Here is a 52,907-nt window from a genome sequence, read left to right as displayed (position 1 = left end):
TCGGGGTCGACGTTGTACGGCACGTCCTGCAATACCGTGCCGTCCTTGTCCAGCAGTACCGCGCCGGGGAGCCCACCGCCGCCTCCGGCCGGTACTGCGGCGCCCGTGATCCGGCCAGTGTCGGGGCCAGCGCCGGGACCAGCCCCGAGGCCGGCGCCGGGGTCGTCGATCACGGCCACGACGTTTCCTTCATCGGCAGCACCATGACCTCGGGGATCACGGTCTCTTCGGGCTGCGTCAGCACGAAGCGCACCGCGCGGGCGACATTGGCCGGGTCCTGCAGGGTGGACTGGTCGATGTCGGCGAAGCGGTCGAGCAGGAAGGGGGTGCGCATGCCGCCGGCGACGATGGCCGACACCTTGATGCCGTGCGGCCGCAGTTCCGCGTGCAGCGCGTGCGAGAAGCCCAGCAGCCCCCATTTGGTGGCGTGGTAGGCCGAGGCGTTGGGCCAGGCCCGTTTGGATGCCGTGGACGCGATATTGACGATATGGCCGCCGCCCTGCGCCTTCAGCATCGGCACCACGGCGTGCGACATCAGATAGGGACCGTACAGGTTGACCATCAGCACGCGGTGCCAGCGTTCGGTCTCGACCTCGTCGACCGGCAGCGTGATGTCGATCGCGGCGTTATTGACGATGCCATCGAGGCGGCCGCTGCGCTCGCGCACCTGCTCGAAGGCCGAGCGGACGGCGGACGGCTCGGCCACGTCGAAGGACAGCGAATAGGCCCGCTCGCCGCTGGCGTCGAGCTTCTCGGCACAGTTGCGGGCCAGGGTTTCGTCGACGTCGGCAACGACCAGGCTGGCGCCTGCGGCCGACAGGTTCTGGCAGATCGCGGCGCCCAGCCCGCGCCCTCCTCCGGTCACGAGAAAGGTCTTGCCTTGCAGGCTGGCGTCTGGCGCATCGGTCATTTCGGCTCCTGAAGTTGGCTTGGAAGGCGTGACCGGATGCGGCGCTGGCGCAAGGGGATGCGGCGCGAAGCGCGGCGCGAGGTGCAGCGCCGGCGGGCGGACGGAAAAGGGAATGCACGGCATCGCTCCCCATTTCCGGCTACCCGCCGCCCCGTGCGACGGCGGCGAATCCGGTTCTCTGTGGGGATGCCTTCAGCGAATTGCATGCCAGACGCGTGATGGCGCAGTGGCTTGCCGTTTCAGGGGTAACGGTTCCCCCATGTCCGGAGTTACATGCGGGGCGTTGGCGTTTATGCCTTGGCTGGTAAAAGTTGCATGGGCGGTGCTGCCCTCTCCCCAACCCTCTCCCGCAAGCGGGAGAGGGAGCGACCTGTTCGCCAGCGCGCTCGCCGTCGCGTCATTCGCTCGCTGCACGAACTCTCCGCGTCGCGACCTACCCTTGCTCCCGCCGCCGCTGCTGCGCGACCGCCCGCAGCAGCGCCGCCACGCTCAGCGCGAAGGCTTCGTCATACCAGGGGTTCGCCCCGCTGACCGCCACCACGATGCCGTCGAGCACCACCGCGCCGCCGAGCATCGATTCCTCCGCGCGCAGCAGATGCGGGGCGCGCGCCTGGACCTGGTCGGTCGCCATGCCGGTGCGCCAGGCCACCTTGGCCTTCTCGCGCGCATACCAGGCGTAATCGGCGTCCCACCGCTCGCGCCCCGGCGTCGAGTATTCGTACAGGATTGCCTGCTCGAACGGGCAATCGGCCGGACCCTTGCCCGGGTCCATCACCACCAGATGCAGGAAGCCGCCTTCGCCCACCTCGCGGTCCCGCACCGCGGCTTCGAACATCGGTCTCGCCAGCGCGACGGCGCGCTCGGCGCTGGCCGCATCGGCGAACCGGCTGCCCGGCGCCCTGCCCGGCGAGGCAGTGGCGCCGGGCACGTCAGTGGAAGACCGGGACGGTGTGGAACTGGGCAGATCGGGTCTGTCGTGAGGCTGCATGGTTTCTCCTCGATCGTGTAGTGGGTTGGGTTGTGAAACGGAATCGATGGACCCGCAACGGCGACCCCGGGCCCGAGGCCCGAGGCCCGAGGCCTGAGGCCGGAGGGCTGCGACCGGGGGCCGCGGTCCGGTACCGGGAACCGGAGACCGGCAGCGCCCTGGCGCTAGCTTCGCGGCCCCGGCACCGTGGTGTCGACATCACGATGGCGCACCAGCGAATGGATCGCCACCACCAGCTCGCCGATCTGCACCGGCTTGGACAGGTGCACCTGGAAGCCGGCCATCATCGCGCGCATGCGGTCCTGCGCCTCGGCATGGCCGGACAGCGCGATCGCGCTGAGGCGGCAGGCCAGCGGCACGTTGCGCTCGGTCTCGAGCCGGCGCACGCGGCGCAGCACGGTGTAGCCGTCCTCCTCGTCCAGCGCGATATCGCACAGCAGGACCTGCGGCCAGTGCTGCGGATCGGCCTTGCCCAGCAGCTCCAGCAGGTCGTCGCCGCGGCCGAAGGCCTGGGCGTCGGCGCCGTAGTCCTCCAGCGTGCTGGTCAGTACCTCGCGCGTGGGCTCGTCGTCGTCGAGCACCAGGATGCGCAGGCCCTTCAGCGCGTCCGGCGCCGGCAGGGTCGCCGCGATGTCTGGCGGCGCGACCGGCGGCGGCGCCGGGGTTTCGCGGATCGGCCGCAAAGGCATCGCGATGCGATAGCCATGTCCGTGCGGATCGACCGTCAGCCGCACCGCGTGGTCCTCCAGCAGGTTCTCCAGCTCGCGCATATCGGGCAGCGGCGCCTGCCGGTCCGGCGCGGCCACATAGAGCGAGGCCTCGCCGCCCTGCCGTTCGAGCCGCAGCTCGATGCGCCCGCCCGGCTCCATGTCGGCGATCAGCGCGTGGCACAGCTCCCACACGGCCTTCTGCACCACGCCCGGATCGCCGGTGACGCGCAGTTCCGCCTCGCCGAGCACGGTGAACAGATTGACCTGCCGCTCGGCAATCAGCTCGCGCAAGCCGTCGACCACCGCGGCGACGATGGCCTCGAGCCGGATCGGCTGCAGTGCCAGCTTCTGCTCGGTCCGTTCCAGTTCGCGCTGCTGCTGTTGCAGCCGCCACATTTGCGCATAGACGCCGCGCCTTGCCAGCAGCGCATCGTGGGTGCCCTCCTCCACCACGCGGCCATGCTCCATCACCAGGATATGGTCGGCATCGGCGATCGTGGACAGCCGGTGCGCGATGATCAGCGCGGTGCGGCCCTTCGCCACTTCGGCCAGCTCGCGCTGGATCGCGCGCTCCGAGCGCGTGTCGAGCGCCGAGGTGGCCTCGTCGAAGACCACGATCGGCGGCTTCTTCAGCAGCGCGCGGGCAATCGCCACGCGCTGGCGCTCGCCGCCCGACAGGCGCACGCCGCGCTCGCCGACGCGGGTCTCGTAGGTGTCAGGCAGCCGGTCGATGAAGGTATCGAGCTGCGCGGCGCGCGCGGCCTCGACGATATCGGCGCGGGTCGCGCCCTCGCGGCCGTAGCCGATGTTGTAGGCAATAGTGTCGTTGAACAGGATGGTGTCCTGCGGCACGATGCCGATCACCTCGCGCAGGCTCTGCTGCGTGACCAGCCGCAGGTCCTGACCGTCGATGCTGATCTTGCCGCTGTCCGGCAGATACAGCCGGAACAGCAGCCGCGCCAGCGTCGATTTGCCCGAGCCGCTGCCGCCGACCACCGCCACGGTCTGGCCGGCGCCGATGCGGATGCTGACGTCCCACAGCGTCTGCCGGCTCGGGTCATAGCTGAAGTTGACGTGCTCGAACACGATCTCGCCGCGCGTTACGTGCAGCGGTCGCGCGCCCGGCGCATCGTGGTCCTCGCCCGGCGGACCTTGCGCGTCGAGCAGCGCGAACAGCCGCTCGACCTGCGTCATGGCGTCGTTGGACTCGCGGAAGATGAAGCCCAGCGTATTGAGCGGCAACACGACCTGGATGATGTACGCGTTGATCAGCACCAGGTCGCCGACCGTCAGCGCGCCGGTGACGACCCGCTCGGTCGCCAGCAGCATCACCGCCGCCACACCAAGCGCAATACAGCAGCTCTGGCCAACGTGCAGCGCGGACAGCGCGTACTGGTTCTCGACGCTGGCGTCGACCCAGCCTTCGAGCAGGCCGGACAGGCGGCGCGTCTCGAAGCGCTCGCGCGCGAAGAACTTGACGGTGTCGTAGTTCAGCAGGCTGTCGACCACCTTGCTGTTGGTCTGCGCCTCCACCGCGTTGACCTTGCGCTGCACCCGCGTCCGGCGCCGCGTCATCACATAGGTGTAGCCCGCATACAGGGCGAAGGTCACCACGATGATCGCGGCAAAGGCACCGCCATAGGCCGCGATCATGATCACCAGCACCGAGCCGATCTCCATCAGCGTCGGCACGATCGTAAACACCGCGACGCCGAGCAGGAAGCCGATCGCCGCGGTGCCCTTCTCCAGGTCGCGGATCACGCCGCCGGTTTCACGGCGGGCATGGAAGCGGGCCCCCAACGCATGCAGATGGGAGAAGGTGCGCTCCATGAAGGTCGCCACGGTGCGCTGGGTCACCGGCGCGAACACCACGTCGCGCAACTCGTTGAAGGCGTTGCCGAGCAGGCGCAGCGCCGCGTAGGCGAGCACCAGGAACACCGGCATTGTGATCGCCGCGCCCGCCATCGCGGCGGCGCCGGTGGCCACCGGCGCCACGTCGTCGACCACGAGCTTCAGCACCAGCGGCACCGCTACGGCGGCGGCCTTGGCCAGGATCAGCAGCACCACGGCTACGCCGACGCGGCCGCGGAAACGCCAGATCGTGGCCCAGAGTTCGGCCGCGATCCGGCGTTTGGAAGCAGGGGCGGGATGTCCGTTGGTCGTCGGCATCGTCTCGCTGGTGGGGGGCGGCGCTTAGGGGAGTACCGGTTCGGTCATCGCGGCCGTCATCGCGGCGGTCATCGTGGTGGTCATCGGGTCCGTCATCGGATTCCTCACGACCGGTTGTCGACCTTCGGCGCGTCCGGCGTGGTGCTGCCCGGGTCGCGCAGGTCGCCCTCGCCGACTCCCGGCGGGAACTGTCCGCGGCGGATCTGGCGGAAGGTGTCGTTGGGCCCGCTGGGCTCCGGTGTGGTGGTGGCCCCGCGCACCAGTTCGGGCTCGTCGGTCTTCTCGCCCGGTTGGCGATGCGACTGCGCCGATTCCCAGGCTTCGCGCGGTTGCTGTTCGGCGGGGTGCTGGCCCTGCCCTTCGCGTTGCGCTGGGCTCTGGCCTTGAGTCGCGCCATGGCCCGCACCTTGGCTCGTTCCTTGGCTCTTTCCTTGGGCCACGTCTTGAGTCGCTCCTTCACTCGCGCCTGGGCTCGATCCCTCGGCGGCCGACGCGGTCTGGCTGCCAGCGTCCTGCTGCCGCGGTCCGCCCGCCCGCTGGCCCTGCATGCGGGCCTCGTCGCCCTTGCTGACGCCCTCATGCGTGGTGGTGTGCTGGCCCGGGGTCAGCAGCACGCCGAGATCGCGCTCGCCGTTTCCAGCCTCATGCCCGCCCGGCTGCCCGCCTGTCTGTCCGCCGGCATGCCCGCCCGCCTGCCCGCTCACTTGTCCGGAATGGCGGTCTTCGTCCTGCCGGACCGACTGGTCGATCTCGCTACCCGGGTCCTCGTTGCCGGTCGCGCTCAGCGCGCCCTCGCCGAGCTGGCCCGCGCGCTCGTGCGGTGCGGTCTCCTGCAACGGCTTCGGTGTGCCAAGCGGATCGAAGTCCGACCAGCGGCCGTTCTCCCATTGGCCCTCGGCCTGCTCGAGCTCGCGCCCGCCTTCCAGGCGGATCAGTTCGGCCGCCGTCTGCAGCCGTTCGGGCTCGACCCGCGCCGCCAGCAGCACGCCGGGCGGGCGCGCCAGTTCCTGCGTGGCCTGCGGCGTGCCGACCGTGAAGATCGACACGTCCCATACCGAGAATCCGTGTCCATAAAGCCCTCGCGCCGCGCGCTCGGCGTCGGCGAAGGAATCGAAACGCCCTGCCACGATGGTCGACATGATTGGCTCCTGGGTTCGGCAACGACATTCTTCGCGTCGTGCAAGGAATGCGCCCGCGCGTGCCGGCACGCAGCAGCGCGCGTCATCGCTGGATGGCTGTTCGTCGCGCATGTCGAACTTGCAACACCCACACCGATCTACACGGACCGACTCGATCGACACGGGCCTGCACCGGCCCATCGCGATCCGGCCTGCGCGCGAGGCAGGCTCGGCCGCTTCAGACCGCGTCGTCCGGCCGGCGGTCCTTGCGCGCCTTCGAGTCGAGCTCCGCAGCGATCTCCTCCTCCAGATCGTGCCGCGCCTCCTGCTTGGCGACGTGCGTCTGCAGCGCATCGTCAAGCCCGTGGGTTTCCTCGATATCGCTTTCGCGCTCGGCCAGCTCGGACAGCTGCCGGTAGAAGGCCGCCAACTTCTTGAGGTCCTCTTCGTCCAGGTCCTCGATTGCCACCAGCCGGCTGCTGGCGTGGCGATGCGAGGCCAGCAGCTCGTTCAGCTTCAGGTGCACCGCCAGCGAGTCCTTGTTCTGCGTCTGCTGAATCAGGAACACCATGACGAACGTGATGATGGTCGTGGCGGTATTGATGACAAGCTGCCAGGTCTCGGAATAATCGAACATCGGCCCCGTCACCGCCCACAGCAGCACCACGCCCACGGCGGAGGCGAACGCGATCGGCGAGCCGGCGCCCCGCGTGGCATGGCCGGCGAACCATTCGAAGGCGTGCATCACACGTCGTCGCCAGCCCTGCCGGTCCTCTTCCGACGCGCCATTGCCGGCGCCATTGCCGGCGCCTCTGGCATTGCCGTTGGCTGCCTTGCCGTTGGCGGACTTTCCGTTGATGACTTCGCGGGCGGCGCTGGCGAGGCGTTCGCGGTCGGTACTGGCTACGTCGGACATGGCTGTTCTCTGGGCGCCTTCCGGCATGGCGGGCCGCGGCAAGCAAGGCACGCCCGCGCCGGTGATGGGCAATACCGCTATACGGCAAGTTCCATACCTGCGACGTCGATCCGTCAGGCGCGACGCACGCAAATGACGAAAGAGACTCCGCTTCGGTGACGGCCCCGCCATGCGCCGTACTTTTTACAAGTGACGGCGGCAAACTTTGCATGTGGATTGCTGGCGCCGCGGCGATCGCGGGCGATGCGCGCGCCCCGCTTTCGCATGCCGCCTCTCGCGCACAGCGGTACGGTTCTTGCGGTTCTTCACCCGGCCGGGCAGCAGCAGAGCAGGAGCAACATCCGCCCGGCGCAGTGCGCGGCGCGTGCCGCCACTTGGTACGCAAGGAGGGACAAATGAGCAACGGTAGCAATCAGCGCTACCCCGGCGGCTACGGTGGCTATGGCAGCGGTCCGGGGCGGGATCAGGGGAGCGGCAGCGAATGGTGGCGTGACAAGGACGGTGACGACATGGGCGAAGAAATGCGGTTTGGCGAATACGGCGACGAGGGCGAGTCACGCGAGCAATACGGCCGCGGACAATCCGGCCGCGGGCAGTCCGGCGGATACGGCGGCCAGCGCTCGGGCCAGCAGCGGTACGGACAAGGACAGGGGCAGTGGCAAGGCCAGGGCCAGCAACGCCATGAGAACGAACGCGAACGCTGGCGCGATGAATGGGGCGCTGGACGCGGCGGTGGTGGCGGCGGTGGTGGTGGCGGCGGTGGCGATCGCTCGCGCAGCGGCGGCGGCGGCTCCTCGTTCGAGCAGCAATCCTCGCCGCGCTATCGCGGCAGCGGCCAGGGCCGCTATGACCCGACCGACATGGGCGGCGCGCGCAATCCCTACAGCAGCGGCTATGCCGGCTACGACCCCAGCGGCGGCGGCGTGGAGCGCTACGGCATGTACGGCGTGCGCGATACCGGCCGCGAGGACGATTGGGAATCGCGCCAGGGCTACGGCAGCCAACAGTACGGCGGCCAACAGTACGGCGGCCAGCAATCCGGCGGCTACGGGCGCGAGCAAGGCCGCCGCGGCGGCGGCTCGGAAACCTGGCGCGAACTCGAGGCGCGCGACCGTTCGCGCCGCGGCGGCAACGAGCCCGGCTATGGCGGCGGCTACTACGGCAGCAGCTCGAGCGGCGGCCAGTCGTACAGCGGCGGACAGCGAACCTATCCGGGCGATCCGGGCTATCGCCAAAGCGGTACCTCCGGCTATGGCGGCAGCTCCGGCCAGGGCGGCCGCGGCTACGGGCTGGAGAGCTACGAATCCGGCGGACGCGGCGGCTCGCAGTACCAGTCGGGCTACGGGTCGCAGTATGGCCAAGGGTCGCAATATGGCCAGGGACAGCAATACGGCCAGGGCCGGCAATATGGCCAGCAAGCGTCCCAGTACGGCCAGCAAGGCCAGCAATACGGACAACAGCAACGCCGCCGGCGCGTGGGCCCGAAGGGCTATCAGCGTTCGGACGAGCGCATTCGCGAGGATCTGTGCGAGCGGCTGTCCGATGTGCCGATGGTCGATGTCAGCCAGGTCTCGGTCGAGGTCAGCGGCGGCACGGTGACGCTGACCGGCTCGGTGCGCGAGCGCCATGAGAAGTTCGTGATCGAGGATATTGCCGACGAAGTGTTCGGCGTCAACGAGGTCCACAACCAGATCCGCGTCACGCGCGACATGGGCAGCGCGGGTGCCGGTTCGGAAGCGGGTGGCGACTATCGCAGCAGCAGCAGCAGCAGCGGCGGGATGTCGGGAACGTCGGGCTCCTCCGGTTCGTCCGGCTCCACCTCGGCCACGTCGACCGGCTCGCCGCTGTCGTCCGGCACGATGGGAACGTCCGGCACCACCGGCAGCACCGGCTCGATGGGAACGTCGGGCACGTCCGGGACATCGGGAACGACCGGGACATCCGGCTCGTCGGTCTCCTCCGCTTCGGGCAGCACGCCCGATATCGGCGACGGGCTCGGCTCGACCGGCAAGGGAACCAACCGCTGAGCCCGACCGGACCGGCGCACGTGGGCACCACGACCCTCGCCAAAGGCAGCAAGCTCCGCGCGCCGATCGCGGAGCTGCGGCCGACCCAGATCACGGTCGGCATGCTGCACGTCAAGCGCAAGATGCAGACGACGCGCCGGCAGCCGGAGGACCGGCTCGAGGCCTTCTTCGACAAGCATCGCATCCACGTGGTGGTGGGACCGCAGCATGTGCTGTGGGTCGTGGACCATCACCACTGGGTGCGCGCCTGGCACGAGCTCGGCTTCGAGATCATCCCGGTGTTCGTGCGCAAGGACCTGAGCGACCGCTCCGAGGACGAGTTCTGGGAGTACATGCTGCGCCGGCATCAGGTCCACCCCTACGACGAGCACGGGCAGCGCCAGCCGCTGTCGGCGCTGCCGCGCTCTGTCGCGGGCATGCGCGACGATCCATATCGCAGTCTGGAGGCCTTTGCCCGCATCGCGGGCGGCTACCGCCGGGTCAAGCAGGCCTATCCCGACTTCAAGTGGGCGGATTTCTTCCGGCGCGAGATTCGCGGGCCGATGGGGAATCCGGAATGCTTCGCCTATGCGCTCGCGTTGGCGGTCAAGGCGGCCAGGAGTCCGAAGGCGCGGGGACTGCCTGGGTATATCGGTAAATGAGCGGCAGCCAGGCAGCAACCGGGCAGCAATCCAAGCAGGAAACAAGCGGCAACCAAGCGAGAAAGGCAGCAAGACGCCGCGTCCCCGCACGCAGGGACGGCAGAGCGCCTTGTTATCTCGTCGCGGGCGCGCCCGCGCCGCCAATCACCGCGGCGACGTTCAGCGCCTGCTGCTCGCTGGCCATCGGCACGAACAACAGGCCATTGGTCCGGCCGCGCGATCCGCGGCGTCGCCACCAGATTGCCGTTGATCGTCAGCACCAGCACCTAGCCGGGGAAGCGCTGCGTCACGGCCCTAAAGGTTCCACCCGCCCGGTCGTTAATGACCCGTACCGCGAGCGGTCGGGCCCTCTTCGTAGCCGTGCCCTCGTGTGTCATCGACAACACACTGCGCCACCGGTCACGCGGGCGTCGCGAGGAATATGGGGAAGTCATGAGCGGCTTGATGAAGGAAATCGACGAGCGGACCAACCTGACCAACAATAATCAGTTCGAATTATTGCTGTTCCGGCTCGGGAATGCCGAGCGTTCCGGCCAGAACGAGATATTCGGCATCAATGTATTCAAGGTCCGTGAAATTCTGGTGATGCCGAAAATCACGACCGTGGTCGGCGGCGCGCCGGCGATGCTGGGCATGGCGGATATTCGCGGGCAGGTGATTCCGGTCATCGACCTGGCCAAGATCGTGGGTTGCACGCCACAGGGGGGCAGCTGCGGCATCCTGCTGGTCACGGAGTACGCCCGCTCGACGCAGGGCTTCGCCGTCGAGGGCGTCGAGGAAATCGTGCGCCTGGAGTGGAACGAGGTGGTGTCGGCCGAAGCCAGCACCAAGGGCGGGCTGGTGACCAGCATCGCCAAGCTGAATGCGGACACCCCCGACGCTCGCCTGGTACAGGTGCTCGACGTCGAACAGATCCTGCGCGACGTGTTGCCGACCAGTCAGCCCGATGTCGATCCGTCCACCGTCGGACCGAAGCTGGCGCTGCGCCCGGGCACGAAAATCCTCGCGGCCGACGATTCCGCCCTCGCCCGCAGCCTGATCGAGCAAGGTCTCGATGCGATGGGCGTATCCGTGGTGATGACCAAGACCGGCCAGGAAGCGTGGGACGAACTGAACGACATCGCCGCCACCGCCGCGAAGGCCGGGCGCAATGTGCGCGACGAGATCGCCTGCGTGCTGACCGATCTCGAGATGCCGGAGATGGATGGCTTCACGCTGACCCGCAAGATCAAGGCGGACAAGCGCTTCCAGGGCATCCCGGTGGTGATCCACTCGTCGCTGTCGGGCAATGCCAGCGAGGACCATGTGCGCAAGGTCGGCGCGGACGCCTACGTGTCGAAGTTCCTCGCCAAGGATCTGGCGGAGACGATTCGCGGCGTGCTGCATATGTGAGGCGCTTCGCTGCGCGCTGCGGGGGAAACGAAGGCTGGTTGCGACGGCGATGCCGTGGCGACCGCCGTTTTTCCCTCTCCCCTATCCTCTCCCGCGCGTGGGAGAGGAGCCTACCCGCGCAGCCGGTGCTGACAGGCCAACCGTGCTATAGTGTGTGCCTTCGCCCCAAGAGGCGAAAACCCGGACAGATTATTAAGACAAGACACTGTCCGGCTGGCCCCCAGGGCCCCGCCGCCCGACCTGACGTCCGGCATTCACCACCCAGCGTTCCCGTTCCGTCGCCTCACCGCTGTTTCGGCTCCACCGAGCCGGGCCTCGCCTCGCGACCAAGCCGTTTCCGTAAGCCGCAACTGGCGCGCACTCACGCGCCGCAGCGCTCGACATGCGCATGCACCTGCCTCTGGCATCTGCGCGGACCCATCGGATCAGGGCAAGGGACCGCCCCCTTCCAATGACATGAATCAACAACACAGCCAAAACCAGAACCAGAACCAATACACCGTCGCCGTCCATCCGATCCAGCAAAGCCCCGGCCAGTGGTTCGCCACTTACATCGTCAGCCGCTATGAAAGCGGACGCGAGCGGGTGCTCGAAAACGTCGCGGTACGCGACACGCTGCATCGCACGGAAGCGCAGGCAAAGCAGGTCGCCCGCCAGGCGGGCGAACGCGCGATTACGCGCTTGCGCCGCCATTGAGCGCGCGCATTTCCAAGGAGTCCACCATGTACGCCAATCACGCTGTTTACAAGGGCTATCGCCTCTCGGCACACGTCCATCACGCCGGCGAACAAGCCGGCAAGTCGGGCACCGCGCGCGACAGCTTCGAGGCAACGGTCAACATCATCGCCTTGGGCGGAGAGCCGTCGACCGGTTTGCCGGCGCTGCGCTCGCATCGCGCCGGCAGTCCGCGCGAGGCGATCGAAGCGGCCGTCGCCTACGGTCGCGATGTGATCGACGGCCTGTCGAGCTTTACCAAGGGCAAGCGCAAGGCCGCGGCCACGAAGGCGCACGCGACAGCCTGACGCAGCCGGTACGCCCGGCGCGGCAAGCTCCGCCCCGCGCCAGTTCGTCTTCGCCAGCTCCTCTTCGCCAGCTCATCTTGCGCTGGCTCGCCCGGGCTGGCCCGTCTTGCGCTAGCTCATCTTGCGCGCTTGCCCGTTCTCCACGGGCAACACGCCAAGTTCCGCCATCATCGCCCGTGCGATGGCCATGCGCTTTGGCGCCAGTTCCTCGCGCTGCAGATCCATATTGAGCGCGAAGGCATGGACGCCGCCGCTGCGTTCGACCCACCCCACCCACCAGCCGTGGTTCAGCCCGGCATCCATCGCCCAGCCCGTCTTGGCGTAGATCGCGTGATCGTCATTGGCTTCGACGCGCAGGATCTCGCGCACCCATTGCTGGCTCAGGCGCGACGCCGGTAGCTGGCCCTGTGCCAGCCGCGCCAGAAAGCGCGTCTGTTCGGCCGCCGAGATCGCCAGCGGCCCGCGCAGCCAGAACTGATCCACCACCTTCCCGAGTTGCCGGTTGCCATAGTGGAGCCGGTCGACCCACGTCTGCATCCGCTGCATGCCGATCCGCCGGGCAATGCCCTGGTAGACCGGCACATTCGACATCGCGATCGCCTCGCGCAGATTCATGTCGCGCTGCCACTGCGGGAAGCGCGTCTTGCCGCCGCCATATGGCTGGATCTGGTCCGGATCGGCCACCACGCCGGTCTCGAAGGCGATCAGGCTGTTCGGAATCTTGTAGGTCGACGCCGGCACCATGCGCGTCTTCGCACGCGGTGCATTGACCAGCGTCATCCGGTTCGCCTTGACGTCGAACAGCGCAAAACAGCCGTCGACGTCCAGCCCGCGAAAGTGCGACATCAAATCCTCGCGGGCGACTTCGCTCGGCGCGGCGACGGCGCTTGCCGGCGCGACATCGGCCAGCGCCAGGCGCGCCGCAGGCAGCAGCGCGGCGCCGCCGGCCAGTTGCAGCAGGCGGCGGCGATACAGGCCATGCGCGTGCAGGGACTGCGCTTCGGTACGGGACTTCATGGTCTCTCCTTGTTCGTTGGGGCTGCTGCGATCGGCGGCTTGCCGATGGCAGCGGCAGGTTGTGCGCGCCGGTCCGGCCGGCGTGGCGCATCGCCGACCGGACAGTGCGCATCGTAGCCATGGCGGGGTTCCGGTCCAATCCTGCCCATGCGACAATCCGGCACGGCTGTCACGGCTGTCACATCGAGCGGCCTTTTTTCGCCATCCTTCCGTCCTCCTTCCGCTTGTTTCGCCCCTTTCGCTCCCCCTGCTCCATGCCCGATCCCGTCGTCGTCGAACTGTCCGCCCCGCAATCGGTCAACGGCACGCGCGCCGCCTACCAGTCGGTCTGGCTGCTGGTGCGGCTGCACCACGCCACGCTGGCATCGCCGCAACGGCCACTGGTCTACGCGGACGACCTGCGCGAGCGCATGAGCAATGCGCGCACGCTGCGGATGGCGATCGCCCGTGCCTTCCAGGATTTCGGACGCTGGCAGTTGCAGGTCGGATGGGGCGAGGACGCGAGCCGCGACCCGCGCTTCCTCAATCTGGAAGGACGCAGCCAGGGGCCGTTCTGGCTGGCCGCGCACGAGCGCCAGCGCATCGTCTGCCAGGTCGAAGGCGCGCCCGCCACTGCGCACGAGATTGCCGCCTTTCTCGGTCTGGACCGCGACGGGCGCGCACAAGGCAAGGCCGCCGCGCCGCAGCGGATGGTGACGCAGACCGACCTGTCCTTCTGGCGCCATTTCGTCGACGGCAAGCAGGCGCTGCGCGAGGGGCGATTGCTGACGCCGCTGGCGCGCGACGAAGCGGCTGCCGCAGGCATAGGTGGTAACGGCAGCCATGACGCCCCGGCCGCGCTGACGGCATTTCGCGCCGCGCGCCGGCTCGCCGTCAGCGAATTCGAACACGCCTTTGTCGCGCTGAACGAGGCGCTGCTGTGGCGCCGCCTCGGCGACCGCGCGCAAACCCGCAAGATGCTGCGCGCGCTGCGACGGCGTCGGCGCGGCCACGCGATTGCGGGCAACGACTACCTCGACGCGATGGAAGGCATCGTCGCGGCCTGGTGCGCCTACGACGAGCGCGATCTGCGCGGGGCGCTGGCGCTGTTGCAGGCGCTGGCGCAGAACGCGCCCGGCGCGACGCTGGTGCAGGTGCACCCGCACGTCCGCTTCGAGTGGCACAACCTCGCCGCGCTGATCCAGCGCTCGCATGCGCTGTCGGCGGCCGCGACCAACGACACGGCAGCGGCCGGCACGCTCGCCGAGCAGGCCGTCGCGCATTTCGAGCAGGCGCTGGCGGCGGCCTTCGAATCGAACGTCTCCGATGCCGCTCAGCACGTCGCGGCAAATATCGGCATGGCGCTATGGCTGTTCGGCGAGGCCGGCATCGCATGGTCGGGCGCCTTGCCCGGCGCACTGCCCGGTGCCGTGCCCGGGGTCTCGTCCGAGCGCGAGGCCGAGCGCGCGATCCAGTGGATCGGCCTGTCGGAATGGCTGGGCCGCGGCGCGGGCAATCGCCATCCGTCGGCGTGGAACGCGATCTATCTGATGCGCATCGCCCGCGGCGCCTGCCATACCGCGCCGCGTCCCACGCTGGCCGAATTCCAGGCCGCCGCGCCGATCGGCGTCGCGGCGCTGCGCGACCTCGCGGGCCCGTTCGCCGACGCATTCACCGGTCCGGCCTGGCCCGATTCCTGGCACGAGGTCGCCGCCTGGCGCCTGGCCGAATCGCAGCGCGGCGAGCGCAAGTATCCGCTGCTGCAGCAGAGCAGTCTGTGGTTCGAACTGTCGTGGTATGCCGCCCATGCGGGCCAACTGGAACAGGCGGCCCGTGCGCTGCGTTCGCTGCGCGAGGGGCTGCGGCAATTGGCGGTCAGCGATCGGCAGTATTTCGGCAAGCCGCTGCTCGATGCGCTGCCCGAGCCTGTGCATCGGCTGGCGCAGGACGACTGACCGAGCGCCCGGCAATAAAAAAGGGCCCCCGCCTTCGCGGGGACCCCAACGCACCACCATGGCGCCGGCACGGTGCCGGCGCCCGGCCTTCGATTACACCGGCTCGTCCGTCGCCGGATTCGGCTTGTGGTCGTCGAACCAGCGATACAGCGTCGGCACCATCACCAGCGTCAGCAGCGTCGACGTGATCAGGCCGCCGATCACCACCACCGCCAGCGGGCGCTGCACCTCGGAACCCGGCCCCGTGGAGAACAGGAACGGCACCAGGCCCAGCAGCGCGATGGTCGCCGTCATCATCACCGGGCGGAAGCGCTGGGCGGCGCCCTGCCGCACCGCGGTGTCCAGATCCAGACCGCTGTCGCGCAGCCCGCGGATATAGGACACCAGCACCACGCCGTTGAGCACCGCGATGCCCCACAGCGCGATGAAGCCCACCGATGCCGGCACCGACAGGTATTCGCCGGTGACGAACAGGCCGATGATGCCGCCGATCGATGCGAACGGCAGCACGGTGATGATCAGCGTGGCGAAGCGCAGCGAGTTGAACAGCAGGAACAGCAGGAAGAAGATCGCGGCGATCGTGATCGGCACGATGATCTTCAGGTGGCCCATCGCGCGTTCCATGTTCTGGAACTGGCCGCCCCACTCGAAGTAATAGCCTTCGGGCAGCTTGACCTTGCTGTCTGCCGCCTGCTGCAGTTCGGCGACGAAGCCGCCGAGGTCGCGGTCCTTGACGTTGATCATCACCACCACGCGGCGCTTGGCCATTTCGCGGCTGATCTGCGCCGGGCCGTCGCTGACCTCGATCTTGGCGACGCTCTGCAGCGGCACCTGGATGCCGTCCGGCGTGGTCACCAGCAGCTGGCGGATCGACTGGACATCATGACGGAAGCGCTCCGGCAGGCGGACCGCGGCGCTGAAGCGGCGCTCGCCCTCGAAGATGTCGGTGGCGCGCTTGCCGCCGATCGAGATCTCGATGATGTCGTGGATGTCCGAGACATTGAGCCCATAACGCGCGATCGCCTGGCGGTCGATCTCGATCGACAGGTACTGCTGACCGGTGATGCGCTCGATGCGGATGTCCTGCGAACCCTGGATGCCGCCGGCCACGCGCGCCACCTCGCCGGCCAGCTCGCGCAGCTTGCCGAGGTCGTCGCCGAAGATCTTGACCGCGATATCCGAACGCACGCCGCTGACCATCTCGTCGATCCGGTCGGAAATCGGCTGCGCCATCACGATCTGCACGCCGGGGATCGCCCGCAGCTTCTGCCGGATCTGTTCGGCGATGTCGTCCTGGGTCCAGCCGTCGGGCCACTCGTCGCGGTCCTTCAGGCTGGCGATCGGGGTGGACTCGTTCTGGCTCTGCGGGTCCGCCGGGCTTTCGCCGCGGCCGACGCCGGACACCACCGACTTGACGCCCGGCACGCTGAGCACCAGCTTGTTGGCCTCCTTCTCGAGCTTGATCGATTCCTCCAGCGAGATGTTGGGCACGCGGTCGATCGCCGGAACGATCGAGCCTTCCTTCATCTCCGGCATGAACGACGAACCGAGCAGCGGCACGATCGCCAGCGTGGCCAGGAAGGCGACCACGGCGGCGACCACGGTCTTGCGGCTGTTCGCCATCGCCCAGCCCAGCATCCGCAGATAGTGGCGCTTCAGGAAGGCGATCACCTTGGTGTCGTGCTCCGCACCGCCCTTGAGCAGGTACGACGACAGCACCGGCGACAGCGTCAGCGACAGCACCAGCGAGATCGCCAGCGCGATCGCGATGGTGAAGGCCAGCGGCGCAAACATCTTGCCCTCGGTGCCGGTCAGCGTCATCAGCGGCAGGAACACCAGGATGATGATGCCGACGCCGACGATCACGGGCGTCGCCACTTCCTGCACCGCCTTGACCAGCACCTCGGTCTTGGTCAGCCTCAGTTCATCCTTGCGCCCCAATCGCTCGAACGCGTTCTCGACCACCACCACGGAGCCGTCGACCATCAAGCCGATGGCGATCGCCAGACCGCCCAGCGACATCAGGTTCGCCGATAACCCGACCTGGTTCATCACCATGAAGGTCAGCAGCGGCGTCAGCACCAGCGTGGCCAGCACGATGACGGACGAGCGCAGGTCCCCGAGGAACAGGAACAGCACGATCACCACCAGCACCACGCCTTCGAGCAGCACCTTGGTCACCGTCCACAACGCGGCATCGACCAGTTCGCTGCGGTCGTAGTACGGCACGATCTGCAGCTTGCCGGGCAGCATGCCGCGCTCGTTGATCTCGGCGACGCGCTGCTTGACGCGGCTGACGACTTCCTTGGCGTTGCCGCCGCGCATCATCATCACGATGCCGCCGACCGCCTCGGTCTGGCCGTTCTTGATCAGCGCGCCCTGCCGCACTTCATGGCCGATGGTGACCTCGGCGACGTCGCGCAGATAGACCGGCGTGCCGTTGACCTCCTTGAGCACGATGCTCTTCAGGTCCTCGACGCCCTGGGCCAGGCCCACGCCGCGGATCAGGTACTGCTCGGCATAGTGCGGCAGCACGCCGCCGCCGGAGTTGGCGTTGTTCTGCGCCAGCGCCTGGTACACCTGCTGCACCGAGATGCCGTAGTGGCGCATGCGGTCCGGGTTGATCAGCGCCTGGTACTGCTTGACGTAGCCGCCCTGGGAGTTGATCTCGGCCACGCCCGGAATCGAACGCAGCAGCGGACGCACGACCCAGTCCTGCACGATGCGGCGTTCGGACAGTTCCTCCTGCGTCAGTTCGCGATCGCCGTCGTCGGCACGGTCCAGCGTGTACTGGTAGACCTCGCCCAGACCGGTGGAGACCGGGCCGAGCACCGGCGAGACGCCTTCCGGCATGCGGCCGCCGACCTCGATCAGCCGCTCCATCACGAGCTGGCGCGCGAAATAGACGTCAGTGGCATCGGTAAACACCAGCGTGATCAGCGACAGACCCGCCTTGTTCAGCGAACGCATCTCGACCAGCCCCGGCAGGCCGGTCATCGCGATCTCGATCGGCACGGTGACGAAGCGCTCGACCTCCTCGGGCGAGCGGCCGGCCGCCTCGGTGGCGATCTGCACCTGCACGTTGGTGACATCGGGGAAGGCGTCGACCGACAGCTTGCCGGCGGCGCGCAACCCGAAGAAGAACAGCACGACCGCGATCACGCAGACCACGAGCCGCTGGTTGATGGCAGCTTGGACTAGGGATTGGATCATCGTGGTCAACCTTGCTCGAGGCGTTTGCGCTCGTTATCCAGATGGAACGCGCCATTGACCACGATGCGGTCGCCAGCCTTGACGCCGCTCTGCACCACGCGCATGCCGTCGCTCTCGGCACCGAGCTTGACCGGCACGGCGCGATACAGGCCTTCGCCCTGCTCGACGTAGACCTGCTCCTCGTTGCCATCGCGCACCACGGCCGAGCCGGGCACCACCAGCCGCTCGGTCGGCCGGCTGGCGATCACCATGCTGGCCAGCATCGCGGGCTTCAGGCGACCCTCGCGATTGTCCAGTTCTGTGCGAACCAGCACCGTGCGCGACTCGGGATTGACGGTGCGGCCCACATAGATGAGCTTGCCGGCGATGCGGCTGCGGCCCGTGCCGGCCCCCAGCGACGGCACGTCGATCTCGACGGTCTGCCCCTCGGCCACCAGCGCGGCCTGCTGCTCGGGCACCTCGGCGACGACCCAGACGCGCGACAGGTCGGCCACCGTGTACAGCGAATCGGCGGGCTGCACCACCTGCCCCTGCGCGACCTTGCGCTCGACCACGGTGCCGCTGATGCTGGAGTACACCGGCGAATACGAATTGATGCTGCCGCCCTTGGACAGCTCGGCGATGGCCGCCTTGGACATGCCGAGCACGCGCAGCTGGTCGCGATAGGCGTGCATCTCGGCGTTGGCGATCGCATATTCGCTCTCGCGGCGCTGCAGCTCGCCGCGGCCGATCACGTCGGCGGCGAACAGCTGGCGCGCGCGCTCGGCGTTCTGCGCCTGCAGTTGCGTTTGCGCCAGCGCCTTCAGATACGACATCTGCGCGGCGCCCAGCTCGCTGCTGTGCAGGCGCGCCAGCACCTGGCCGGCCTTCACTTCCTGGCCGGGCATCGCGTAGAGGTCGGTCACGCGCCCGGTCACGGACGCGCCGATGCGCGCGACGCGCTGCTCGTCAAAGTCGATGCGGCCGGCCACGTGCAGCATCTCGCTGAACGGGCTGGTGGTCACCGGCGCGACCTTCAGCTGCTGCTGCAGCGACGGCTCGGGCTTGACTACCCCGGGCGGCAGCTTGGGGGCCTCGGCCGCGGGCGGCGGCTCCTCGGAACAGGCCGCGAGCGTCAACATCATGGCGGCAGCCACCGCCAGGGTACGGAGGGAAAAGGGGCGCATGGTCAGTCTTGTTTCGATTCAGTGGAGAAGGTCGCGGCGGTCGGGGCCATGCCCGGCGGCGTCATGCCGGGCGCCATCGACAGCAGGCGTTCGATCTGGATCACGGCCATCTGCTGGTCGTATTGCGCGGCGATCAGTTCGTTGCGCGCGTTGCGCAGCGTGCGCTGGGCATCGATGACCTCGAGGATGCCGCGCTCGCCGTAGCGGTAGGCCGCCTGCGCGACCTGCAGCGCGTTCTCGGCCTCGCGCACGATGCCGGACTCCAGCGCGGTGACCTGGGCCTGCGTGATTTCCAGCTGGCGGTACGCCGACTCGAGCTCCTGGCCCAGTTCGAATTCGCGCAGCTCGTAGGCATTGCGCGCCTGCGTGGCCTGCGCGACCGCCTCGCCCACCGGCCCCTTGCGACGGTCCCACAGCGGAATGGTCAGCACCAGGCCGACCTGCGAGACGCTGTTGTCGGGTTCGCGCGTGGTGCTGGCGCGCACCGCCAGCTCCGGCAGCCGCAGCGAGCGCTGGTAGTCGACCGCCAGATTGGCGCGCTCCAGCTCCATGCGGCGCTGGACCAGTTCGGCGTTGGCCGTGTTCAGCCGCTCGCGCATCACGGCCAGATCGGGCACGCTCGGAAGCTGGCCCAGGCTGCCCGCCAGCGCGAACTTCGGCGGCAGCGCGCCGCCGACCTGCTGGCGCAGCGCCGCCTTGGCCTGGTCGACGCGGTATTCGGCGCTCTGCAGCGACTTCTGCGCGGCCAGCAACTCGGTCTCGGCACGGATCAGCTCATAGCGCGGCGCCTCGCCGACCTCGACGCGCAGGCGCGCCCGCGAATGGACCTGCTTCATCATCGCCAGGTCTTCCCGTGCCGCCGCCAGTTCGCTCTCGCGGCGCAGCACGCCGTAGTAGCCGGTTTTGACCCGGCCGGCGAGGTCGGCGTAGAAGGCCTGCAGACCGGCTTCAGTCGCGTCGAGATTGCGCTCGGCGATCGAGCGGCGCAGGCTGCGTTGCTGGGGGTAGTCGAGGCGCTGCGTGATCGAGAAGCTGGGGGCGTTTCCCTCGGCAACGCCGGCCTGCCGGCCGCGCAGGCGGCCGTACATCATTTCGACCTGGGGATTCGGATAGGCGCCCGCGCTGGTGACGGCGGCGCTGGCGGCGTCCACGCCGGCATGCGCGGCGACCACGCCCTTGTTCGAGTTCTGGGACAGGGAAAGCAGTTGCTCCAGCGAGAAGGCATCGGCGGCAAAGGCCGACGACACCCCAAGCGAAAGCGACGCTATCAGGGTAAGCGTAGAGATCTTCATGGCAACGAGAAAAAGCCGGACCACTGCATGCCGGCTTCGCGCGGACGGCGTTACCGCGACAAGCACACGGCCCACGGCGGCGAAGGCCGCGAGCAAGACACGCAGATAGGAGGCGCGGCCGGTCCGATACGGGACTGGACCGGCGCGTCAGCGATCAGGCAGTGAGGATGGGGGGCTTGAACAGCGCCGCGGGCAGTGGCGGCGCGCGACCGTGGCGAGGCGGAGAGACATCGCCGGAAGGCAGTTCGAGCGGCGCCGTCGGCAGGGCGAACAGCGCGCTGGATTCCTCGATTTCGTCGAGCACGTCGGGCGGATCAAGCAGATCGGCCGACCAGATATTGCAGTAGCCTGGCGAGGGCGCGGATTCGACGACGTCGTCGGCATGGATGCCGTCGTCGCCGGGCGCGACGATGCGGCTGCCGTCCTCATCGCTGGAGAGCGTGCGGGCGGCCACGGCGGCAACCGCCGCCATGCTGCAAACCAGCGGTCCGACCCGCATCTGGCCGGGACCGAGCCCCGCCGCCGCGTCCAGACGCGTGCCGGCCTGCGCTCCAAAGGAGAGCAGGAACAGGCAGCACGCGATCAGAAAGGGCAGTAAGGCTCGCATCAAGGGGAAGTTGGCGTCGGTATGCAGGCAAGCGCACGACGCCAGGAATATGACGGCTGGTGCCCTGCGTAATAAGACGCAAGAGCGGCATTGTAACCGAATGCAATCGCATGGACAGGGTTAGCCCTAGGTTGTTCCCGAAAACGTGACGATCTGGATATCGGGCGGGGTGTTCCCCCCGCCCGTTCCGACCGATTTGCCGCCGGATTTGCCGCCCGATTTGCCGCCCGATTTGCCGCCCGATTTGCCGCCCGATTTGCCGCCCGATTGCGCCCCACCGCGCCCGATCGGCGCCCGGTCCGCGCCCGACTTGCGCCCGGCCTCTGCCCCGCCTGCTCCCCCGGCTTTCGCCAGTTCGGCCGGTCAGGCCACGGTCCCGCCGACACCCGGCGCGGGTGCCAGCCCGACCTTGCCCGGCGCCGTCTCGTCGCGGTCGGCCTCATCGCCACCCGCCTTGTCCAGGTCCATGCCGGTGGTTTCCGGCAGCATCAGCGCCGCGAACACGACCAGCGCGTACCCGGCCCCGGCGACGATGGCGATGGCCAGCGGCAGCGAGGTCCGGCCCGAGCTGAGCCAGCCGACCGACAGCGGAAAGAAGGAGCCGATCACCCGCCCGAGGTTGTACGAGACGCCGTAACCGGTCGCGCGGATATCGTTCGGATACGACTCTGAGATGGTCGCGCCGATACCGGAGAACACGCCCTGCATCAGCACGCCCAGCGGAAAACCGAGGAACAGCATCGACAGGTTGGAAACGGGGATCACCATATAGATCAGCGCCATCGCAAACGCGCCGGCGGCGAACAGCACATAGGTCGGCCGCCGTCCCAGGCGGTCGGTCGCATAGGCGCCCGCCACGTAGCCGACCAGCGAACCGAGGATGGTCACCGCCAGATAGGAGCTGGTGCCGAACACCGACAGGCCGCGCTCGGTCTTCAGGAAGGTCGGTAGCCAGGTCGCGATCGCGTAGTAGGCGCCGAGCATGCCGCCCGACAGCAGGCTGCACAGCACGGTCTTGCGCAGCAGCGGCCGCCGCACCAGGCGGCTCAGTTCATGCCACGCCGAGCCGCGTTGCGCGGCGCGCTCGGCGCGCGTCTTGACGAAGACCTCGGGCTCGTCGAGGTTGCGGCGCAGATAGAACACCACCAGCGCCGGCACGATGCCGAGGAAGAAACAGACGCGCCAGGCCGTCTCGGCCGGAAACAGGCTGAAGGTCAGGCCATAAGCCAGCGCCGCCGCGCCCCAGCCGAATGAATAGCTGCTCGCGGTGAAGCCAGAGTATTTGCCGCGGTGCGCGGGATTTCGAATCATCTCGGTCACCAGCACCATGCACAGCGACGACTCGCCGCCAAAGCCGATGCCCTGGATCATGCGGAACAGCATCAGCTGCTCGGGCGAATTGGCCAGCCCGCACAGGAAGCAGGCAACGGTGAACACCACGATGGTCCAGCGCAATACGCGCACGCGGCCATAGCGGTCGGCCAGCATGCCGGCGCCGATCGCGCCGATCAGCGACGACACCAGCGTCCACGTGACGATCGCCCCGGCGGTCGACTTGCTCATCTGCCACTGCGTCAGCAGCGTCGAGATCAGGAAGGAATAGATCATGAAGTCGAACACGTCGACCGCATGACCGAGGAAGGCGCCGTAGAAACCCTTGCGCTCCATCCGCGATAGCTCTTTGAACCAGTCCAGCATGATCGTCGCTCCTTGTCAGTGTGGGGCATCGTGGCGGCGTGTTGCCGCGTGGTTGGCCGCGTGGCGTGCGAATTCGGTGGGGTGGGATGCCGGGCGAGTGGCGTGGCGCGTTGCCCCGCGTCCTCGGCCGTTGCCTCGTGCGTCCTCAGCCGGGCGGAGGCCGGAAGCCGAAGCCCGCCGCCTCCAGAAGACTGGCGAAGCGCAGCGAGGTCAGATCGCGGTAGCGTCCCGCGACGATCTGCACGCCGACCGGCAGGCCGCTGCTGCCGGGGCCGATTGGCGCAACGGTCGAAGGCAGCCCGCACAGGCCCGAATGGCCGGCCCAGAACAGCTGCGTCGTCATCGGCTGCGGCTTGCCGTTGACGTCCAGATGGCGCTGCCACGGCTCGCCGGCCTCGTCCAGCTCGAAGGCGGTCGTGGCCGCCGCCGGGCACAGCAGCACGTCGTAGTCGTCGAAGAAACGTTGCCAGGCCAGGGCGAAGCGCTCGCGCGCGTGTTGCAACAGCAGCCAGTCCCGGTGGCGCAGCGTGGCGCCGGCATGCTGGAGCACGGCGTAACGCGCATCGTCCGGGGATGCGGCCGCGGCCTGGTCCAGCGCCTCAGCAAACGCGCCGTCCGGCATATGGGCCGAGGTGGTCGCGCGCAGCAGCAGCACGTAGACGCGCCACAGCTCTTCGGCCGCGAATGACGGACGCACATGCCAGGCGACACTGGCGCCCTGCCCTTCAAGCCAGCGGCCCAGCCCTTCGATGCAGTCGCTGACTTCACGGTCGGCCTCGGCCTGCGGGTGCGACGGCAGCACCGCCACGCGAAATTGCGCCAGCGTATCGAGCCGGCACGGCGGCAGGGCCAGGCGATAGGCCACCGCATCGGCGCCTTCGGGACCGGCGATGGCGTGCAGCACCAGTTCGAGATCGCGCGCGCTGCGGGCGATCGGCCCGGCCACGTTGATGTCCTGCATGCCGAACGAGGCCGCACCGGTGCCATGGCCGCTCAGCGGCACGATGCCGTGGCTGCTCTTGTGCGAGAACACGCCGCAGTAGTGCGCGGGATTGCGCAGCGAAGAACCGATGTCCGAACCGATGTCGAACAGGCTCATGCCGGCGCAGACGGCCGCCGCGCTGCCGCCCGACGAACCGCCCGGCGTGCGCGACGGGTCGTGCGGATTGCGCGTGGTGCCGTAGACCGCGTTGTAGCTCTGCCAGTCGCGCAGGCCGAGCGGCACATTGGTCTTGCCGATCAGCACGGCCCCCGCCTCGCGCAGCCGCTGGACGACGGTGGCGTCACGACCGGCGACATGCTCGCGCAGCGCCGGATTGCCGCAGATGGTCGGCCAGCCGGCCACGTCGAACGATTCCTTGATGGAGAACGGCACGCCATCGAGCGGCCCCAGCACCCTGCCTTGGCGGCGGCGCGCGTCGCTGGCGCGCGCCTGCTCGCGCGCGGCATCGAAATCGGCCAGCACGATGGCGTTCAGCAGCGGATTGCGTTCGGCCCAGGCGGCGTGGCACAGATCGAGCAGTTGCTCGGCGCTGGTGCGGCCTTCGGCGAGATCGTCGACGGCCTGCCACAGCGGGCGATAGCGCGCGTCAGATCCGGCGGTTGCCGTTTTAGGGCGCGGTGGAACGCCGGCGCGGGCGGGAATGGACGGGGACGTTGGCAGGCTCACGTCGGCTCCTGTTCTTGTTGTTGCCTGTTGTTATTGCCGCGACCCTGACGGCAGCACCCGGCCTCTCTGCTGGAGTCCTGGGTTTGTGCTGCGTCGGTATACTATATGCAATAGTTTAGGGCGCACCAAGGTTCCCCGGCATTGGCGGAAACCCTCGCACCGCCGGTGCGCCCCAGGCGCGGGCGGCGTCGCGGATGCGCTTTACGCAAGAATCGGCCCAGCGGGACGTGGGCCACCATGCGGTGCGCCGCGTTGGCCGAGAGATGGAATCGCTCCCGGACGAATGCTTGGCGTCGGGAGAGCGGCGTCGGAGAGCGGCGCCAGGAGGGCGGAGTCGGCGGGGCGGGTCAGCAGAGCCGAATCAGGAGAAGGAAAAGAAAAACCGCCCCGGAGGGCGGTTCGGGCGCTGCCAGCAGCGCTTTGCCGGTACGTTGGCGCTTATGCCGGGCGATGCCCGCAGCCCGCGCGGCCGAACAGGCACTGCACGAAGCGCAGCACATCGGCCGCCCGCAGCGGGATCAGCGGCGTGGCATGGCGGACGGCATCGCGGGATGCGTAGTGGCGCAGCAGTTGCTGGCCGACCGGGGTGTCCAGGTACGACGCCCGGGCGGTGGTGTCGCGGTAAGTCATGGTCTTTCTCTATTGCGTTTACAACGGTTGACAGTATACACAAATTTTGTGCATTGCGCCATGACGGTGCGGCGGCACGCCCCGAAGCCGTGCGTGCACGCGATGCCGTGCCCATCTACAGCGGACCGCAAGCAGCCGCGGACCAGCGCATGCGGCGCCGCTACCGTGGTGCGGCGCGACAGAGAAAACCGAAGGGAAGGAGAAGGACCGGAGGACTTGTCCCGGTGTCAGACGTCAGGCGTCAGGCCTGAGCGTGAGGCGTGAGGCGTGAAGCGTGAGGCGTGAGGCGTGAGGCGTGAGGCGTCAGGCGTGAGGCGTGAGGCGTGAGACGTGAGGCGTGGGGCGTGGGGCGTGGGGCGTGGGGCGTGGGGCGTGGGGCGTGGGGCGTGGGGCGTGGGGCGTGAGGCGTGAGGCGTGAGGCGTGAGGCGTAAGACGTGAGGCGTCTGGCGTCAGCCGTCAGCCGTCAGCCGTCAGGCGTCAGGCGTTCAGCGCCCAGGCTCAAGCAGCGTGCTGCTCGCCCACCGGCAGCTCGGCCGCCTTGGCCGCGCTGTAGACATGCCGCGCGGCCAGCAGGGCTGCGAGATCCGCATCGCCGGCGATGACCGCCTGCAGGATCTGCGCGTGTTCGTCCCAGTTCTGCCGGGCGCGCACCGTGTTGGCCGGCCCGAACAGCACCGCGGTGCGCTCACGCAGCGAGCGCATCATTTCCTGCAGCACGCTGTTGGCGGCGATATTGCCGAGCACCTCGTGGAAGCGCGAGTTCAGTGTCAGCAGTTCGTCCGCCTTGCCCTGCGCCGCCGCCTCCATGCCCTGCTGCAATACCGCCTCGAGTTCGGCGATCAGTCCCGGATCGCGCCGCTGGGCGGCCAGCTTGGCATTCAGCCCCTCCAGCGTGGCGCGCACCTCGACCATCTCGCGGACGATATCCGGCGACAGCTTCGCCACCGAGGCGCCGCGGCGCGGTTCGATCAGCACCAGCCCTTCGCTCGCCAGCGCCCGCAGCGCCTCGCGCACCGGGATGCGGGACACGCCCAGCTCCGCCGACAGCTTGTTCTCGACCAGCCGTTCGCCGGGCGCGTAGTCGCCCTTCAGGATGCGCTCGCGCAGCTTGTCGGTGACCAGCGCGAACAGCGGCGAATGGCTGGCGCCCAGGCTCACGACTTCCTGATCGGGCGCGGCGGAAACGGAGGGGCGGAGGGACATGGCGGATGCGAGGCGATCGGATTGGACAGCGCGATTTGGCGGGACCGTGGCGCGGTTTGGTGGCGCCGCGGACGGCACCGGCCGGTGACACCGGCTGGTGCAAGGCCCGCACCAAAGGCTGGCGTTATTGTATACCAGCAACCGAGCGAAGCGGCGCGGTCGCCGCTCTTGACGATCACCGGCCTTCTCAGTCCCGCTGGAACGTGAAACTGTCGGCGTAGATGTGCTCGGTGCTCGCGCCGCGATCCAGGAAGGCCTGGCGCGCGTCGCGGATCATGTCCGGCGAGCCGCACAGATAGATCGCATGCTCGGACAGATCGCCGAGATCGTCGACCGCGGCGTGATGCACATAGCCACGCCGGCCCTGCCAGCCGACGCCGCCACGCGACAGCACCGGGACATAGCGAAAGTCGTACAGGCGCTCGGCCCAGCCCTCGATCTGCTCGTGCAGATAGAGATCGCCCTCCTCGCGCATCCCCCAATACAGGGAGACCGGCGGGCAATCGGGATCGTCCATCAGCGATTCGAGGATCGCCTTGATCGGCGCGATGCCGGTGCCGGTCGCCACCATCAGCAGCGGGCGGTAGTCGCGGGCGCGATAGAAGAAGTTGCCGTGCGGCAGCTCGACCTCGACCGCATCGCCCGGCGCCAGGCCCGGCAGGATGCGGTCGGTGACCGCGCCGCCCGGAATGCGGCGGACATGCAGTTCGATGCTGCCGCCCTGCGGCACCGACGCCATCGAGAAACTGCGGGCCTGCCCCTCTGCCGCGATCAGCTTCAGGTACTGGCCGGGCCGATAGTCCAGCGCCGCCTCGAGATCGGGCACTTGCAGCCGGACCTGCAGCACGGTCGGCGTCAGCGGGCGAACCGCCTCGATCCGCGCGCGATGCCGCATCGGCTCGGCGCAGGCCTCGTCCTCGCGCGCGGTGCTGATCACGAGATCGCCAACCGGCTGTGCCTGGCAGGCCAGCGCATAGCCCGCGGCCGCCTCGTCGGGCGCCAGCCCCATCGGCTCCTCCTCGTAGCGGACGTCGCCCTCGACCAGCTTCAGCCGGCAGGTACCACAGCCGCCCAGCTGGCAATCGTGCGGCAGCGCGATGCCGGCCTTGAGCGCGGCCTGCAGCAGCGTTTCGCCGCGCTCGACGAAGAAGGCCTGCTGCGTTTCGAGGATCTGGATGCGGTGAGACATGATGCGTTCCGAATAGCCGGTTGAAAGAGGCGGCGCGCGTTCAGCGCGCCGTTCAGCGCCTGGCTCAGCGCCTGGCTCAGCGCTAGGTTCAGCGCTTGATGTCGGCCTGCACCACCACCTTCAGGTCCTGCGGTGCCAGCAGTTCCTGCAGCGCCTGCAGCGCGGCGAGGCCGGCCTGCGTGTCCTGCTCGCCGTTGCCGCCGCTCAGGCCGATGCCGCCGATCACCTGCTCGTTGACGACGATCGGAAAGCCGCCGACGAAGGCAGCGAACTTGCCCTCGAAGCTCCACTGGATGCCGAAGGCCTCGTTGCCCGGCAGCGCGGGCCCGTTCGGCGGCGTCGTGAACAGGTGGGTCGAGCGCTTGTGGCCGGCGGCGGTAAAGGCCTTGTTCCACGCGATCTGCGGCCCGGTGATGCGGGCGCCGTCCATCCGCTCCAGCACCAGCGGATAGCCGCCCTCGTCCACCACGCAGATGGACTCGAGCACGCCGATCTCCTCGGACTTGGCGATGGCGGCGGCCACCATATGGCGCGCTTCGCGCAGTTCGAGCTTGATGGCTTGTTTCATGCGATGTTCTCCTGGTCGATGTCGCGTTGCGATGCTGCGATGCTGCTGCGCTCACAAGCCGCGGTAGACGGTCTTGATCTGGGTATAGAACTCGAGGCCCGTGCGGCCGGACTCGCGGAAGGTCGAGGTGCTCGAGCGCTTGAGCCCGCCGAACGGCGCGTTGACGAGATTGCCGGTGGTGGTGCGGTTGATCTTCACCGTGCCGGCCTCGATGTCGGCGGCGAAGCGATGCATGTAACGCGGATTGCGCGTGACGATCGCCGCGGCCAGGCCGTACTCGGTGTCGTTGGCCTTGGCGATCGCATCGGCGTAGTCGCTGAACGCGATGATCGCGATCACCGGCCCGAAGATCTCCTCTTGCGCGATACGCATCTGCTGCGTGACGTCGGTGAAGACGGCCGGCGACACATAGAAGCCGTTGTCGTACTCCGGGCCGGTCAGCCGCTCGCCGCCGCACAGCAGCGTCGCCTCGGACTTGCCGATGTCGATATAGCGCAGCACGTTGTCGAGCTGGTTGCGCGTGGCCAGCGGGCCGAGGTCCATGCCGGGCGTCAGGCCGCTGCCGATCTTCAGCGTCTTGACGCGGGCCAGCAGCTTCTCGGTATAGGCCTCGCGCACGGACTCGGCAACCAGCACGCGGCTGGTACCGGTACAGGCCTGGCCGCTCAGCGAGAAGCCGCCCTTGATCGTCAGCTCGACGGCCTGGTCGAGGTCGGCATCCTCCATCACCAGCAGCGGATTCTTGCCACCCAGCTCCATCTGCGTGCGCGTGGTCAGCGGCACCGAGCGATGGATCTGCTCGCCGGCACGGGTCGAGCCGGTAAACGAGATCGCGCGCACCGCGGGTGCCTGCGTGATCGCGGCGCCCACGTCGGCGGCGCTGCCGGTGATGAAGTTCAGCACGCCCTTGGGCAGGCCCGCGTCGATCAGCGCCTCGGCCAGCCGATAGCCGCTCAGCGGCGCATCGGACGACGGCTTGAACACCACCGTATTGCCGGTGATCAGCGCCGGCGCGATCTTGCGCGCCGGGATCGAGATCGGGAAATTCCACGGCGAGATCACCGTCGCCACGCCCAGCGGCTCGCGCTGCGTGTAGACGAGCATGTCGCCATCGTCGTTGGGGAACGATTCGCCGGTGAAGGTCTGGCCCTCGACGGCATAGAAGCGCAGCGTCTGCGCCGAGCGCAGGACCTCGTCGCGCGCGAGGCTCAGCGCCTTGCCTTCCTCGCGCGTGAGTTCCCGCGCGATGCTGTCGGCATTGGCTTCGAGCTGTTGCGCGGCGCGGTTCAGGATGGCCGCGCGGCGGCCGATCGGCGTGTTCTTCCAGCCGTCGAAGGCGGCAGCGGCAGCGGCCACCGCGGCCTGGCCATCTTCGGCGGCGGACGCCTGGAAGCGGCCCACCACGTCATGCGTATCGGCGGGATTGATGTTGTCGAAGGTTCGGCCGGACTGGCACGCGGTCCATTCGCCATCGATGTAGTTGTAGAACGGTTCCATCTGTGCGGCGCTCATCAGGCGGTTAGGGGAAGAAGCGCGGCGCCGCGAAGGCGCCGCGCGCGGACCGGGCGATCAGGCCGCCAGTTCGAGCTCGGGCAGCGGCAGCTCGTGCGCGACATAGTCGTAGTACAGCGCGGTCGTATAGAGCAGCCGCATCTGTGCGCCGATCTCGCAGATCTTCAGGCAGCGCCGCTGCAGCTCGGGCGTATCGGCATGCTCGAGCACGATCTGGTAGCCGCGCTCGCCGTGGATCTCGTCCGAGACGATATGCAGGTCGAAGAACTCGACCTCCTCGTCGGTGAACTGGTACTTCTCGCGCAGCGTCGGCGTCTGCTTGCGGTAGATCGACGGCACCTGCGACTCCAGCCCGACCACCAGGCCGGCCACCGCGACGATCGGGTCCTCGCGCATCGCCACCGAATAGCACCAGGCCTGCAGGCCGCGCGTGGTGGGCGACATATTGTCGGGATCGATCACGCGCTCGCGCGTGGTGCCGCAGGCCTCGGCGAAGCGGATCAGCAGGTCGGTGTGGCGATCGCCGCCGATTTCCTCTTCGTACATATTGGCCAGCAGGAAATCCTTGGCCTCGGTATACCGATCCGGCATGCGGGCGTAGATATAGCCCAGGTAGTCGGCGAACGGCCCGACATAGTGATAGTGGTTCTCGGCCCAGCGGGCGAGGTGGGCGCGGCTGAGCTTGCCGGTGGCCCAGGCCTTGCTGAACGGCGCCTGGTTGGCGCTTTTGCCCTTGATCGCTTCTTCCAGGGCGGCACGGAATTCTTCTCGGTTCATCAGTTCGGCCATGTGGGGCTCCTTGTTGGCTGACGTTCGGAATGGGTTGGATCGGGCGGATCGTTCGCTCGATGTTTGTATACTATATACACTTAGGCTGGGCGGACAAGGTCCTGCGGAGGTTTATTCATCGGGGTTTACCTTGGTGCGGTGGTGGCCGTGCGCGGGGAAGCGAAGGCAGCGCGGGCAGCCGGCGTCAGGCCGCGATCGTGGCGCCGGTTTCCGCGGCCGCCTGCAGGCGCCGCCATGCCAGGCCCGCCAGCGCCACATCTTCCAGGCCGACGCCGACGGACTTGTAGATGACGATGTCGTCGTCGCTGCGCCGGGGCTGCGTCCGGCCCAGCACCACGTCCGCCAGCTCGATCAGCTTCGCCTCGGGCAGCACGCCCTGCCCCGCCATTACGATGTCGCCGGCTTCGCGCGTGGACTGCGGCTTCCACTCGACGACCACCGCCGAGGCGCGCGACAGCGCCACGTCGTCCAGTTCGCGCGTATGCGGCAGGCTGGAACCGATGGCCGCCACGAAGGCCCCGGGCTTGATCGCCTCGCCCGAAAACAGCGGCGTGGTCGAGCGCGAGGCCGTCACGACGATGTCGGCCTCGCGGACCGCGGCTTCGGCCTCGGTCGCGATCACCGGGATGCCGCAGCTCTGGCTCAGGCGCTCCGGCATATCGGCCGGCGCGTACGGGTCGCACAGCAGGATGCGCTCGAGCGGCAGCGCGGCGCTCAACTGCCGTGCGTGGGCAGCGCCCTGCGTGCCGGCACCGAACAGCGCCAGCGTGCGCGCGTCGGGCCGCGCCAGATGGCGCGCCGCGACCACCGTGCAGGCGGCGGTGCGCAGGCGCGTGATCGCGCCCGCATCGAACGAGGCCAAGGGCCGGCCGTCCTCGGTCGAGAACAGCAGGATCACGAAGGAAAACTGCCCGTCGATGGTGGTGTAGACCTTGCCGCCGGCCACGCCCTGCTCCGGGATCACCGCGCCCAGCGTCGACAGCTTGACGCCACCGGCCTCGGTGCGGATGCGCTGCTGCATGGCGGCGCTGCCCTGCCCGAAGCTGCGGAACGCTTCGAGCATGATGCGTTGCACGTCCTCCGGTGCGACGTGGCGATCGACCATTTCGTCTGTGATGTGCTGCATCGGGTCTCCTGCGATGGTGGATGGATGAAGTTGGAATGAAGTCGGAGTCGGAGTCGGAGTCGGGATCCGGGTCAGGGTCGAGGTCGAAGGCGAGCGGTCCCGCGGCTCAACCCTGCAGCGCCAGCCGCACCAGCACGGCGATCGCCCCCGCCGCGCACAGGGCCAGCAGCAAGCGCCGCACGGCCACGGCCGAGACACGCGTCTTGAGCCGGCTCGATACCGCAAAGCCGGCGAGCAGGAACGGCGCGAGCAGCGCGCTCAGCGTCAGGTCCGCGATACCGAAGCGCCCCGCGCCCGCCAGCATCGCCAGCGACAACACGGCGCCGCCACCGAGGATGCAGCCCACGGTGGCGCGCATTGCGGCCGGACTCATGTGCTGCATCACGATGGCAAAGGGCGGCGCGCCCGCCGATGTCAACGTCGCCATGAAGCCCGACGCGGTGCCGGCGATGGCGAGATTGCCGGCAGAGGGCCGCACGCGCCAGCCAAGGGCGCTGAGCACGACCGCCACCAGGATCGACAGCGAGAACACCACCGCCAGCCACTGCGGCCGCAGCCACGCAATGGCCAGCACGCCGATCAGCCCGCCGATCGTGCGGCCGAGCAGCGCCGTTCCCGTCAGCCGCCAGGCGATCGCCTCGCGCTCGCGCAGCGCGGCCAGCAGCGACAGGCAACCACCCATCGTCAGCAGCGGCCCCGGCACCAGTTGCGGAAAGAACATCGCGGCCAGCGGCGCCGCCAGCATCGCGAAGCCGATGCCGCCGACGCCCTGCAGGCAGGCACCGGCAAAGATCGTCACGCCCATCCAGCCGTACTCGGACAACGGCACGGCCGGCAGCAACGACGTGGCCGGCGACAGCGTCGGCAACAGACTCGCAATCAGCGCGGGCAACGTGGTTGTCATGACGAAGCGGCGGTTGGAACAGGACAGGCGGCCGCGATGCGGGCGTCGCGTGGGCTGCACAGCGGTGGAATACCTGAGCAGCGCATGTTGGTATACAGTCTACATACCGGCGCAGGCAAAACGCAACCCGATTTGCCGCGCGCCGCACCGCAACGGTGTTTCCTTGTCCGCATCTTTCCCAGTTCTGGTGCGGCTTCCCGGCGCCGCACCCCACTCCGGTATCAGCGTATATCCGTATACGATTTCGCTTGGCGACACCGCCATACGGAATATAGTATACCGTTCAGACCCCCACCCGAAGGACGGTCGAGCTACACGAACCACCCTCTCGCCCCACGGAGCTTTCATGCAACACGAAGTCGTGATCGGTGCCGCGCACTGGATATATCTCATGGGGGTCGCGGTCATCGTGCTGACGATGATCCTGCGCGCCAATGTCGTCGTGCCCTCCATCGTGGGGACCGCGCTGGTCGTGTTCGCGCTGACCGGCAGCCCGGTGTCCGCGCTGGCGGGCGTGTTCTCGGCGAGCCTGGTGGCCGCCAAGGAGCTGTTCAATATCTTCCTGGTCATCGCCTTCATGACCGCGCTGCTCAATGCGCTGAAGACGCTGCGCTCGGATATCCGCATGGTCGAGCCCTTCCGCGTGGTGATGAAGAACGGGCACAGCGCCTTCTTCATCCTCGCCGGCGTGACCTATGTGATCTCGCTGTTCTTCTGGCCGACGCCCGCGGTGCCGCTGGTGTCCGCCATCCTGCTGCCGGCGGCGATCGCGGCCGGGCTGCCGCCGCTGGCGGGCGCGATGGCGATCGCGATCGCCGGCCAGGGCATGGCGCTGTCCTCCGACTATGTGATCGGCGTCGCCCCCGGCATCAGCGCCAAGGCGGCGGGCGCCGCGGTCAGCGCCGCCGTGGTCGCGGACCGCGCGCTGACCCTGTCGATCATCACCGGCGCGATCGCGCTGTGCCTGGCCTATCTGTCGATGCGCAAGCACATCGTTCCCGCCAGCGGTACGCTGCTGGACCGGTGGCAACAGCGCGCCAGCGGCACGACGCTGGGCGTCGATGGCGGCGGCACCTTCGACAAGGCGGAGATCGCCCGCGCCACCGCGCATGAAGAGCCGCTGGCCACCGAATCCAATATCGAGGCCAGCCTGTCGATGGTCGAGCGCAAGCGGATCAAATGGTCGAAGTGCTTCGCCATCGTGACGCCGATCGCCTTCCTCGCCGTGGTCACCGTGATGGTGCTGCCCAAGCTGGGCACCGGCGTGCAGGACCTGAAGGGCGGCGAGGCCGCTGCCCTGGTCGGCGGCGTGGCCGCGGTGCTGATGATACTGGCCACGCTGGCCGCCGAAGGCCCGCGCCGGATGCTGGACGTCTGCCCCGAGCACATCACGGACGGCTTCGTGTTCGCCTTCAAGGCGATGGGATCGGTACTGCCGATCGCGGGCTTCTTCTTCGTCGGCGCCGGCGAGACCGCCGCGCACATCCTCGGCCTGCCGCCGGGCAAGGCGCCCAGCCTGCTGTTCGAGCTGATCCAGTCGTACCAGCACCTGATTCCCGACAACCACATGCTCGTCGCGTTCGGCGTGCTGCTGGTCGGCATGATCACCGGCATCGACGGCTCCGGCTTCGCGGGCCTGCCGCTGACCGGCACGCTGGCCGGCGCGCTGGGCCCGGTGGTGGGCTTCGATCCGGCCACGCTGGCGGCGGTCGGCCAGATGGGTGCGGTCTGGACCGGCGGCGGCACGCTGATCGCCTGGTCCTCGCTGATCGCGGTGGCCGGCTTCGCCCGGGTGCCGGTGCTCGACGCGGTGCGGGCGCTGCTGATCCCGGTGGTGATCGGGCTGGCGTGCTCGACCGTGGCGGCGATGCTGCTGTGGTCCTGACCTGGCCGCCGCCATGCCCTGCCTTGCGCCATCGGCGAGCCGTTTGTGGACGGGCATCCGTGGATAGCGGCATTCGTAGATTGACAGACACGTAGACAGCAACAAGCAGGACAACATCATGCCCAAGGTTCTTCTTCACCGGCACGGCCAGCTCCACAGCGACGAGGTCGCGCCCCGCACCAACCTCGTCGTGCGCGCCGGGATCCGGCAGTTTCCCTATCCGAACCTGCGCTACGAGTGCGGCATGGGCAAGTGCTCGAAATGCGCCTGCCGCGTGCTGGCGGGCGCAGAGCACCTGCCGCCGCCGAACTGGAAAGAGAAAAAGCAGCTGGGCGAGCGGCTCGAACAGGGCTACCGGCTGATCTGCCAGCTCTGGATCGAGCACGACATCGAGCTGGCGCAGGACGAACTGTCGCCGGCCGAGGAATCCGCGGCCGCCGCGGGCCGCGTGCCGGCCGGCGCCAAGGCCTGCTCGTCGCCGACCTGATGGCGCTGTTCCCGACTTCGACGCCATGTACATCATCCTGACCAGCCGCCCCGGCCAGTTCCGCACGGAGCCCGTCGACGGCATCACGCCGGTGGAACGCTACGAGTACCGCTTCTACGGCAAACCCACCGTGCGCTTCGTCATCGCCCAGCTCGACCGCGAGACCAAGGTCCGCGTGGTCGAGGAAACGCCGCCCGGCATCGTCAACCATGTCCCGACCAAGTTCCTGGACAAGTACGCCACCGTCGAAGCGGCGCGCGAGGAACTGCGCCGGCTCGCCTCGTTCGGCAGCATGGAGCTGGCGCTGGTCGCCATTTGAATTGCATTCGAATCGCCGGTCGCCATTCGAATCCTGAACACGCCCGATACCTGATAGCAGCGCATTGCCATGATCCAGATCACCTTCGTCAGCAACAACGGCAAGACCGCCACCGCCCCGCCCAACAGCAACCTGCTGCGCGTCTCGCTGCGCGAACAGGGCGGCATTCCGTTCAAGTGCGGCGGCGGCCTTTGCGGGACCTGCAAATGCCACATCGACAGCGGCCTCGAACACACCGACGAGGTCAAGGCCAAGGAGAAGAAGCTGCTGACCGAGCAGGAACTGGCCAGCGGCCACCGGCTTGCCTGCCAGACCTTCGTCAACGGCGACATCAGCGTGTCGTGGCAGCCGCGCGCCACCGCGGCGGCGGGCCGGCCTGCGCCGAATCCGGCCTCTTCCGCTGCTGCGACCGCTCGCACTGCTCCTGCGCCCGCCGCCGCTTCCGCTTCCGGGGACACGAAAGAACCGGAAAGCAGCGCGGGCTGAGCCGCGACGCAAAAAAACCGGCCCGGTATCGGTCCCGCAGCGCGTGGCTGCGAGGCCGATACCGGGCCGGTTTTCTATTGGCTGACCTTGGCGGCTGGCTACCTGCGGGCTAGCTCCGGGCGAGCTGCGGGCTCGCCAGAGCTGGCCGCGGGTTGACCAGAGGCCAACCGCGGACGGACCGCCGCGCGACGGCGGGGGACCGTCGCGATGCAGGGGTCGAGCCGGCTGCTTAGCCGTTCGCGAAGACGATTTTGGCCTTGCGGGCGTCCGACTGCAGGCGGGCCAGCACGCCTTGCACGGCGGCGATGGCACGCTTGACGTCGTAGGCGAAGCCCAGGCGCGGAGCGTCGAGTTCACGCTCGATCAGGTCGCGTTCGAGTTGGTCGGTCAGCTTGATATCGGATTGGGTGTTCATGGCGTCCTTCCTTTCAGGGATAACCCTTATGGGGTTTTCCCGAATTGTAGGCAAAGGATTGACGCATTGCAACATTAGGTAGAAATGCGTATGCCGGAAAGCAACATCTAAAGCGAGAGCGGGAAGGTCACATCGGGCGGACAGAGCCCAATTTGTGCTGGAAGCAACATATTTCCCGATATCCGGCCCTCGATTCCGGCTCGGTGGAGGTACGAATGAGTGTCCGCGCCCCAGCCGTGGAATGATTGCGAAAACGTCATCACCGGAGACAGCATGCTGCCCATCAATCATTTCAAGAAGGCGCTGCGCGCCGGCCAGTCCCAGATCGGCATCTGGTCCACCATCCCGTCGCCCTTCGTGTCCGAGCTGATCGGCGGCGCCGGGTACGACTGGGTGCTGCTGGACACCGAGCACACGCCCACCGACGTGCCGCTGATGCTGAGCCAGTTGCAGGCGGTCGCTGCCGCGCAGCCGGCGCCGGGCTCGCTGCCGACCCATGCGGTCGTGCGGCCCGCATGGAACGACTTGGTGCTGATCAAGCGCTACCTCGACATCGGCGCGCAGACGCTGCTGCTGCCCTTCGTGCAGAACGCGCAGGAGGCCGAGGCGGCGGTACGGGCGATCCGCTATGCGCCCGAAGGCATTCGCGGCATGGGCGGCTCGACTCGCGCCTCGAACTTCGGCCGCACCACCGACTATGCGGCCCGCGCGGCGGAGGAGCTGTGCCTGCTGGTGCAGGTGGAAACCGCCGAGGCGCTGGCCCAGATCGAGGCCATCGCCGCAATCGACGGCATTGACGGCATCTTCATCGGCCCGGCGGATCTGTCTGCGAGCCTGGGCTACCCGGGCCAGGCGCGCCACCCCGCGGTCAACCAGGCGATCGACGACGCCATCCGCCGCACTCGGGCCTGCGGCAAGGCTCCGGGCATTCTGATGGTCGACGAGGCCCGTGCGCGCCAATGCCTCGATCTGGGCGCGCAGTTCGTCGCGGTAGCGCTCGATACGGTGCTGCTGCGCGACGGCCTGGACGGCACCGCCGCGCGCTTCCGGGTGCCGGGCCAGGTGCCAGCGAGCCCGGCATCCACTAGCGGCTATTGAGGGGCAGCCGCTCCATCCTGGGACGGTATCCGCCAGCCGGCCAATCGACGAATCGGGGAATCGACGCGCGCCGGCTTCAGTGCCTGTCGGCTGGCCCCCGGCCGTCGAGCTTGTCCTGCGCGCGCGCCGCCCTGACGCGGCGGCGCCGGATCAGGCGCGTTCGCAGCGCCCACACCCACGACACGCCGAAATAGAACAACACGCTGGTCACGCTCGCCATCAGTGCGAGACCGAGCAGCAGCGGTTTGCCGACGCCCAGCAGGCGGCGACGCGTCTGCGTCCACCAGCTCTCCTCTTCCACCTGGGCGGGCTGCGCGGCCGGGTCGGCGCCACCCGGAACGAGATTGACGATCGCCCCCGGTTCCGCGACAGCCGCCAGCGTCTCCGGCGCCGGCGGCTCGCCGCTTTCTCCCAGCACCGCGCTGCCCAACCGCCAGGCGGCGTAATAGATCGGGCCGAAGGTCAACGGATTGCTGACGAAGGTGCTGGCCACCGCGGCCGGCACATTGGCGCGCAGGGCCACGGCCACGCCGGCACTCATCGGAATTTGCGCGATGGGCAGCAGCAGGCCGAAAAACAGCCCCAGCGCCACGCCCAATGCGATACCGCGGCGGCTGACATGCCATAGGCGGGGGTGCTGCAGGATCGGTCCCATCCAGCGCAGCCATCGATGCTGTTGCAGCCGTTCGGGATCGGGAAGGAATCGGCGGAAATGGCGGAACGGCGAGGGACTGCGCGGATGAGGGGTGGAGGCGGATCGGCGGCGGTTGCGAAGCGGAGGCATGGGTAAGGAGGGACGGCTGGGGACGGCTGACCACCGTGCAAGCATACCCCTGCGGCGCGTCTCCGATGCCATCTGGCGCGAATTCTCCGGCGGAGCGCGGGGAATGTACCGGAAATTGTCCCCTTCTCGCCTTCTCGCCTTCTCGCCCTCTCGCCCTCTCGCCTTCTCGCCTTCTCGCCTTCTCGCCTTCTCGCCTTCTCGCCTTCTCGCCCTCTCGCCCTCTCGCCCTCTCGCCCTCTCGCCCTCTCGCCCTCTCGCCTTCTCGCCCTCTCGCCCTCTCGCCCACTCGCCCTCTCGCCCTCTCGCCCTCTCCCTCGCCGCATCTTTCCGCCCGTCTTTGGGCACGTTACTCAAGCAGCACCCCACCTGAAACATTGTTGGCGGCACCCCACGAACGGGTGATTAGGCAGTTGACCACATATGCCGAAATGATAATAATTCGCATTCCCTTAAAAATATTACAGTTCATTACAAAATGCGAGCCAAGCGTCACCCTATTACCGCTGCCCTGCTGGCGGCGTCCGTTCTCTCACCCGCGGCTGTCCGCGCCCAGGGCGCCGAGACGTTGCCGGAGGTCACCGTCAAGGCCAGCGCGAACCGCGAGCTGGGCGAGGGCTACAACCCGCCCGATACGGTCAGCGCCACCAAGATGGATGTCCCGCTGCGGGACGTCCCGCAGACGGTGAACGTGGTGACGGCGGAGGTCATGCGCGACCAGCATGCGACATCGATCCAGGACACGCTGAAGAACGTGCCTGGCGTGGGCTTCTCGCATGGGGACGGACAGCGCGACCAGGTCACGATCCGCGGCTTTACCGCGATCGCTGACCAGTTCGTCGACGGCATCCGGGACGACGCGCTGTATTTCCGCGACCTGTCGAACGTCGAGCGGATCGAGGTCATCAAGGGACCGGCCGCCGTGCTGTACGGCCGCGGCTCGTCGGGTGGCCTGATCAACCGGGTCACCAAGAAGCCCGGGCTGGACATCACCGACCTGAGCCTGAGCTACGGCTCGTGGGCCGACCGGCGCGGCGAAGTCGACGTCGGCCGCGTGTTTGGCGACGGCGCGGCGGCGTTTCGCATCACCGGCGCGGTGCAACGCGCCGACAGCTACCGCTCGCAGCAGTTTCTGGACCGCACCGCGATCGCGCCGTCGCTGGACCTGAAGCTCGCACCGGACACCAAGCTGCTGCTGCAGGCCGACTACCTCGAAGACCGCCGCGTGACCGACTTCGGCATTCCGGCCTTCAATGGCCGGCCGGTCGAGGTGCCGGCGTCCACCTACTACGGCGCGGCCAATGCACGCGACGTGGACTACAGCCGATCGCGGGTGTATTCCGGCACCGCCACGCTGACGCATCGCTTCAACGACCAATGGTCGATCCGCAACGCGACGCGCTATTACAACTATTCGCTGGACCGCAACAACACGCTGCCGGGCACCGTCAACGCGGCGCGCCGCACCGTGTCGCTGAACCGCTCCAACGTCTATCGCGAGGAGCATGGCTGGTTCAACCAGACCGACCTGACGCAGAAGGCCACGCTGTTCGGCATGAAGCACGAGCTGCTGTACGGCGTCGAGGTGGGCCAGCAGAACAAGGATCTGGTCAACTATTCGCGCAACAACGTCGCCACCGTCGACCTGTTCAATCCGGTGCTGCCGACGCTGCCGCGGCTGATCGGCGGCACGCCGGGCACCACCAACCGCGGCACCTTCAAGACCTTGGGCCTCTACACCCAGGACATGATCACGCTCAGTGAACAGTGGAAGGCGCTGGTCGGCGTGCGCTACGACCGCTTCGAGCAGGAGACCGTCGACCGCCGCCCGAACCAGCGCGGCCTGTCGCGTACCGACAATGCCTGGAGCCCGCGCGCGGGCCTGGTGTGGCAGCCGTCGAAGACGCAGTCTTACTACCTGTCGTGGAGCCGTTCATTCCAGCCTTCCGGCGAGACCTTCTCGCTGGCGGCCAATAACGCCGAACTGGAACCGGAAAAGACCAGCAATACCGAAATCGGCGCCAAATACGATTTCTTCGATGGGCGCGCCAGCACCACGGTGTCGGTCTTCCGGCTGGAGCGCACCAATATCAAGGTCGCCAATGCCACCAATACCGCGCTGATGCCGATCGGCGAACAGCGCACCGACGGTGCCGAGCTGACGTTCGCCGGCGACCTGGGCCAGGGCTGGAAGGTATTGGCCGGCTACGCCTATCTCGATGCGCGGGTGACGCGCTCGAGCAGCGCGCTGGAAGGCAAGCGCGCCACGCTGACGCCGCGGCATAGCGGCAATTTCTGGGTTACCAAGGAGCTGGGCCACGGCTTCGGCATCGGCGGCGGCCTGAACCTGATCGGCGCGCGCATGGCCGATCCGCAGAACACGGTCACGCTGCCCGGCTATGTCACCGCCGACATGATGGCGTGGTACCGGCGCGGCCCCGTCGAGCTGCAGCTGAACCTGTACAACCTGTTCGACAAGGGCTATATCGTGTCCGCGCACGGTTCCAACGCGAACCTGAACCTGCCGGGCGCGCCGCGCAGCGTCATGGCGACGCTGCGGTACCGGATGTAGCAATCGGCCGAACCAGCGTTGGCGTCGGGCCGATCGGTTGCGCAGCCTCGCCCGCGGGTTCGGCATCGGCTTGGCGCTGCGCCATCGCTCGCGCGCCGCGCCGCACGATCAGATCGTCGACGTACTGCATGCAGCCGGCCCGAAAGGCCGGCTGTACTGCTTCACACGACCTGGCGTGGCGCACGTCGTGCATCAGCGCCCATGCATAGCCCTGGAACAGATCGGCGCATGGCGCGGCGCAAGGCCTGCCGCCGAAATGATCGCCATCGGCGTGAAAGCCCGGCGCCAGCGCCGCGATCGGCGCATTCGTCAGCGTGTCCTTTACCTGGGCGGCGCCCATCAACATCGCGGCCAGGGTTCCTGCTCCCAGCAGGAAGAGAGAAAGTTTCATCGTATCGGCATTGGCGCTGGCTCGCGCCGACCCCTTTATATTTTTGGGAAACCCGTTTTGCCCAATACAAATACAACAGGTAAGGGGCCGCCGATATGAAAGTTTTTTAAATCACGTAATCTGTTGTATTCGTCATACCGGCATTCGTTTTCGCCATCGTTATTGCAGTCGGTATTGCAATCGGTGTCGCAATCGGTGCCGCAATCGGTGCCGCAATCGGTGCCGCAATCGGTGCCGCAATCGTTATTTCACCTGCGCCTGCAGGATCGCCACCATCCGCTGCGCCAGCGGCGATAAATAAGCGCCGGCCCGCGCGATCACGCCGACCCGCCGGCGCAGATCCAGTTCTTCGCTGCTCAACCGCAACGCACGAAAACCCGCCAGGGGCCTGGCCATCTGCGCCCCGGCAATGCTGAGCATGCGCGTGCCCCGCATCAGATAGAACAGCGAGGCGCTGCCGAAATCGGATTCGACGCGCAGATTCGGCGGCGGCAGGCCGCGCTGCTGGAAGGCGGCCTCCAGCTGCTGGCGCAGCACGATATGCGCACCGGGCAGCAGCCATTCCTGGTCGACCAGATCGGCGAGCCGCAGGCCGCGCTTGCCGTGCAGCGGGTGCGACTCGTCGGCGACCACCGCCAGCGTGTCGTCGAACAGGTCATGGACCACGAAGGCCTCGGTCCGCTGCCGCGGCACCGGGGCGATGGCCAGGTCCAGTTCGCCGGCCAGCAGCGGGTCCATCAGGTCGCGCGCCATCCGCCGCGTCAGCCGCAGCCGCGCGACGGGCCGCTCCTGCATCAGCTGGCGGCAGGCGTCCAGCACCACCGGGTTTGGAATCGACGGCGAATAGCCGAGCCGCAGCACGCCCTGTTCGCCGGTGCGGATGCCGCGCATCTCGGCCAGCGCATCCTCGTATTCGAGCCGGATGCGCCGGGCCCGGTCGATAAATGCCGCGCCTGCCTGCGTCGGCCGCATGCCCAGCGCGGTGCGCTCGAACAGCGGCAGGCCGATCTGCACTTCCACCCGCTGCACCGCCTTGGTCAGCGCCGGCTGGCTCATGCCAAGCGCCTCGGCGGCGCGCCCGATGCCGCCGTGAGCAGCCACCTCCAGCACGTACTCCAGATCGCGTGTCTCCATGCCGCTCCCCTCGCATTCCAGTCGGTTATGGCTTTATTTCCAATGCAGCATTGTAGTGATGTCCCGCGTCTTCCAAACTGCCGCCAAAGCCGATCAAGGAGACCTCGATGACCTTCGCCTATTTCCTGCGGCGTGCCGCGCGCTATTGGGGCGACCGCCCCGCGGTGCTGTATCGCGACCGCGCGCTCAGCTATCGCCAGCTGGACGCGCGCTCGACCCGGCTGGCCAATGCGCTGCTGGGGCTGGGCCTGGCCAAGGGCGACCGCGTCGCCGTGCAGTCGCGCAATTGCACCGAGCTGGTGGAGATCGAATGCGCGCTGTTCAAGGCCGGGCTGGTCAAGGCGGCGCTCAATCCGCGCTTTACCGCCGCGGAGGCGACCCAGGTGGTCGAGAACTGCGGACCGCGCGTGATGATCGCGGGCCGCGGCTACACCGGCTACAACCCGCAGACGCCTGGCTTCGGCTCGGTCGAGACCTTTATCGCGATCGGCGAAGCAGCCCCGGGCTATCTGGACTACGAGGACGTCGTCAGCCGTGGCGGCACCGAGGCGCCCGACTACGCGCCGCAAGCGTCCGATCTCGCGGTGCTGCATTTCTCGTCGGGCTCGACCGGCAAGATCAAGGCGGCGATGCAGAGCTACGGCAACCGCATCGCGTCGCTGCGCAAGATCGTGCTGGGCATGGACCGCCCTGCCCGCTCCGGCGACCGGCTGGCGCTGATCGGGCCGGTCACGCACGCCTCGGGCATGCTGATGCAGCCCTACCTGTACTGCGGCGCCACGCTGGTGCTGTTCGACAAGTTCGAGCCGGCGCATTTCCTCGCCGAGATCGCGCGCCTGCGCATCACGCACGTGTTCATGGTGCCGGCGATGATCAATATGGTGCTGGCCGAGCCGTCGCTCGCCAGCGCCGATCTTTCCAGCCTGAAGACGCTGGCCTATGGCGCCGCGCCGATGGCCCCGGCGCGCATCCGCGAGGCGTGGGAGCGCATCGGCCCGATCCTGTCGCAGGGCTATGGCGCCAGCGAATCGACCTCCGGCGTCACGCGGCTGTCCACCGCCGACCATGCCGATGCGCTCGCCAATCGCCCCGAGCGCCTGGCCTCGTGCGGCCGCGCGCTGGGCGAAACCGAGGTGCGCGTGGTCAACGAGCGCGGCGAGGAAGTCAGCGGCGACGAGATTGGCGAGCTGGTGATCCGCGGCGAGGACGTGTTCCAGGGCTACTGGGGCGAGCCAGAGCTGACCCGCGAGGTGCTGATCGACGGCTGGCTGCATACCGGCGATCTGGCCCGCGTCGACGAGGAAGGCTTCATCTATCTGGTCGACCGCAAGAAGGACATGATCATCTCGGGCGGCTTCAACGTCTATCCGACCGAGGTCGAAGCCACGCTGTACCAGCATCCGGACGTGATGGAGGCCTGCGTGATCAGCGTACCCGATGCGACCTGGGGCGAGAGCGTCAAGGCCGTGGTCACGCTGTGGCCTGGCCGCGAACTGAGCGCGGCCGACCTGATCGCGCATTGCCGTGCGCGCATCGCCGACTACAAGACCCCGCGCTCGATCGACTTCGTCAGCGAGCTGCCGAAGAACGCCAGCGGCAAGCTGGCCCGCAAGCTGGTGCGCGAGCGCTATTGGCAGGGTCAGGAACGCCGCGTGAACTGACACGCGGCTTGAAACGCGGACTGACAAACGCGACCCAAAGCCCACGACACCGAGGAACCACGCCATGTTCGAATACCTGACCAACCCCGTGCTGGTCCAGACGCGGGCCGCCATCCGCCGCTTCATCGACGAGGAACTGCGCCCGATGGAGCAAGAGCTCGGCCTGGGCTCGGAAGACCCGTGGCCGAAGGAGGTGCTGCGCCGGGTCTGGCGCCGCTCCAGCGAGCTGGGTCTTTACGCCGCCTGCCTGCCGATCGAACTGGGCGGCAAGGGGCTGAACATCGCCGAGCAATGCGCGCTGAAGGCGGACATCGCCGCCAGCGGCTGCTCGCTGGCGCCGCATGTGCTGGGCGACCTCGGCGGTCCGCCGCGCGTGGGCAATATGCTGAAGTACGCCACGCCCGGGCAGATCGAGCGCTATTTCGGCCCGGTGATCCGCGGAGAGCGTTCGACCTGCTTCGCGATGACCGAGCCGCATTCGGGCTCCGATGCGATGAGCATCTCGACGACGGCGGTGGCCGACGGCGACGAGCTGGTCATCAACGGCCACAAGCACTACATCAGCGGCGCGCCGTTCGCCGACTTCGCCATCGTGCTGTGCGTGACCGATGCCGGCACCACGCCGCCGTCGATCAGCGCGGTGCTGGTCGATCTCGACCTGCCCGGCGTCACCGTCGATACCGAATACACGCCGATGTCGGGCCAGCATATCGACGCCGATATCCGCATGGTCGATGTGCGCGTGCCGCGCAGCAATATCCTCGGCGGCGAGGGCAATGGCTTCAAGCTCAGCATGTCCCGCATCAACGTCAACCGGCTGCTGCATTGCCCGAGCATGCTGGGTCTGGCCACCAGCGTGTATCGGGCGTCCGTCGAGTACGCGGGCAAGCGCCGCCAGTTCGGCGGCCCGATCGCGCGGTTCCAGGCCATCCAGCATATGCTCGCCGACATGGCGGCGGCGCTGTGGGCGTGCGAGGCGATGATCGCGCAGACCGCCGCGCTGGCCGACAGCGGCGCCGATCTGCGCATGAAGGCCGCGGCCTGCAAGCTGTTCGTATCGGAGCGCTGCTTCGAGATCGCCGACAAGGCGGTGCAGATCCACGGCAATGTGGGCGTCACCCGCGGCCACCCGGTCGAGCAGACCTTCCGCAAGCTGCGCATGTTCCGCATCTTCACGGGCACCAGCGAGATCCAGCGCAACACCATTGCGCGCGCGATCCTGGAGCCGCTGATGGAGCAGGCGGGCAAGGGGCGCGGCGCGGCATAGTGCCGCCGGTTGCCCGCAGCACCAGCAGCAGCAGCAGCAGCAGAACGTCGACGCAGCCCAAACTGCGCCATCAGTACAGGAGACAGCAAATGCATCGCAGAACATGGCTGGCCGCCGCGGGCGCCGCGGCACTGGGCGGCATCCTGCCGCGCGCCTACGCGGCCGACGGCTATCCGAACCGGCCGGTCCGGCTGATCGTCCCCTTCCTGGCCGGCACCTCGCCCGACAACATGGCGCGCGCGCTGTCGGCCGAGCTGGCACCGAAGCTCGGCCAGCCGCTGGTGGTCGAGAACATGCCCGGCGCGGGCGGCATCATCGGCGGCCGCGCGCTCAAGCGGGCCGCGGCGGACGGCTACACGCTCGGCGTGCTGGCCAACACGCACGTGATCAACATCCACATGTACAAGCAGATGCCGTACGACCCGGCGCGCGACTTCACCTGCATCGCGCCGCTGTCGGGCGGCCCCACCGCGCTGGTAGTCCCTGCGAACTCGCCGTACCGCACCGCCGCCGACCTGATCGCGGCGATGAAGCGCGCGCCGGGCAAGCTGAACTACGGCTCCGGTGGCAAGGGCAGCATCGCCCATCTGGCCGTCGAATCGATGCTGCACCAGACCGGCACCGAAGCGGTCCACGTGCCGTACAAGGGCGCGCCGGAGATCCTGACGGCGATGCTGACCGGGCAGACGCAGTTCGGCATGCCGGTGCTCAGCACGGCCACGTCGTACCTGCGCAATGGCCAGGTCCGCGCGCTCGCGGTGACCACCGCCGAGCGTTCGCGCTACTTCCCCGACGTGCCGACGCTGGCGGAGGCGCTGCCGCCGGGCTTCGTGCTGGACAACTGGAGCGGGCTGTTTGCACCGGCGGGAATGCCCGCCGCGCTGACGCAGCGCCTGTTCACCGCGATCAACGAGGTGCAGGCCAGCGGCAAGCTCGATGCGATGCTTGAAGCCAGCGCGGGCGAGCTGCGCCGCAGCGCCTCGCCGGCGCAGTTCCGCGAGATGGTCTCGGCCGAGACCAGGCGCTACGCGTCGCTGATGCGCGATATCGGCATGACGGCCGACATCGGCTGAGCGGGCGCCGGCCATGACATCGAGCAAGCCATCGAGCGAGCCGCCAACCAAGGCGCCAGCGAAGCCACCAACAAAGCCGCCAACCAAACCGGACTGGTCCTGCCTGAACGACGTCAGGATTATCGACCTGAGCCAGCTGCTGCCCGGCCCGCACGCCACGTTGCAGCTGCAGCAGCTGGGCGCCGAGGTGATCAAGGTCGAGCGGCCCGGCGTCGGCGATACCTCGCGCACGCTGAGCGCCTCGGTGTTCGCCCAGTTCAATCGCGGCAAGCGTTCGATCGCGCTCGATCTGCAGGATGCCGAGGGCCGCGCGGCCTTCCTTGAGCTGGTGCGCGATGCCGACGCGGTGGTCGAAGGCTTTCGTCCCGGCGTGATGCAGCGCCTCGGCCTCGATTACGCCGAACTGGCCAAGGTCAATCCGGCCATCGTGCTGTGCTCGATCTCGGGCTTCGGCCAGACCGGCCCCTATGCCGACCATGCCGGCCACGATTTGAACTATCTGGCCCTGGCCGGCTATTGGGCCGCGCCGGTACAGGTCCGCGACAAGGTCGCGCGGCCACGCGTGCGGGTGTCGGACTATGCGGCGTCGAGCTATGCGGCGCTGGCGCTGACCGTCGCCATCCTCAGCGCGCGTCAGCACGGGCGCGGCCAGCATCTGGACGTATCGATCCACGATGCGGTGCTGTCGTGGACGGCCCATGGCGCCTGGGCCGCGCAACAACATGCCGACGCTCCGCTGCGCTCGCCCACGGTGATGCCGGAGAACGACCTGTTCGAGACGCGCGACGGCCGCCATCTGGCGCTCGGCATTCTGGAGAACAAGTTCTGGCTGAACCTGCGCGATGCGTTGGGCGAGAAATTTCCTTCGCTGATGGATCCGCGCTTCGCCGAGCGGGCCGGACGCCAGCGCCACAAGGTCGAGGTCAATGCGCTGCTGGCGCAGATCTTCGTCAGCCGCACGCTGGCGCAGTGGCTGGACACGCTGGCCGGCGTCGACCTGCCGATCTCGCCGGTGCTGAACGCGGAAGAGCTGCTGCGGGACCCGCATGTGCAGGCGCGCGGTACGGTGCGTCAGGTATCGGACCCCGATCAGGATCGCGTCGCCGTCCGCTTTCCGGTCCGTTTTTCGCTGGGTCTTCCCGATGGCGACGACCATGTGGCGGCGTTGGGCGAGCACGCGCCAAGCTGGTCCGCCGACTGAACGAACAAGGCCGGTCCCGCGTTTCCGCGGCGGCCGGCCCTGGCTACATCAAGAACATCAAACCCGGTCCGCGCGACCGCTTGCTCGGTACGTCCCGAGCTCAGTACGTCTCCAGATGCAGCCGCCCTTCGCGCTTGAGCGAAGCGGCCACCGCCTCCCAATCGAGACCGGCCTGCTCGGCGATATCGCGCAGCGCCAGCACCACGCCCTCCTCCATGCTCTTCAGCCCGCAGACATAGAAGTAGCTGTCCGGATCGGCCAGCAGCGCGGCCAGGTCGGCGGCCCGCTCGCGCATCACGTCCTGCACATAGCGCTTGGGCTGGCCGGGCGTGCGCGAGAACGCCAGGTTGATATCGATGAAGTCCTTGGGCAGGCTTTGCAGCGGACCGAAGTACGGCAGCTCCTCGCGCGTGCGGGCGCCGAAGAACAGCATCAGCTTGCCGCTCTCGAACTTGCCCGACTTGCGCAGGCGCCGGCGCCATTCGGTCATCGCCCGCATCGGCGCGCTGCCGGTGCCGGTGCAGATCATCACGATGTTCGAGCGCGGATGGTTCGGCATCAGGAAGCTGTTGCCGAACGGGCCGATGACCTCGACCGTGTCGCCGACCTGCAGGTCGCACAGATAGTTCGAGGCCACGCCGCGCACCGGATTGCCATGATGGTCCTCCAGCACGCGCTTGATCGTCAGCGACAGGTTGTTGTAGCCCGGCCGCTCGCCATTGCGCGGGCTCGCCACCGAGTACTGGCGCGCATGATGCGGGCGGCCCTGCTCGTCGACGCCCGGCGGCACGATGCCGATCGACTGGCCCTCCAGCACCGGGAACGGCATCGCGCCGAAGTCCAGCACCAGGTGATGGGTGTCGTAGTCGCGGCCGACCTCGGTCACGCGCACATTGCCGACCACGGTGGCGGTAACCGACTTGATCGCCGCCTTCGGCCCGTACAGATTGGTGTAGCAATGCGCTGCCGACCATGGCGGCAGCGTGGCCCCGTATTGCGCGCTGTTGAACGGCGCGATCTGCGCCAACGCGGGATCGACCGGCTCGTCGATCGCCTCCAGCGCCTGCGCTTCGGCGATCGCCTCGGCGCCGACGCCGCTGGCGGCCAGCTGCTCGCTGCTCAGCTCTTCGGGAAGCGTGTCCCAGCCCAGCTGCTCGTCCAGCGTATAGGGCCGCGTGCGCGGCACCATGCGCCAGTTGTCGATCGATCCGGTCGGGCACGGCGACACACAGGCCATGCACAGATTGCACTTGTCGGCGTCGACAACGTAGTTGCGCGAATCGTGCGTGATCGCGCCGACCGGGCAGGTCATCTCGCAGGTATTGCAGCGAATGCAGATCTCGGGGTCGATCAGATGCTGCTTGATGATTTGCATGTCTGCCATATCCATGGCCGTCTCCAGATGCTGCCGCGGCTCGGCGCTACGTTCGGTCACGCGCGGTCGCTGTCGTTGTTGCTGGCGCTATTGATGGCGCTGTTGCCGCCGTTATTGCCGTTGCTCTCGCCGCTCAATTGAAGCGCACGTACTCGAAGTCCACCGGCTGGCGGTTGACGCCCATCGCCGGCGGCGCGATCCAGTTGGCGAACTTGCCCGGCTCGACCACGCGGCCCATCAGGCTGGCGACGAAGGCGCGATCCTCCGCGCTCGGCAGCCACTGGTCGACATTGGCCTGCCATTCGGCGTCCGAGATCACGCGGCCGTCCGGCGACACCTTGACGCCGGCCAGCGCGCCGATATTGCGGTGGAAGGCCTTGTGCGGAACCTTCAGCCGGAACGGAATACCCGCCTTGTCGATGACGCGGTTCCAGCGCTCGACGCCGGCCACGCTGTCCTTGATGTAGTCGTCGCGCAGCACCTCGTTCAGCGCGTTCAGCATCGGCACTTCCTTCTCGACCAACTGGCCGCCGGAGGCCTGCAGCACGCGATAGGTGCTGTCCTTGAGCAGATGGTCGTCGTTGCGCTTGCCTTCCTCGAAACGGCCCTTCAGGCCGGTGCTGTAGAAGGTCGCGGCATTGCTCGACTCGTCGGCGCCGAACAGGTCGATGGTCACGCTGTAGTGGAAGTTCAGGTAGCGCTGGATGGTCGGCAGGTCGATCACGCCGGCGGCGCGCAGCTTGCCCGGATCGTCGGTCTTCAGTTCGTTCATCACCTGGCAGGTGCGCTGGATCACGCGCGACACGCCCGACTCGCCGACGAACATGTGGTGCGCTTCCTCGGTCAGCATGAACTTGGTCGTGCGGGCCAGCGGATCGAACGCGCTCTCGGCCAGCGCGCACAGCTGGAACTTGCCGTCGCGGTCGGTAAAGTAGGTGAACATGAAGAACGACAGCCAGTCCGGCGTGCGCTCGTTGAACGCCTGCAGGATGCGCGGGTTGTCCTGCTCGCCGCTGCGGCGCTCGAGCAGCGCCTCGCCTTCCTCGCGGCCGTCGCGGCCGAAGTATTTGTGCAGCAGATAGACCATCGCCCACAGGTGGCGGCCTTCCTCGACATTGACCTGGAACAGGTTGCGCAGGTCGTACATGCTGGGGGCGGTCAGGCCCAGATGGCGCTGCTGCTCGACCGAGGCCGGCTCGGTATCGCCCTGCGTCACGATGATGCGGCGCAGGTTGGCGCGGTATTCGCCCGGCACGTCCTGCCACGCGTCCTCGCCCTTGTGGTCGCCGAAATGGATCTTGCGGCCCTGCTCCGCCGGATTCAGGAAGATGCCCCAGCGATAGTCCGGCATCTTGACGTAGCCGAACTGCGCCCAGCCCTGCGGATCGACGCTGATCGCGGTGCGCAGGTAGACGTCGAAGTTCTGCGAGCCGTCCGGGCCCATGTCGTTCCACCAGCTCAGGTAGTTCGGCTGCCACTGCTCCAGCGCGCGCTGCAGCGTGCGGTCCTCGCTGAGGTTGACGTTGTTGGGGATCTTCTCGCTGTAGTTGATACCGGACATCGTTGGTCTCCCGGTGATATGTCGTCGTGTCGTTGTGCCGTGGTGTCGCTGTGTCTTTGTGTCGCTGCGCGCGCGGACCTGCGCGTCAGACGCGATTCCAGTCGAATGCCGCCTTGTCGCCCTTGCCGTAGACCTTCAGCGCGCCCTTGTCGCCGACGGCGTTGGGCCGCTGGAAGATCCAGTTCTGCCAGGCGGTCAGCCGGCCGAAGATGCGGGTGAACATGGTCTCCTGGCCGTTGAAGCGCAGGTTCGCTTCCATGCCGGTCAGCGCGTCGGGCGACATCGCCACGCGTTCCTCGATCGCGATGCGCAGCTCGTCCGCCCAGTCGATGTCGTCCGGGTTCGAGGTCGCCAGGCCCAGCGCGAAGGCGGCATCCGCATCGAGCGGCTGGCCGGCCCTGGCGCGCACCGCTTCCAGCGCCGGCGCCTCGTCGTAGAAGCGGCGGCCCAGGCGGCTCTGGCCGGTGGCCATCGGATAGAGGCCGAAGTTGGTCTCGCCGACGGTGATCTTCGGCGCGCGGGCTTCGTCGTCCGGCAGCGCCAGGTGATAGATGCGGTCGCAGGCCAGCGCCAGTTCCAGCAGCGAGCCGGCAAAGCAGGTGCCCTCGTCGACCAGCGCGAACAGGCTGCGCGAGGACACGTCGAGCCGGCTGAAGGTCCGGCGCAGCAGCCCGATGGTCTCGCGCACCAGCCAGTGGTCGCGATGCGCCAGCAGCGTGGCGTCCATCTGCATCACCGCCTCGGCATCGCCGGCGGTCTTGATCAGCCAGGTGCCGATCTCCAGCTCGTTGGTGCGCATCGACAGGATCGCGTCCTCGAGCTCGCGCGCCAGCTGCAACGGATACCAGGCCGCGCCGGCTTCGGCGATCGCGGCCGGGGTCTGCGGCTGCGGGCCGCGCGGCGCGTGGATCGTGAAGGTGGCGGTGCGCGCGGCGCGGTCGATCTGCACGTCGACGTAGCCGTAGCGCAGCGCATCAGCTTCGACGGTCCGCTCCAGCGGGGTCAGCGCGATGCCGGCCGCGTCGGCGGGACGGTCGCTCTGCGCGGCCAGCGCCAGCGCGCGCTCCTGCACCTTCTGCGCGAACACGGCAGGCTTGGCGATGTCGTCGACCAGGCGCCAATCCTTGGCACGCTGGCCGCGCACGCCTTCGGTGGTGGTGCAGAAGATGTCGGCGAGGTCGTGGCGCACATGGCGCTTGTCGGTGACGCGGGTCAGGCCGCCAGTTCCCGGCAGCACGCCCAGCAGCGGCACTTCCGGCAGGCTGACCGCCGAGGAGCGGTCGTCGACCAGCAGGATTTCGTCGCAGGCCAGCGCCAGTTCATAGCCGCCACCGGCGCAGGCGCCGTTGACCGCGGCGAGGAATTTCAGGCCGCTGTGCCGCGACGAATCCTCGATGCCGTTGCGCGTCTCGTTGGTGAACTTGCAGAAGTTGACCTTCCACGCATGGCTGCTGACGCCCAGCATGAAGATATTGGCGCCCGAGCAGAACACCTTCTCCTTGCCGCTGGTGACCACCACGCTGCGCACTTCCGGATGTTCGAAGCGGATGCGGTTCAGCGCGTCGTTCAGCTCGATGTCGACGCCGAGGTCGTAGCTGTTGAGCTTGAGCTTGTAGCCGGGACGCAGGCCAGCGTTCTCGTCGATATCGAAGACCAGCGTGGCGACGGGTCCGTCGAACTGCAGCTTCAGGTGCTTGTATTGGGAGGGGTCGGTCTGGTAGTCGACGCGGGGGACCTGGGTCACGGCATTGTCTCCTGTTCTCTGTGCTGACATCGCTGTCTGTTCAGCCTGGGCGCGTGGTGCAACGAAGCACCGCGAAGCACGATAGTGCATGGATCGGGATCCGATGTCACGCATCATAGTGCATCGCTTCGCGCGACGTCAAGAATTATTGTGCATTCTAGCGAATGACTGCGACGCTGCGCTTTACTTCATACAGCGCGTGGCGATCCCGCCATTACGCGGCCTTGGCGGTGTGTCCATCCGCCGTGGCCGTCCGTCCGTCGCGCCCTATGGCGCCGGCGGCTTGCCGAATGCACGCCGGCGTTTTCGCAGCGCTTCCGCCGACACTCCTGCAATATAGTTCTTGACAGAGCCGACGTCGACCTCTATGGTTCGCCCATGCACAATAATGCATTAACAGCAGACGTGCAAACCGCAGACTTGAACACCGCGGACGTGCAAACCGGTTACGCCAACCGGTGACGTTCTTCCCGATCTGACGGAGCGCTTGCCGATGTCCCCCACCCTCCCACCGGCCGCCCAGGCCTTCCGCCAGCAATTGGCGCAACTGACGGCCCGCCTTGCGGGCCGTCCGCTCGACGCCGAGCTGGACGCCTGGCTCAACGCCGAATACGGCCCCGATACCGAGTCCTATCGCGCGCTGAAGGCCGCCTGCGAAACCGGCGTCGCCGAAGGCTGGCTGTGCGATCGCGAAGGCGGCGGCATCCGCTACGGCCGCATCTTCAAACCCGCCGACGACCTGCACGGCTTCTCGGTCGACGTGGTCGACATGCAGGACATCGCCGGCCCGCATCACACCCATCCCAATGGCGAGATCGACCTGATCATGCCGATCGAGGGCGAGGCCCGCTTCGACGGAAGGCCCGCCGGCTGGCTGGTGTGCCCGCCCGGCAGCGCCCATCGCCCCACGGTGTCGAACGGGCGCGCGCTGGTTCTTTATCTGCTGCCCGAAGGGCGCATCGACTTCACCCGACAGGAGGCAGCATGAGCGAATCGCTACCGAGCTATCTGGCCGGCCGCTGGCAGCATGGCAACGGCAAGGGCAC

At 68.0% G+C, this 52,907-nt stretch carries 45 protein-coding genes and 1 pseudogene (1 of these 46 running past the window's edge); 19 read left to right on the top strand and 27 right to left on the bottom strand.

The features are described from left to right. Nucleotides 1-169 precede the first annotated feature (169 nt). From AC6EI8_RS01700 to AC6EI8_RS01680, 5 genes are all read right to left on the bottom strand, one after another. On the bottom strand, nt 170-910 hold the full coding sequence (locus tag AC6EI8_RS01700) for an SDR family oxidoreductase (protein WP_498381102.1): 741 nt from the start codon (nt 908-910) through the stop codon (nt 170-172). A gap of 433 nt (nt 911-1,343) precedes the next feature. Next, nucleotides 1,344-1,898 carry a hypothetical protein gene (locus AC6EI8_RS01695; RefSeq protein WP_498381101.1) on the bottom strand — a complete coding sequence of 185 codons (555 nt, stop codon included), beginning with the start codon at nt 1,896-1,898 and terminating at the stop codon, nt 1,344-1,346. A gap of 164 nt (nt 1,899-2,062) precedes the next feature. After that, nucleotides 2,063-4,777, bottom strand: coding sequence for an ABC transporter transmembrane domain-containing protein (locus AC6EI8_RS01690; protein ID WP_149318045.1), 2,715 nt, complete (start codon nt 4,775-4,777; stop codon nt 2,063-2,065). 104 nt (nt 4,778-4,881) lie between these two features. Beyond that, nucleotides 4,882-5,916 (bottom strand): hypothetical protein, encoded by a 1,035-nt coding sequence (locus AC6EI8_RS01685; RefSeq protein ID WP_498381100.1) that lies wholly within the window; start codon nt 5,914-5,916, stop codon nt 4,882-4,884. Between the two features lie 217 nt (nt 5,917-6,133). Further along, entirely contained in the window at nt 6,134-6,640 is a 507-nt protein-coding gene (locus AC6EI8_RS01680) for a low affinity iron permease family protein (RefSeq protein ID WP_149318356.1), read from the bottom strand. A gap of 566 nt (nt 6,641-7,206) precedes the next feature. Between AC6EI8_RS01680 and AC6EI8_RS01675 the strand changes: the two genes are divergently transcribed. From AC6EI8_RS01675 to AC6EI8_RS01655, 5 genes are all read left to right on the top strand, one after another. After that, entirely contained in the window at nt 7,207-8,838 is a 1,632-nt protein-coding gene (locus AC6EI8_RS01675; protein ID WP_498381099.1) for a BON domain-containing protein, read from the top strand. A 20-nt stretch (nt 8,839-8,858) separates the two neighbouring features. Next, nucleotides 8,859-9,479 (top strand): ParB-like protein, encoded by a 621-nt coding sequence (locus AC6EI8_RS01670; RefSeq protein WP_498381098.1) that lies wholly within the window; start codon nt 8,859-8,861, stop codon nt 9,477-9,479. A 432-nt stretch (nt 9,480-9,911) separates the two neighbouring features. Continuing rightward, nucleotides 9,912-10,871 (top strand): chemotaxis protein, encoded by a 960-nt coding sequence (locus tag AC6EI8_RS01665; protein WP_149319966.1) that lies wholly within the window; start codon nt 9,912-9,914, stop codon nt 10,869-10,871. A gap of 456 nt (nt 10,872-11,327) precedes the next feature. After that, a complete protein-coding gene (locus AC6EI8_RS01660) occupies nt 11,328-11,567 on the top strand; it encodes an isochorismatase (RefSeq protein ID WP_226105181.1) in 240 nt (79 codons plus the stop codon). Between the two features lie 26 nt (nt 11,568-11,593). Continuing rightward, on the top strand, nt 11,594-11,893 hold the full coding sequence (locus tag AC6EI8_RS01655; RefSeq protein WP_498381097.1) for a GTP cyclohydrolase: 300 nt from the start codon (nt 11,594-11,596) through the stop codon (nt 11,891-11,893). 111 nt (nt 11,894-12,004) lie between these two features. On the opposite strand, the gene blaOXA is transcribed toward AC6EI8_RS01655, so the two are convergent. Next, the gene (gene blaOXA / locus AC6EI8_RS01650; protein ID WP_498381096.1) at nt 12,005-12,910 is read right to left on the bottom strand and encodes an OXA-837 family class D beta-lactamase; all 906 of its coding nucleotides are present in this window, start codon (nt 12,908-12,910) and stop codon (nt 12,005-12,007) included. Nucleotides 12,911-13,164: 254 nt separating this feature from the next. Between blaOXA and AC6EI8_RS01645 the strand changes: the two genes are divergently transcribed. Continuing rightward, on the top strand, nt 13,165-14,844 hold the full coding sequence (locus AC6EI8_RS01645; RefSeq protein ID WP_498381095.1) for a hypothetical protein: 1,680 nt from the start codon (nt 13,165-13,167) through the stop codon (nt 14,842-14,844). Between the two features lie 93 nt (nt 14,845-14,937). On the opposite strand, the gene AC6EI8_RS01640 is transcribed toward AC6EI8_RS01645, so the two are convergent. From AC6EI8_RS01640 to AC6EI8_RS01575, 14 genes are all read right to left on the bottom strand, one after another. Further along, complete coding sequence (locus AC6EI8_RS01640; protein ID WP_149319962.1) at nt 14,938-18,057, bottom strand: efflux RND transporter permease subunit; 3,120 nt, start codon at nt 18,055-18,057, stop codon at nt 14,938-14,940. A 5-nt stretch (nt 18,058-18,062) separates the two neighbouring features. Then, nucleotides 18,063-19,223 carry an efflux RND transporter periplasmic adaptor subunit gene (locus tag AC6EI8_RS01635; protein ID WP_149319961.1) on the bottom strand — a complete coding sequence of 387 codons (1,161 nt, stop codon included), beginning with the start codon at nt 19,221-19,223 and terminating at the stop codon, nt 18,063-18,065. A 2-nt stretch (nt 19,224-19,225) separates the two neighbouring features. Next, the gene (locus AC6EI8_RS01630) at nt 19,226-20,515 is read right to left on the bottom strand and encodes a TolC family protein (protein ID WP_149319960.1); all 1,290 of its coding nucleotides are present in this window, start codon (nt 20,513-20,515) and stop codon (nt 19,226-19,228) included. A 154-nt stretch (nt 20,516-20,669) separates the two neighbouring features. After that, complete coding sequence (locus AC6EI8_RS01625; RefSeq protein WP_149319959.1) at nt 20,670-21,122, bottom strand: cobalt-zinc-cadmium resistance protein; 453 nt, start codon at nt 21,120-21,122, stop codon at nt 20,670-20,672. Nucleotides 21,123-21,485: 363 nt separating this feature from the next. Further along, nucleotides 21,486-22,820, bottom strand: coding sequence for an MFS transporter (locus tag AC6EI8_RS01620; protein ID WP_149319958.1), 1,335 nt, complete (start codon nt 22,818-22,820; stop codon nt 21,486-21,488). A gap of 145 nt (nt 22,821-22,965) precedes the next feature. Continuing rightward, nucleotides 22,966-24,489: an amidase gene (locus AC6EI8_RS01615; RefSeq protein WP_498381094.1), complete on the bottom strand. Its 1,524-nt coding sequence runs from the start codon at nt 24,487-24,489 to the stop codon at nt 22,966-22,968. Between the two features lie 438 nt (nt 24,490-24,927). Continuing rightward, nucleotides 24,928-25,119 (bottom strand): hypothetical protein, encoded by a 192-nt coding sequence (locus AC6EI8_RS01610; RefSeq protein ID WP_149319957.1) that lies wholly within the window; start codon nt 25,117-25,119, stop codon nt 24,928-24,930. 499 nt (nt 25,120-25,618) lie between these two features. Then, nucleotides 25,619-26,323: a GntR family transcriptional regulator gene (locus AC6EI8_RS01605; protein WP_150082386.1), complete on the bottom strand. Its 705-nt coding sequence runs from the start codon at nt 26,321-26,323 to the stop codon at nt 25,619-25,621. 187 nt (nt 26,324-26,510) lie between these two features. Continuing rightward, on the bottom strand, nt 26,511-27,512 hold the full coding sequence (locus AC6EI8_RS01600; RefSeq protein ID WP_498381093.1) for a 2Fe-2S iron-sulfur cluster-binding protein: 1,002 nt from the start codon (nt 27,510-27,512) through the stop codon (nt 26,511-26,513). Nucleotides 27,513-27,600: 88 nt separating this feature from the next. Next, complete coding sequence (locus AC6EI8_RS01595; protein WP_006575728.1) at nt 27,601-28,080, bottom strand: GlcG/HbpS family heme-binding protein; 480 nt, start codon at nt 28,078-28,080, stop codon at nt 27,601-27,603. Between the two features lie 51 nt (nt 28,081-28,131). Further along, nucleotides 28,132-29,577, bottom strand: a complete 1,446-nt coding sequence (locus tag AC6EI8_RS01590) for an aldehyde dehydrogenase family protein (RefSeq protein WP_149319988.1) — start codon at nt 29,575-29,577, stop codon at nt 28,132-28,134. 72 nt (nt 29,578-29,649) lie between these two features. Further along, nucleotides 29,650-30,381: an iron-containing redox enzyme family protein gene (locus AC6EI8_RS01585; protein ID WP_498381092.1), complete on the bottom strand. Its 732-nt coding sequence runs from the start codon at nt 30,379-30,381 to the stop codon at nt 29,650-29,652. 184 nt (nt 30,382-30,565) lie between these two features. After that, nucleotides 30,566-31,507 (bottom strand): ornithine cyclodeaminase family protein, encoded by a 942-nt coding sequence (locus AC6EI8_RS01580; protein ID WP_265634545.1) that lies wholly within the window; start codon nt 31,505-31,507, stop codon nt 30,566-30,568. Between the two features lie 106 nt (nt 31,508-31,613). Then, the gene (locus AC6EI8_RS01575) at nt 31,614-32,411 is read right to left on the bottom strand and encodes a TSUP family transporter (protein ID WP_498381090.1); all 798 of its coding nucleotides are present in this window, start codon (nt 32,409-32,411) and stop codon (nt 31,614-31,616) included. 346 nt (nt 32,412-32,757) lie between these two features. Between AC6EI8_RS01575 and AC6EI8_RS01570 the strand changes: the two genes are divergently transcribed. The 4 genes and pseudogenes from AC6EI8_RS01570 to AC6EI8_RS01555 all read left to right on the top strand — a co-directional run. Then, entirely contained in the window at nt 32,758-34,296 is a 1,539-nt protein-coding gene (locus tag AC6EI8_RS01570) for a hypothetical protein (RefSeq protein WP_498381089.1), read from the top strand. A gap of 118 nt (nt 34,297-34,414) precedes the next feature. Beyond that, a complete protein-coding gene (locus AC6EI8_RS01565; protein ID WP_149319950.1) occupies nt 34,415-34,783 on the top strand; it encodes a 2Fe-2S iron-sulfur cluster-binding protein in 369 nt (122 codons plus the stop codon). A 25-nt stretch (nt 34,784-34,808) separates the two neighbouring features. Continuing rightward, complete coding sequence (locus tag AC6EI8_RS01560) at nt 34,809-35,102, top strand: ferredoxin (RefSeq protein WP_150082390.1); 294 nt, start codon at nt 34,809-34,811, stop codon at nt 35,100-35,102. Between the two features lie 69 nt (nt 35,103-35,171). Then, a pseudogene (locus AC6EI8_RS01555) lies at nt 35,172-35,450 on the top strand (2Fe-2S iron-sulfur cluster-binding protein); the annotation flags it as partial. Nucleotides 35,451-35,817: 367 nt separating this feature from the next. Here AC6EI8_RS01555 and AC6EI8_RS01550 read toward each other — a convergent pair. Next, nucleotides 35,818-36,003, bottom strand: a complete 186-nt coding sequence (locus tag AC6EI8_RS01550) for a hypothetical protein (RefSeq protein WP_006575737.1) — start codon at nt 36,001-36,003, stop codon at nt 35,818-35,820. Between the two features lie 273 nt (nt 36,004-36,276). Between AC6EI8_RS01550 and AC6EI8_RS01545 the strand changes: the two genes are divergently transcribed. Further along, the gene (locus AC6EI8_RS01545) at nt 36,277-37,101 is read left to right on the top strand and encodes an HpcH/HpaI aldolase family protein (protein WP_498381088.1); all 825 of its coding nucleotides are present in this window, start codon (nt 36,277-36,279) and stop codon (nt 37,099-37,101) included. Between the two features lie 76 nt (nt 37,102-37,177). Here AC6EI8_RS01545 and AC6EI8_RS01540 read toward each other — a convergent pair whose 3' ends face one another. Continuing rightward, a complete protein-coding gene (locus AC6EI8_RS01540) occupies nt 37,178-37,756 on the bottom strand; it encodes a DUF2062 domain-containing protein (RefSeq protein ID WP_149319947.1) in 579 nt (192 codons plus the stop codon). A 604-nt stretch (nt 37,757-38,360) separates the two neighbouring features. Here AC6EI8_RS01540 and AC6EI8_RS01535 point away from each other — a divergent pair. Continuing rightward, entirely contained in the window at nt 38,361-40,454 is a 2,094-nt protein-coding gene (locus AC6EI8_RS01535) for a TonB-dependent receptor (protein ID WP_150082392.1), read from the top strand. Here AC6EI8_RS01535 and AC6EI8_RS01530 read toward each other — a convergent pair. Both AC6EI8_RS01530 and AC6EI8_RS01525 read right to left on the bottom strand, forming a co-directional pair. Then, the gene (locus AC6EI8_RS01530) at nt 40,426-40,845 is read right to left on the bottom strand and encodes a hypothetical protein (protein WP_226105155.1); all 420 of its coding nucleotides are present in this window, start codon (nt 40,843-40,845) and stop codon (nt 40,426-40,428) included. The two genes, AC6EI8_RS01535 and AC6EI8_RS01530, sit on opposite strands and share 29 nt — an antisense overlap. A gap of 243 nt (nt 40,846-41,088) precedes the next feature. Beyond that, nucleotides 41,089-41,979, bottom strand: coding sequence for a LysR family transcriptional regulator (locus AC6EI8_RS01525; protein ID WP_498381087.1), 891 nt, complete (start codon nt 41,977-41,979; stop codon nt 41,089-41,091). A 107-nt stretch (nt 41,980-42,086) separates the two neighbouring features. Between AC6EI8_RS01525 and AC6EI8_RS01520 the strand changes: the two genes are divergently transcribed. From AC6EI8_RS01520 to AC6EI8_RS01505, 4 genes are all read left to right on the top strand, one after another. Continuing rightward, a complete protein-coding gene (locus AC6EI8_RS01520; RefSeq protein ID WP_498381086.1) occupies nt 42,087-43,640 on the top strand; it encodes an AMP-binding protein in 1,554 nt (517 codons plus the stop codon). 64 nt (nt 43,641-43,704) lie between these two features. After that, nucleotides 43,705-44,907, top strand: a complete 1,203-nt coding sequence (locus AC6EI8_RS01515) for an acyl-CoA dehydrogenase family protein (protein WP_498381085.1) — start codon at nt 43,705-43,707, stop codon at nt 44,905-44,907. Between the two features lie 89 nt (nt 44,908-44,996). Further along, nucleotides 44,997-45,980 carry a tripartite tricarboxylate transporter substrate binding protein gene (locus tag AC6EI8_RS01510; RefSeq protein WP_150082396.1) on the top strand — a complete coding sequence of 328 codons (984 nt, stop codon included), beginning with the start codon at nt 44,997-44,999 and terminating at the stop codon, nt 45,978-45,980. Between the two features lie 13 nt (nt 45,981-45,993). Beyond that, complete coding sequence (locus AC6EI8_RS01505; RefSeq protein WP_498381084.1) at nt 45,994-47,181, top strand: CaiB/BaiF CoA transferase family protein; 1,188 nt, start codon at nt 45,994-45,996, stop codon at nt 47,179-47,181. Between the two features lie 100 nt (nt 47,182-47,281). Here AC6EI8_RS01505 and boxA read toward each other — a convergent pair whose 3' ends face one another. Further along, nucleotides 47,282-48,571: a benzoyl-CoA 2,3-epoxidase subunit BoxA gene (gene boxA, locus AC6EI8_RS01500; protein WP_498381083.1), complete on the bottom strand. Its 1,290-nt coding sequence runs from the start codon at nt 48,569-48,571 to the stop codon at nt 47,282-47,284. On the opposite strand from boxA, the gene AC6EI8_RS01495 reads away from it, so the two are divergent. Further along, complete coding sequence (locus tag AC6EI8_RS01495; protein WP_498381106.1) at nt 48,536-48,697, top strand: hypothetical protein; 162 nt, start codon at nt 48,536-48,538, stop codon at nt 48,695-48,697. The genes boxA and AC6EI8_RS01495 overlap by 36 nt on opposite strands. On the opposite strand, the gene boxB is transcribed toward AC6EI8_RS01495, so the two are convergent. Both boxB and boxC read right to left on the bottom strand, forming a co-directional pair. Beyond that, on the bottom strand, nt 48,690-50,117 hold the full coding sequence (gene boxB / locus AC6EI8_RS01490; protein ID WP_149319938.1) for a benzoyl-CoA 2,3-epoxidase subunit BoxB: 1,428 nt from the start codon (nt 50,115-50,117) through the stop codon (nt 48,690-48,692). The two genes, AC6EI8_RS01495 and boxB, sit on opposite strands and share 8 nt — an antisense overlap. 85 nt (nt 50,118-50,202) lie before the next feature. Next, nucleotides 50,203-51,861 (bottom strand): 2,3-epoxybenzoyl-CoA dihydrolase, encoded by a 1,659-nt coding sequence (gene boxC, locus AC6EI8_RS01485; RefSeq protein WP_498381082.1) that lies wholly within the window; start codon nt 51,859-51,861, stop codon nt 50,203-50,205. Nucleotides 51,862-52,354: 493 nt separating this feature from the next. Between boxC and AC6EI8_RS01480 the strand changes: the two genes are divergently transcribed. Together AC6EI8_RS01480 and AC6EI8_RS01475 are read left to right on the top strand one after the other, a co-directional pair. After that, nucleotides 52,355-52,849 (top strand): DUF4863 family protein, encoded by a 495-nt coding sequence (locus AC6EI8_RS01480; protein WP_149319935.1) that lies wholly within the window; start codon nt 52,355-52,357, stop codon nt 52,847-52,849. Then, nucleotides 52,846-52,907: the beginning of a 3,4-dehydroadipyl-CoA semialdehyde dehydrogenase gene (locus AC6EI8_RS01475; RefSeq protein WP_498381081.1), read on the top strand. The gene runs 1,507 nt beyond the window's last position; only the first 62 of its 1,569 coding nucleotides appear in the window; its start codon is at nt 52,846-52,848; the stop codon falls past the right edge of the window. Before AC6EI8_RS01480 ends, AC6EI8_RS01475 begins: the two co-directional genes overlap by 4 nt.

The organism is Cupriavidus sp. R6-3 (assembly GCF_059772245.1).
Note: the sequence above shows the minus strand (reverse complement) of the source record. Positions and strands in the feature narration are given on the sequence as shown.

Bases quoted from the DNA above. Each gene is read 5' to 3' on its own strand.
- AC6EI8_RS01595 (WP_006575728.1), bottom strand. From the start codon at position 28,080: ATGAAACAAGCCATCAAGCTCGAACTGCGCGAAGCGCGCCATATGGTG.
- AC6EI8_RS01700 (WP_498381102.1), bottom strand. From the start codon at position 910: ATGACCGATGCGCCAGACGCCAGCCTGCAAGGCAAGACCTTTCTCGTG.
- boxA (WP_498381083.1), bottom strand. From the start codon at position 48,571: ATGGATATGGCAGACATGCAAATCATCAAGCAGCATCTGATCGACCCC.
- AC6EI8_RS01600 (WP_498381093.1), bottom strand. From the start codon at position 27,512: ATGTCTCACCGCATCCAGATCCTCGAAACGCAGCAGGCCTTCTTCGTC.
- AC6EI8_RS01655 (WP_498381097.1), top strand. From the start codon at position 11,594: ATGTACGCCAATCACGCTGTTTACAAGGGCTATCGCCTCTCGGCACAC.
- AC6EI8_RS01630 (WP_149319960.1), bottom strand. From the start codon at position 20,515: ATGAAGATCTCTACGCTTACCCTGATAGCGTCGCTTTCGCTTGGGGTG.
- AC6EI8_RS01620 (WP_149319958.1), bottom strand. From the start codon at position 22,820: ATGCTGGACTGGTTCAAAGAGCTATCGCGGATGGAGCGCAAGGGTTTC.
- boxB (WP_149319938.1), bottom strand. From the start codon at position 50,117: ATGTCCGGTATCAACTACAGCGAGAAGATCCCCAACAACGTCAACCTC.
- AC6EI8_RS01685 (WP_498381100.1), bottom strand. From the start codon at position 5,916: ATGTCGACCATCGTGGCAGGGCGTTTCGATTCCTTCGCCGACGCCGAG.
- AC6EI8_RS01560 (WP_150082390.1), top strand. From the start codon at position 34,809: ATGTACATCATCCTGACCAGCCGCCCCGGCCAGTTCCGCACGGAGCCC.
- AC6EI8_RS01550 (WP_006575737.1), bottom strand. From the start codon at position 36,003: ATGAACACCCAATCCGATATCAAGCTGACCGACCAACTCGAACGCGAC.
- AC6EI8_RS01635 (WP_149319961.1), bottom strand. From the start codon at position 19,223: ATGCGCCCCTTTTCCCTCCGTACCCTGGCGGTGGCTGCCGCCATGATG.
- AC6EI8_RS01605 (WP_150082386.1), bottom strand. From the start codon at position 26,323: ATGTCCCTCCGCCCCTCCGTTTCCGCCGCGCCCGATCAGGAAGTCGTG.
- AC6EI8_RS01530 (WP_226105155.1), bottom strand. From the start codon at position 40,845: ATGAAACTTTCTCTCTTCCTGCTGGGAGCAGGAACCCTGGCCGCGATG.
- AC6EI8_RS01520 (WP_498381086.1), top strand. From the start codon at position 42,087: ATGACCTTCGCCTATTTCCTGCGGCGTGCCGCGCGCTATTGGGGCGAC.
- AC6EI8_RS01565 (WP_149319950.1), top strand. From the start codon at position 34,415: ATGCCCAAGGTTCTTCTTCACCGGCACGGCCAGCTCCACAGCGACGAG.
- AC6EI8_RS01695 (WP_498381101.1), bottom strand. From the start codon at position 1,898: ATGCAGCCTCACGACAGACCCGATCTGCCCAGTTCCACACCGTCCCGG.
- AC6EI8_RS01540 (WP_149319947.1), bottom strand. From the start codon at position 37,756: ATGGGACCGATCCTGCAGCACCCCCGCCTATGGCATGTCAGCCGCCGC.
- AC6EI8_RS01545 (WP_498381088.1), top strand. From the start codon at position 36,277: ATGCTGCCCATCAATCATTTCAAGAAGGCGCTGCGCGCCGGCCAGTCC.
- AC6EI8_RS01590 (WP_149319988.1), bottom strand. From the start codon at position 29,577: ATGGAACCGTTCTACAACTACATCGATGGCGAATGGACCGCGTGCCAG.
- AC6EI8_RS01505 (WP_498381084.1), top strand. From the start codon at position 45,994: ATGACATCGAGCAAGCCATCGAGCGAGCCGCCAACCAAGGCGCCAGCG.
- AC6EI8_RS01575 (WP_498381090.1), bottom strand. From the start codon at position 32,411: ATGACAACCACGTTGCCCGCGCTGATTGCGAGTCTGTTGCCGACGCTG.
- AC6EI8_RS01580 (WP_265634545.1), bottom strand. From the start codon at position 31,507: ATGCAGCACATCACAGACGAAATGGTCGATCGCCACGTCGCACCGGAG.
- AC6EI8_RS01570 (WP_498381089.1), top strand. From the start codon at position 32,758: ATGCAACACGAAGTCGTGATCGGTGCCGCGCACTGGATATATCTCATG.
- AC6EI8_RS01675 (WP_498381099.1), top strand. From the start codon at position 7,207: ATGAGCAACGGTAGCAATCAGCGCTACCCCGGCGGCTACGGTGGCTAT.
- AC6EI8_RS01610 (WP_149319957.1), bottom strand. From the start codon at position 25,119: ATGACTTACCGCGACACCACCGCCCGGGCGTCGTACCTGGACACCCCG.
- AC6EI8_RS01660 (WP_226105181.1), top strand. From the start codon at position 11,328: ATGAATCAACAACACAGCCAAAACCAGAACCAGAACCAATACACCGTC.
- AC6EI8_RS01585 (WP_498381092.1), bottom strand. From the start codon at position 30,381: ATGGCCGAACTGATGAACCGAGAAGAATTCCGTGCCGCCCTGGAAGAA.
- AC6EI8_RS01665 (WP_149319966.1), top strand. From the start codon at position 9,912: ATGAGCGGCTTGATGAAGGAAATCGACGAGCGGACCAACCTGACCAAC.
- AC6EI8_RS01645 (WP_498381095.1), top strand. From the start codon at position 13,165: ATGCCCGATCCCGTCGTCGTCGAACTGTCCGCCCCGCAATCGGTCAAC.
- AC6EI8_RS01525 (WP_498381087.1), bottom strand. From the start codon at position 41,979: ATGGAGACACGCGATCTGGAGTACGTGCTGGAGGTGGCTGCTCACGGC.
- AC6EI8_RS01480 (WP_149319935.1), top strand. From the start codon at position 52,355: ATGTCCCCCACCCTCCCACCGGCCGCCCAGGCCTTCCGCCAGCAATTG.
- AC6EI8_RS01625 (WP_149319959.1), bottom strand. From the start codon at position 21,122: ATGCGAGCCTTACTGCCCTTTCTGATCGCGTGCTGCCTGTTCCTGCTC.
- AC6EI8_RS01495 (WP_498381106.1), top strand. From the start codon at position 48,536: ATGCTGCTTGATGATTTGCATGTCTGCCATATCCATGGCCGTCTCCAG.
- AC6EI8_RS01510 (WP_150082396.1), top strand. From the start codon at position 44,997: ATGCATCGCAGAACATGGCTGGCCGCCGCGGGCGCCGCGGCACTGGGC.
- AC6EI8_RS01680 (WP_149318356.1), bottom strand. From the start codon at position 6,640: ATGCACGCCTTCGAATGGTTCGCCGGCCATGCCACGCGGGGCGCCGGC.
- AC6EI8_RS01640 (WP_149319962.1), bottom strand. From the start codon at position 18,057: ATGATCCAATCCCTAGTCCAAGCTGCCATCAACCAGCGGCTCGTGGTC.
- AC6EI8_RS01515 (WP_498381085.1), top strand. From the start codon at position 43,705: ATGTTCGAATACCTGACCAACCCCGTGCTGGTCCAGACGCGGGCCGCC.
- blaOXA (WP_498381096.1), bottom strand. From the start codon at position 12,910: ATGAAGTCCCGTACCGAAGCGCAGTCCCTGCACGCGCATGGCCTGTAT.
- AC6EI8_RS01690 (WP_149318045.1), bottom strand. From the start codon at position 4,777: ATGCCGACGACCAACGGACATCCCGCCCCTGCTTCCAAACGCCGGATC.
- AC6EI8_RS01535 (WP_150082392.1), top strand. From the start codon at position 38,361: ATGCGAGCCAAGCGTCACCCTATTACCGCTGCCCTGCTGGCGGCGTCC.